Consider the following 57,671-nt stretch of genomic DNA (forward strand, 5'->3'; position numbering starts at 1 on the left):
TGTTCCACCACAGGTACTTGGACTTGTAAGTTGCATCGATGATGGTATGCGGCAGGCCGTCATCGCTGTTCAGGTACTCGGTCATCTGGCCGAGGGCATCGAATTCGGCGAGCAGGTTGCCCTTGTCGTCGTAGCGCGCTCGCCAGGTGCTGCCGTCCGGATAGCTGACCTGGGTCACCAGCGTGGTCAGGTGGTGATATTCGTAGGTGGTCTTGCGGCCCAGCGGGTCGGTTTCTTCCAGCAGGCGGGCGTATTCATCGTACTTGAAGGCGAGCCGGTTGCCGTCCGCCAAGCTCAGGCCAACCATGTTACCCTGCTCGTCCAGCTCGATGGCGTAGCGTTCGCCACCGTAGTCACGGCTGGCGAGTACGCGGTGGTCGGCGTTGTACTGCACTTCCAGCTCGCGACCGAGCACGTCGGTGGCCCAGCTGGTGCGGGCGTCGAGGTCGTAGCGGAAGTGGTAGTGCTCGCCATCGCTGGTCCAGTGCTCGACCACGCGCGGCTTGTCGCCGAGGGTTTCCCAACGGTAGTGGCAGCCCAGGCCCAGCGCGTTGCTGTGGGTCACCATCAGTCCTTCGGCGTAGCTGAAGCTGCGCACGGTGTCGCCGTTGCGGTTGATCACCGCACTCAGCTGGCCGTGTTCGTCGTAGCGGTACTGGGTGAGCGTTTCCACCGCCTGGTTGTTCACCACGCGCTTGATGTCGGTCAGGCGACCGAGCGGGTTGTCGTAGTGCAGGTGCACGCGGGTGCCGCCGGTGGCGCTGATGTCGGTCAGCGTGCCGTCTGGCGTACGGGTGAAATGCAGGAAGTGACCGAGGGCGTTTTCGATGCGTTGCAGCGGCACTTCGCTGTTGGTGTCCGGCACTTCGCCGAAGTAGAAGAACAGGTTGTCGAGGGTTTGCAGGATGTAGTGGCCGCCCTCGGTGCACACCAGGTACACCTGTTCGTGCGGGTTGTAGATGCGCTGGCCCGGCTGCAGGGTCACGAACGGCACTTCGCGGCCCTGGTTGTCGGTAAGGTAGATGAACGAGCCCTGCCGGCGCAGGCTCTGCTCCCAGGGCAGTACCCAGCCGCGGCCGAGCATGCTGTCGACAGTCAGGTCGCTGGCGTAGAAGCGCGACCACTCGATCGGCATCAGGCCAGGCAGGCTGAAGTCGATTTCATCGGGGATCAGTTTGCGGCCGGTGGTGAGGTCGACCGGGTTGCCGACCAGGCCGCCGATGGCCCTGCGGGCGACGGGTTCGACCACGTAGCGGCTGGCCACCTCGCCGGCGACGAAGCCGGCGGTGAACTTCAGGGCGCAAGGCATGACGGCTTTCATGCCGGCCTGGGTACCCGCCTTGATCAGCTGGGCGATACCGCCTGCGGCACCGGCGATAGCCATCAGCACATCCACGGTGGTGCGCAGCCACTCTGGCACTTCATCGTCCACGGGCAGGTAACGGTAGGTGCCACCGCCGATGATGACGTTGTCCGAGCCACCGGAAATGGTCGCGCCGCAGGTCAGCTTGTCGCCCTTGCGAGCAGCCGCGACGCTGTTGATGAAGACGTTGGTCGAGCCTTCGGCAATCTGCACCGGCCCCGGGTGCTTGTCGCAGGCACCGATGCTTTTTTCGACGCGAGCGGCCTTGCGGCTGTTGATGAACACGTTGGGTGAGGCAGTGGTTATCGTCCCTGAGGGGGACGAGAACATACTGCCTATCGCCTCTCCGGCGGCGGTCAGCAAGCTGCCCCCGATACCGGCTGCGAGGCCGGCCAGCAAGGCCACGCCGAACCCGCAGGTGAAGGTGGCGATGGCCACCGTGGCCACCAGCGCAATGCCCAGGGCGGCCCCGATCAGGAAGCCCCCCAGCGCGCTGGTATGCGATATCTCGTCGCCGAACCTGGCCGCTTCGAACATGAGGGGTTACTCCTGTTCGCCAGGCTCGGCGCTGGTTACGGACGGGGCTCGTGGGGTGAAGCTGGCCAGCAAGTTGTCCCAGTCCTGTTATACAGATGGCAAATTAAGGAATCTTTTTTGTCGACGCCTTCGTAGCAGTTGCTTTCCAAGACAATAACAAACCTAATTTCCCAAACTTCTCATTAATGGCATTAAGGCTCTCCGCCTGAACCACCCAGACAAATATCGATTCGGAAACTCTCTCTAGCACACCGTTATTTCGATCTTGAAGAATCCAGTCCCCCAATTTCACTCCTGACACATCCAGCTCGAGATGAGAAGCATTGAGAAGATTGACTTCATAAACCATGCGAAGAAGCCCCCCCTTATATCTCTCCTGACCACCATGTCGACCAGGCACCTCTTTTTTGAATACCCCGGAGTTCTCAAACGGATAAATCGAGATAAAATTCTCTCCCGCGGCATAATTAAAACCCTTGCTTACACTCGCGCACTGGTAAGCAATACCATAGAACGAAGACTCAGGCGACTCCCGAACAATCTCCTTGAGAAAATCGACATAGGAATCAAACGAGGATCGCTCACTGCTTGATTGAGCATCTATATGAGGAAAATTTGAGAAGCTGTCGGTATTATAACCATAAGACGCATACCACGGAACTACACCATTACTCTCATTGTAAAGCCTGAAAGAAGACACGGAGCCGGCAGCAATTTTTTCAGCTAGATCTCCCAGCGACACCTCGACTAAGTCATGATCACCAAGGTGGTCACCATCAGAAAGGTACTCGTAGTACGCAGCGCCCGTGATCGGCAAATTAACAAATGAGAAATATGCCATTCCCAGCTTCAAAGCCAACTCAGGCGAAATATTTTCAGTACCATATAAAGCCATTGCCAAGCACATAAAGCACCTATATACCCGAAATAAAATCGTCCAGTATAGCTTTCATATCAGATGCACTATACGGATGTTTCAGACCTACAACCTCCCCTCGATTACTGCTTGGCAAATTGTTCATGGCAGAATTATTTCGAGAGGTCAGGGTGGGTAGTTTTTCCCATGTCCGCCAGTGAACCGGTATCGCGGCTGCGCAACTGCCCGTTGGCTTCGTACTCGTACTTGATCTCGCCACGCAGTTTGTCCAGCGTGCGCACCAGTTCACCCGCCGGGTCGTACTGGTAACGGCGGTGAATCGGGTTGTAGGCATGCTCCACCAGCAACGAGGTATTGATACCGGTGTTGTGCACCTGCGAGAGCTTGTCGGCCGGCAAATTCGAGGCAAACTGCCAGGCCTTGCGCTCCATCGCGTCATAACCGAAGCAGCTGGTGAGCTTGCCCTAGGTGCGGTAGACCTCACGGTGCAGGTCGTCACATTCCATGTCGCTGAGCACCGGAATCCGTAAGCAATCGGAGCCTACTTATCCCTCAACCTTACTAAAGGTCATCAAATTCCGCCCAAGGATCATACCTATAGGTTTCATCCACCGGAGCAAATGAGATCCCTTTAAGAAGGGTCGCTGCTGCTTTAAATCGGTCACTACAAAACAGCTGCAGCGTTTCCTGACAGCGAAAAACATCACTTTTAACACCAGCGGAAATTACAAATGAATCAATCCTGCTAACACTCACCTCGCCCGGGAACAATGGACTGTTGACAACTTCCCCCGTCTCTAGATCCTTCGCCAATTCATATACGGAGCAATACTTATCGAGAGCCGGCAAACTTTCCCCGGGAAGAAATATAAAAAAATCGTCCTTTCTAATTTTATCGCCAAGCGAGATCTCAAGCGGAATGGCTCTATACTTGGAACCAAACAAGTCGCAAACATCTAAAAACTTGCGTGAAACATACGTCGCACCGACATGATAGAAATCGAAATCCAATGAATCGACGTCCATTTCCAATCCTGAAAGGCTAAGGCGATATTTATTTCTTATCTCCAGCCTTTCAGGATCTAGTTCGTACGGAGACCACTCAAACCTTTCGCAATTAAAGAAGCCAGCCAAACTAATTGGACATCCGTCATCTGACGAGTCATAGTGCATTACATAATATTTTTTTTCATTCAGACTCATAGCAATCGCCCCGTAACCGCATCCACAACGAACTTATTAGCTTCAAGCCCTTCTCTGGCAAAATTTTGTATCTTCCCAATGCCTAGAGCCAACTGAGTATCGGACAGAACTCCGGCCTCAAAGAAATCATTCAATCTAGAAACTTTAGACTCAATCGCTGCGGTATACTGCCCATGGTTTGACCAATGACCAGGAAGATCTATACGCTGAGTTAGATTTTTGCTACCAGGCAAAAAGATCCCATTCGATGCCCCGTCCCCATTGAAACCCATAGACTTAAGCCTGTCAAACATCCTAGCATATTGTGGATTACTGAGAACCTCCTCTGGAATAAGATGATGGTTCGCCATTCCATCTCCTTTCCTCGCCCCCATATTATTACCCAGTTTCGTCGAACACCATCCCAGCGGGTCAATTTCCTGAACAGGATTAATAGTGTACGAGTAGATATTTATTCCGCCTGCCAGTCCTATTGGATCCTGCGAGAGGAATCGCCCGATCTCACAGTCAAAGAATCTAAATGTGTTGTAATGAAGTCCAGTTTCGTCATCAAAGTATTGGCCTTGGAAACGAAGATTCTGCTTGACCTCATTAACGGTTAGATGCTCAACCGCCCCCCACGAGCGATACGTCGCCTGCCAAACCATCTTGCCATTGCTGTCCGTCAGCTCCAACGGCGTGCCAATCTGGTCAGTATGGAAGTAATAGACCTTCTGCTCTTCCCCTTCCGCCTGATCGACCCGCGCCAACGGCACATAGCTGCCCGGCTCATACAGGTACAGGATGCTCTGCCCCGGCGTCTCCTCCCGCAGCATTCTCAGCCCTTGCCAGAGGAAGCGCTTCTGTTCGACTTCGCCGTTGATCTCCGCCTGCTTGGCCACCCGCCGCCCCAGGCTGTCGTAGCGATACTCGCCTCGGCTCTCCAGCTTGCCATTGACCAACGTTTCAGCCCGTACCAGCCGGTTCTCGCAGTCATAGCTAAAGTTCTGCAGCTTGCTATGCCCCGAGCGCTTCTCGATCAGGTTGCCCCACGGATCGTAGCGGTACTCCTGATCCCGCCACTGTTTGATCCGGTTGTCCTTGACCTTGTCGAACTGCCGCGCGTTGAAGTCCAGACGGTTGGCCGCCGCGTCGTAGCGGAATTCCTCGCTACCCACCAGTGAGCCGGTATCGCGGCTGCGCAACTGGCCGTTAGCTTCGTACTCGTACTTGATCTCGCCACGCAGCCTGTCGAGCGTGCGCACCAGTTCACCCGCCGGGTCGTACTGATAGCGACGGTGAATCGGGTTATACGCATGCTCCACCAGCAACGAGGTATTGATACCGGTGTTGTGCACCTGCGAGAGCTTGTCGGCCGGCAAGTTCGAGGCAAACTGCCAGGCCTTGCGCCCCATGGCGTCATAACCGAAGCAGCTGGTGAGCTTGCCCTGGGTCCGGTACACCTCGCGGTGCAGGTCATCGCGCTCCATATCACTGATAACCTGGCCATCCAGGTTCAGCTGGTGCAGGTGGCCACTGCCGTAGTACAGGTGGTTGACCTTGCGACCGTCTGGCAGGCTCAGGGTGGTCAGGTTGCCGAGCGGGTCGTACTCGTAGCCGAGCGTGCCGTCAGGGGTGACTTCTTTGGTCAGCCGCCCCAGCAGATCGTAGGTGTACTCCAGCTTCTCTTCCGTGATCCCTAGCTGCTTGCCGATCCCGGTCGGCTGCCGCTCGATGCTCAGCAACCGGTCGCCGTCGTCGTACGCGAAGGTCTGGCTCGCATCGCGGTTGATCTTGGCGACCAGCCGGCCAATGGCATCGCGCTCGAACAGCGTATGACGTTCCGGGCGTTCGGCGTTTTCACCGTAGCCAATCTCATCCAGTCGGGTCAGATGGCCACCGACGTTGTAGCTGAAACGCCGGGTCAGGTTATCCACCCGCACTTCTTCAGTCAGCCGGTCCGAGGCGTCGTAGGCAAAGCTGTACGTGGCGTTGTTCTCGTTGACAAGCGCCGTCAGGCGCAGCGCCTTGTCGTATTCATAGCGAACCCACTCGCCCTTGGCATCCTGACGGCTGCTTGTGATTGCCCAGTTCGATCAGTTGGAAATGAGACGACTGAGGCACAGCAGGCAGCCATCACAAACCGGAATGTTAAAGAACCTTATGCTATTGAATTGTTTTTTGGCCAAGCACTAAAAACCGCAAGAAGCAAAATACAACCCAACCAAGAATCAGCCCCAAGGGGCATAAATGAAATCGCCATCAATTTTCGTGAACTCTAGCCCTGCAAGATTTCTCTCCAAGTAACCGCGCTTGAATTCTGAAGAGCAGACCATTTGCTTTATCTCCTCACAATAAAAAAGATCCTCTTCAATACCCCCCCTTATAACGAACTTCTCGATCCTATCATAAACCACAGGCATGCCTTGGCGCTCGCTCTCAGGCCTTAACAGCCCCTCATCCATGAGAACTAATTTGGATTTGTCCACATCTAGAATTGAACATCTGCTCTGGACAAAGAACAGACTATAACCCTTACTTACCTCACGCCCTTTGCGCAACTCAATCGCCAAAGGCACACTAAAATATTTGCAATTATACAACTCACAAAAATTCACAAAATCTAAAGACACGATGTATTGTTCAAAGAAAGCATCGCCATAAAATACATCCAGATCAATTTTAGCTTGATATGCATCTGCAAACATATCTCTACTGGGACTCTCTAAAACCTGATTAAATTCCGGCAGCTTAGGCGTCCATTCAATATCAAAAAAAAGCGGAACCCCATGATATTCATCAGCATTAATCATATAAAACTCTTTCATAACACCTCACAACAACCTACCCGAAACAGGATCGATTTTAAATAGACCATTCTGAAGACCCGATCTTGCCCAATCCTGAATATTTTTTATACCCAAAATTAGTTGTGTATCACTCAATTGAGGAGCCAGCTTGTTAAGCTCAAGTAACTTTTTACCTACTGCAGTCGTATACGCATCATGACTTGTCCAATGCCCAGGCAAATCTATATACTGAACGTTTTTCTTGTCCGGCAAAAAAATTCCGTTTGATGCACCATCACCATCAAAACCCAAACCCTTTAAACGCTTAAACATAGACCCAAATATAGGCTTATTCATCAATTGCTCAGGTATGAGATGGTGATTAGCCATCCCATCACCTGTTCTATGTCCCATATTTTGACCTAGCTTAGTAGAACACCATCCCAGCGGATCAATTTCCAAGGTAGGGTTTGCAGCGTACAAGTAAATATTAATTCCACCTGCAAGCCCTATCGGATCTTGCGACAGAAACCGTCCTACCTCAGCGTCGTAGAAACGGAACGTATTGTAGTGAAGCCCTGTTTCAGAATCGAAATATTGCCCCTGAAAGCGCAGATTTTGTTCGACCTCATCGACAGTCAGTTGCTCTATCGAACCCCACGATCGATACGTCGCCTGCCAAACGATCTTCCCATCACTGTCCGTCAACTCCAGCGGCGTACCGATCTGATCCGTATGGAAGTAGTAGACCTTCTGCTCCTCCCCTTCCACCTGATCAACCCGCGCCAACGCCGCATAGCTGCCCGGCTCATACAGGTACAGGATGCTCTGCCCCGGCGTCTTCTCTCGCAACATCCTCAACCCTTGCCAGAGGAAGCGCTTCTGTTCGACTTCGCCGTTGATCTCCGCCTGCTTGGCTATTCGCCGCCCCAGGCTGTCGTAACGGTAGTGCCCGGTACTCTCCAGCTTTCCGTTGACCAATGTCTCCGCCCGCACCAGCCGGTTCTCGCAGTCATAGCTAAAGCTCTGCAGCTTGCTGTGCCCCGAGCGCTTCTCGATCAGGTTGCCCCACGGATCGTAGCGGTACTCCTGATCCCGCCACTGTTTGATCCGGTTGTCCTTGACCTTGTCGAACTGCCGCGCATTGAAGTCCAGCCGGTTGGCCGCCGCGTCGTAGCGGAACTCCTCGCTGCCCACCAGCGAGCCGGTATCGCGGCTGCGCAACTGCCCGTTGGCTTCGTACTCGTATTTGATCTCACCCCGCAGCTTGTCCAGCGTGCGCACCAGTTCACCTGCCGGGTCGTACTGGTAACGGCGGTGAATCGGGTTATACGCATGCTCCACCAGCAACGAGGTATTGATACCGGTGTTGTGCACCTGCGAGAGCTTGTCGGCCGGCAAGTTCGAGGCAAACTGCCAGGCCTTGCGCCCCATCGCGTCATAGCCAAAGCAGCTGGTGAGCTTGCCCTGGGTCCGGTACACCTCACGGTGTAGGTCGTCACGCTCCATGTCGCTGATCACCTGACCGTCCAGGTTCAGTTGGTGCAGATGCCCACTGCCGTAGTACAGGTGGTTGACCTTGCGACCATCCGGCAGGGTCAATGTGGTCAGGTTGCTGAGCGGGTCGTATTCATAGTCTAGTGCGCCCCCCGGGGGTCAGCTCCTGCGTCAGTCGTCCGAGCAGGTCGTAGCTGTAGCTCAATGTCTCTTCGGTGATGCCCAACTGCTTGCCCGCACTGCTCGGCTGGCGTTGAATGCACAGCAGCCGATCGGCATCGTCGTATTCGAAATCCTGTCGGGCATCGCGGTTGACCTTGGCCATCAGCCGGCCAATGGCATAAGATTATCAATAATTCAACGTAGATCAGTTATCGAAAACCCAGTTGAGATACATACAACCGGGATTTCTGAAAAAGATCAGCTCACACAATCAAATTCAATAAACTCCTCACATAAGAACCTACATTTAAACCTCAAATCTATTCACAAAGCTTTCATATGTCGACTGGGAGTTAATCACTCTAGCCGTTTCGTTTTCAACATGCTCAGCCGTCTCATCATCTGTAACGGTGACAAATAAAACTGGCTCTTGCACAGCAAATGACTTAAAACAATCACTTTGCCGCAAAGCACGCAGAACATTCGTCATTGCTGCATAAAGTTTTTTCCTGAAATCCGCAATATTAGAACGCTCCACATCTTCCCTTAGCGCTTTACAGGCGCTCTTGAATAACTCGCCGCGCCAAGCCTCATACTTCCACTCTGAAGTCGCCCATGTGTAATACTGACGAGAATCGTCCCGATCCTCCTCATCTTCCTCCAAGAGTTTACGCTCCAGCGCCTCGTGAGAGTTAGCGGCGAAGGCGATAGTCATGGCACTACTATCGGTATATAACGAAAAAGCATAAAACCTTTCGTCTGAATGTTCAGCTTGCAAAGCTTCGAGCGCCTGTACTACAAGCTTAAAAACTTCCGCCTCAAACCCATTCCAATTCATTATCAACCCCTTATTACCCACCGAATACTTCAAAGCCGATTTTTTGTAACTCACCCTTCATTGCTGAAACCGCCTTATTGAAGGGTAAATCTTGCGCCATAATAGCTCTGTCTGCAGCTTCAAGCTTACTAGCAACTAATTTTGCATTCGCAATTGTGTGTCCTTGGTTCTCCGCCCACATCATCGCAGATGTATCATGCACAGGATCAATTTTGTACTTGTCCAGCACGGCCCTACTACGTTCGAGTGCTCTTTGCATGCCTGGGGAGCGCGCGAAGTCTCCCTTGAAAACGATATGGTGAGCATGCGGTCGCTCCATTGTAGCAGGAGGGCGAGTCCCCGTTTGACGAGCATAGTAAGCCCCCCAATCTTTACCAGCACATAGCCCCCATGCATCAGTCCAAACAATGGGGTTGTTAGCGTACTGGTAGAAATTAAAACCACCAAGTAAACCAATCGGATCTTGGCTTACAAATCGCCCGACCTCTGGATCGTAGTATCTGAAAGTATTGTAGTGCAGCCCCGTCTCACCATCAAAATACTGACCTTGGAACCGTAGGTTTTGCTCGACATTCTTGACCGGCAGACTATCTATCGCACCCCATGATCGATACGTCGCCTGCCAAACGATCTTGCCATCACTGTCCGTCAGCTCCAGCGGCGTACCAATCTGGTCCGTATGGAAGTAATAAAGCTTCTGCTCCTCCCCTTCCGCCTGATCGACCCGCGCCAACGGCGCATAGCTGCCCGGCTCGTACAGGTACAGGATGCTCTGCCCCGGCGTCTCCTCCCGCAGCATCCGCAAGCCCTGCCAGAGGAAGCGCTTCTGCTCGACTTCGCCGTTGATTTCCGCCTGCTTGGCTATTCGCCGCCCCAGGCTGTCGCAACGGTAGTGCCCGGTACTCTCCAGCTTGCCATTGACCAGCGTCTCCGCCCGCACCAGCCGGTTCTCGCAGTCATAGCTAAAGCTCTGCAGCTTGCTGTGCCCCGAGCGCTTCTCGATCAGGTTGCCCCACGGATCGTAGCGGTACTCCTGATCCCGCCACTGTTTGATCCGGTTGTCCTTGACCTTGGCAAACTGCCGCGCATTGAAATCCAGCCGGTTGGCTGCTGCGTCGTAGCGAAACTCCTCGCTGCCCACAAGCGAGCCGGTATCACGGCTGCGCAATTGGCCGTTGGCTTCGTACTCGTACTTGATCTCGCCACGCAGCTTGTCCAGCGTGCGCACCAATTCACCTGCCGGGTCGTACTGATAGCGACGGTGGATCGGGTTGTACGCATGCTCCACCAGCAATGAGGTATTGATACCTGTGTTGTGCACCTGCGAGAGCTTGTCGGCCGGCAAGTTCGAGGCAAACTGCCAGGCCTTGCGTCCCATCGCGTCATAACCGAAGCAACTGGTGAGCTTGCCCTGGGTGCGGTACACCTCGCGGTGCAGGTCATCACGCTCCATGTCGCTGATCACCTGGCCATCCAGGTTCAGCTGATGCAGGTGGCCGCTGCCGTAATACAGGTGGTTGAGCTTGCGGCCATCCGGCAGGGTCAGCGTGGTCAGGTTGCTGAGAGCATCATACTCGTAGTCCAGCGCACCGCTCGGGCTCAGTTCCTGTGTCAGTCGCCCCAGCAGGTCATAGCTGTAACAGAGCTTTTCATCGGTGATGCCCAGCTGTTTGCCAGTAGCAGTTGGCTGGCGCTGAATGCTCAGCAAGCGGTCAGCATCGTCGTAGGCGAAGTCTTGCCGCGCATCGCGGTTGACCTTGGCCAGTAAACGGCCAATAGCGTCGCGCTCGAACAGCGTGCTGCGTTCGGGGCGCTCTCCGCTTTCGCCGTAGCCGATTTCGTCCAGCCGGACCAGATGCCCGCCAGCGTCGTAGCTGAAGCGTCGGGTCAAATTGTCGACCCGCACTTCTTCGCTCAAGCGGTCCGATGCGTCGTAGGCGAAGCGGTACGCCGCGCTGTTCTCGTTGACCAGTGCAGTCAGACGCAGCGCCTTGTCGTATTCATAGCGAACCCACTCGCCCTTGGCATCCTGACGGCTGCTCGGCAGACCACGTGAAGTGCGTTGCAGGCGTGTGGTCTGGCCTTTGCCATCGGTGTGGGTCAACACCTGGCCGAGGGTATTGTAGGTAAAGGTCTCCGCAGTGCCGTCCGGGTGGTCGATGCGTAGCACTTCGCCATCCGGTTTACGTTCCAGCGTGGTGGTCTGGTTCAGTGCATCGGTCACTGCAATGAGGTGCTGACGCTCGTCATAACGGTAGTAAGTGCTTTTGCCGGAGCAGTCCTGGAAACGTTCGATCTGGGCATAGGCATTCCACCACAGATACTTGGACTTGAAGTTGGCATCGATGATCGTGTGCGGTAGGCCGTCGTCACTGTTGAAGTACTGGGTCTTGTGGCCCAGCGGGTCGATCTCGGTGATCAGGTTGCCTTTGTCGTCGTAACGAGACTGCCAGACGCTGCCGTCGGGGAAGCGGGTTTCGGTGACCAGTGGCGTGGCGAGGTGATACTTGTAGCTGATCTTGCGGCCCAGTGGGTCGGTTTCCTCGATCAGCCGAGAGAATTCGTCGTACTTGAGCGCCAAGTGATTGCCATCGGGAAGATCGATGCCGATCAGATTCCCGGTGGCGTCGAAATCCATACCGTAGCGCTCACCACCGAAGTCGCGGCTGGCGATGACGCGGTTGTCCTCATTGTACTGGATCTCCAGTTCACGGCCCAGCACGTCGGTTGCCCAACTGGTGCGTTTGGCAGGATCGTAACGGAAGTGATAATGCTCGCCGTCGCTTGTCCAGTGCTCGACCACACGCGGCTTCCCATTCTGGGATTCCCAACGGTACTCGCAGATCAGGCCCAAGGCATTGCTGTGCCGGGTCATTAGGTGATCTGCGTAGCTGAAATGACGAACAGAATCGCCATTGCGGTTGATCACTTCAGTGAGCTGACCATTATCGTCATAGCGGTAACGCACCAGCGTTTCGACAGCGGTGTCATCGACCACGCGCTTGACGTCCGTCAAACGCCCGAGCGGGTTGTCATAGTGAAGGTGAACACGCACTGCTCCTGGCGCAGTGATGTCCGTAAGCCGTCCGTCGGCACTGTAGGTAAAGTGCAGGTAATGGCCCAGCGCATTTTCCAAACGCTGCAAAGGCACATGGGTATTGCCGTCCGGCACGTCACCAAAGTAGAAGAACTGGTTGTCGAGTGTCTGCAGAAGGTAGTGGCCGCCCTCGGTACGCACGAGGTAGATTCGCTCGTTGGGGTTGTAGATACTTTCGCCAGGCTCCAGATCGACGAATGGGACGCTGCGGCCCTGGTTGTCAGTCAGATAGACGAACCCACCACTACGACGCAGGCTTTGCTCCCAAGGCAGTATCCAGCCCTGGCCCAGAGCACTTTCGGCGGTAAGGTCGCTGGCATAAAAACGCGACCACTCGATTGGCATCAGGCCAGGCAGTACAAAGTCTGTTTCATTGACCAGCAGCTTGCGGCCGGTGGTCATGTCCACCGGGTTACCGGTAAAGCCTTCGATCGCCCGCCCTACAGCCGGGCCGATGATGAAGCGCCCGGCGAGGTAGCTTGCTGCAATGGTAGCGCCAGTCTGAAGTGCACACGGGCCAGCGGCCTTGAGGCCGGCCTGAAGCCCCAGGCGACCGACCGCCAGTACCGACCGCCCCATCGAGGCAACGATCATCAACACATCGACCGTGACGCGCAGCCATTCCGGAACCTCATCGTCGACAGGCAAGTACCGCTGAGTACCGCCACCGATGTAGACGTTGTTCGAACCGCCCGAAATCTTTGCGCCACATGTCAGCTTGTCACCTTTGCGGGCCGCTGCAACGCCATTGATGAATACGTTGGTGGAGCCTTCTGCAACCAGTACCGGCGCCGGATGCTTGTCACATTTGGCGGTACTCAAAGTGGCGTGGGCCGCATTGCGATTGTTGATGAATACGTCTGTCGAACAACCGGGTAGCTCTATCTGTCCAGCGGGCGAACTGAACATCGAGCCTATCTTCTCCCCCAACATCGGCAGCATGCCGGCACCAATGCCGATCAATGCCCCCAGCAAGAAGCCGCCGAGGCCGGCGGTGCAGATAGTGAAGGCAGCAGCCGTAGCGATTGCCAGGCCAATCACTGCGCCAGCAAGAAAACCTGCCAGGGCACTGGTGTGTTCAATCTCGTCGTGCAGCCGCGCAGCCTCGAACATAGGTTCAACCCTGCGTGGTGTTTTCTGGGGAGCTTGGTTGGCGTGGTTCGAAGCTGTTCAACAGCCCAAGCCAACTGTCGTTCTGCTTGCCATTGAAGTCGGCCTGACTGGTCGTGGAGAAAACCAGAATGCGCCCAGGCGCGACCTCGAAAGCCGCCTGCCGTTGATAGACCGGCCTGCCATCCTTGAGGTAGTAGCCATCGACCTGAATACCTGCCTGGGGCTGGCTGGAAGACAGGCTGGCTGGCTTCTTGCCGAGGATGGTGTAGCCGCGCAATTTGGATGCGATCAACTTCACCTGTCGCTCGATATAGGCTTTGAGGTCCTCGCCAGGCATCAGGTTGTCACGCGAGAGCGTAATGTTCAGCGGAGCTGGGATACTGTCCCCCAGGATAAACATGTTGACCGTGCGATCCTGGAAGCCTTCCGGCAACTTGATAGATCCTTCCTGCAGCTGATAGTCCATTGTCTGAGTGTTCCATGAAAACGTGAAAAGGATATGAGCCTTACTGAGCGGTCACTCCGGCCAGCATGGCGTCGAATGCGATCAGCCAATCGGCCAGTTGCGATTGGTCCGGGTTGATTACCGTAGACACATTCAGCCATTGCCGTTTGTTGCCGTCTGCCGAAGCGATAATCATGCACACGGCACGGCCGTGACGGCGCTCCTGGCCTGCGTTGAACTGGTAGTCGAGGCTGATTGCCGGGTGGCCAGCCAACAAGGCTTCCGCTTGACGCACCAGGGTCAATTCTGCATGGCGCTCGCGCAGTTTTTTAATAAACAACTCGACCGCATTATTAATTTCAAGACCCTCAGGGGCAGGGCGGCGGCGAGCGCTGAATTGTACATTGCAACCGGCAAACTCCAGCGTTGTCTCGATATCACGAAAAGCGAAACCTTGAGGCATCAACAAATTCAAGCCGGCAATACGCAGTGCGTTCTGCTCTGCATCCATTGGTAGTTGCGGCGGCGGCGCAACCTCTAGCGTAGCTTGCCCTGCAATGCGTGCTTCCTCGGCCTGTTGCCGGGCAAGCGCCTCAGCGGCCTCTCGCCTCTGCGAGAGCCTGTCGTAGATATTTCCCCTGATCATCACGCTACGCCCTACTCGTTGATGTCGACCCGGTCACCTTTGACAAAGGTGTTCTTGCCCAGAATGTCGATGCTGTCTGCTTCGATGGTGATGCCATCCGGTTTGAGGGTTATCTTGCTAGTGCCGACTTGCAGCAGGATGCTCTCTTTGGCGCTCACCTGGATGAACTTGTTATCCACCTGCAAGGTGTAAGCCCCCTCCTTGACGTTCACCACCGTATCTTTCTTGATAATTTCCGTGTGCGCCCCACCTACCGTAATCGTCCGGTTGTTCCCCACATCATGGGTTTCATCCAGCTCGATCTCGGTATCCATGTTGCGCTCGGCATGCATGATGATCTGCTCGGCGCCAGCCTTGTCCTCGAAGCGGAAGAAGTTGGCGGTACCGCCGTCGCCCTTCATCGACCGGGTCAGGAAGCCACTCTGGGTCTTGTTCGCCGGCAGCGACCATGGCGGGGTGTTGGTGCTGTTGTACAGGCTGCCCATGATCAGCGGGCGGTCGGGGTTGCCATCGAGGAACACCACCACCACTTCGTCGCCCACGCGTGGGATCTGGATGCTGCCGAAGCCACCGCTGGCACCAGATTGGGCGACGCGTACCCAGCAGGAGCTCTGGTCGTTGAACTCGCCGTTGCGGTCCCAGTGGAACTGTAACTTCACCCGGCCCAGTTCATCGGTGTAGATCTCTTCGCCGGGGGGGCCGACGATGATGGCAGTCTGCGGCCCGCTGATGCCCGCCCTAGGCGTGTTCAATGCAGGGCGGAACGGAATTTTCCGGCGAATGCAGCTGAAGCTGTTGCGGTAGCCCGCCTCACCGTCGTTGGTGTAGTTGTTCTGCCCCCAGTGGGTAACCGAAAGCAGCAGAAACTGTCGGTCATCCGGGGCGTCATTGTCGTGATCGTAATGCTGACTCAATTCAAAGTAGTAGCCAGGCTCCATGACGCGACAGTTGCTCTCGCCATGGAAGGTCTTGCCGTCCACTTCCATCGCCTCCAGCCGACGCCGCGCCTTGCGCACGCCTTCATCGGCATCGGCGTAGCCGTAGAGACCTTCGTATTCGAAGACTTCATACTGGCCGACCTCGCCCTGCTGGTTGACGGAATTCAACTGCACCAGGTGTGGGTTGCCCGGTTGCTTGTAGTCGAACGATTTCAAGGCCAGGCGCGTTGGTTGCATCCGCCGCGCCGAAGACCATTTGGTGATCGAGTCTGCGGTTTCGGTGACTGAAGCACTGTGGTAACGAATCAGCGGTTGGCGCTCCAGCTGCGGAAGCATGCTGCTGTCATCGCTGATGATCATGCGATGGCCTTCCTGGGAGTGCTCGAAGGTGAAAAACAGCCCTTCTTGCTCGAGCAGGCGCAACACGAAGTTCAGGTCCGACTCCTGGTACTGGGTGCAGTAGCTGATCGGTTTGAGCGGTTGGCTCAGACGAAACTCGTAATCGGCCAGGGTCAGGTAGTACGCAAAGACGTCCTTGACGATCTGCTCGGTGGTCTTGTCCTGGAATATCCGCGAATCGCGGCGACGGCTGAGGATCCATATCCACGGCACGAGTTCGGCAGTGTAATTGGCAATGCCGCCGTCGGCACCAGCATGGACGAAGTCCGACACGTGCGCGCTGATGTAGCGTGTGCTGCCATCAGCCAGGGCGATCCCTACCGTCACTTTCTTGCCGATGAGCTTCTTGAGCTCGATGCGCGCATCCTGAGAGATAAGCTGCACCTGGAAACTGAACAGCTCCGAAATCCCCTCGCGGCCGCTGAAGCTCAGCAGTTGCAGTTCTTGTTCGGGCGGCAGCGGCGAGTCGAAGGTAAACAGACGTTGATGCTGCGTGAGGATCGATTCGAGGGCGTCCGTAATCATGTCAATGCATCCTGCATCAAGCTGGAAATCTTGCAATGAAAACGCGCTTAAAAGAGGCTGTCAAATGATAGCGATACGCCAGATGCCATCAAGCTGACGTCAAAAATACTTCTACGGGAAGCAGTATCGCGGGCTGTAGAGCAGCAGGCGGTTTTTTGGTTAATTGCATCGTATTGTGTCCATCGGTTTGATCAGTCGGTCATCGGGGGTGTACGCTCCTTGCGCTCAGCCGAGAGGCAATACACTGCGAATTTCAGGGAGAAGAATCGCCATGAGCGTGAGTGAAAACCAACTCAGCCAACTGGACCGGGAGATGGACCAGAATCACCGGGAGATGGTGATCATGTCGATCGAGGACTTTCAGGCACAAGCGCAGTTCGCCCAGAGAACTCACGGTGCAACGCAGGCTCCACAAGTGTGCACACGCACCCAGGGCGACATGCTGACCGGCACCTGGCAGAGCGTGAAATCCACCTACAACGGCCTGCCCCACACCTTCGTCAATACGACCTGGGGCGTGCCCACGGCCATGGCCGCATGGGACATGAAAAATACTGCCGGTTTCATTCGCGACATGAACGGGCTGGGCACAAAGGTGCGCTACACCATACGCAACGGCAAGCAGTACGTGATCCTCACCGGCTACCCAGGCCTGCGCAAGACGCTAAATGCTCCCCGTTATGGCATCCAGAACGCCAAGCTGGTCAGCATGGGCATCGGCAAATACGGTGTGCGCGGTTCGTCGATCAAAGGCTTCAAGCTTTCGTGTTATGTGGCGGTAGCCATCGAAGTCGCAGAATGGGTATTTGCCGACGAGCATGTGATGAGCGACCTGTTTGGCGGTATTGGCGTTGAGCTGATCAAAGCCGGTATAGCTTCGGCGATCGGGTATGCTTTCGGGCTGGCCATTGGCTCAATGGCCACTTTCGCCGCCGCACCCGTCATCCTGGGGGCTGCCGTTGTATTCGCAGTTGGCGTTGGGCTTAACGAGCTTGATGTCCGCTATGGAATAAAAAACTCGGTTAAAGCGGGCCTTCGGTATGCCGTGGACCAAATTGAATATTTGGGCCAGCAGGCCATGCAGATTAGTACCAAGGACTTGCAAAAATACGCAGAGAAACAAATCACCAATATTGCTAGCGAGGTGGCAGACACTCTCTATAACGAGGCCAAGCGCTGGGCACTGCAAAAACTTCAGCCAGGAGACCTCAATCTGCCTGGATGGCCTACTGTGCCTGAACTTCCCTCTATGCCCTCACTCCCGACGTTCAACTTTCCAAAGTTTTAACCATGACTATTCAACCTCATGAGCTCCACGAGCGCTCTCCCCACCTGTTTCGTCTCATGGCCCTCGCGACTGGCCTAGCAACTTCGATATTGGGCATTCTGTCAGCTTATTGGCTTGGGAGCAATCTACTCTCCTTGTTCGGAAGGCTCTTAACGAATGCCCCAATCGTGGTGACGCCCTATCTGGTGTTTATGCTCATCGCCATGTGTACGGTCACCCCAATCATAGTTGTTACATCACTGCATGCCTGCTGGCGCGCGAAAAAATTCGACCCGCCCCCCCATTCCCGGATGTTCCGCTTTCAACATAACTCATACAAATTGACACTTTGGTCAATGATCTATATTGCGCCGGCGCTGGCATTACTCGTGACTTTTGGCCTGTGGTCGAAGGGGTACACCCCGTGCCAGAAACTCCTGATTTCAGGGTCGGCCTGGAAGGTGTACTGGGTCAATGATGTGCGATACTGCTTCAAACCTGATTTTTACAACAGCGACGAGCAACCCTGCAAGCGTGTTGGCAATCGAGCTATTTGCACGCAAGCTGATGGACAGCAGTGAGAAACACTAGTACAGCAGGGCTCTATAGATGAAAAATTGATACTCACAAACTTCATCTGTATCATCGCCCCTTAATATCAGACTGCTGGCTGTCGGCATGATCATCGCCATGCTGTTGGTCGCGGCCTTCTCGGTCTACGCCTACATCAACTACCTGTTCCCGCTGTACGGCAGATTACTGCGTGGCGCGCCTGTCGTGGAAACACCTTACCTCGCGTTCGGCCTGCTCATGGCACCGCCGGCGGTGGCAATTCTGCTGGTTGGTTGTGCGATATGTGCCTGGACCGGGAAAAAATTCGACCCGCCCGCAGGCACACGACTGCACCGCTTCCAGGCGCTGATGTTCGGGCTTTCGCTGAAGACGCTGCTCTACGTCGTCCCTGCCGTTATGGTTCTGACGACCCTTGCGCTGCTTGGCAGAGGCTACTCGCCCTGCCCTAAGCTGGTGATATCGGGCTCTGCCTGGCAATTGTTCTGGGTCAACGATGAGCGCGCGTGCTTCAAGCCGGATCACTACATCAACGACAACTGGCCATGCAGGATCATCGACGGCGAGGAGGTTTGCGTACAGGTCGATGGCCGCTGAGCTATCAGTCGGCAAAGGGGCTGAAGATTAACTACCCAGTGAGCCTTGATTGGTTTACCGCCAAAGACGCGCTCACCCGCACGGCCTCTTACGAAATAGTCATGCCTGACACAGAAATCATCAAGCAACCAATAGCGCTGAAGTGCATTTAGCACGACGATAGAACTATTGCTTGGCTCTAGTCGCAAATAGTCGTCCCAGCCACGAAGCCTCACGCAACGCCCGAACATATTCGATATCCGAGAATGTGTAGTGGCGCTTCTCCCTTCGCTCGCGTTCTTTCAACGCCCTCAAGGCAGCGAGGTTGTTGCGATGATAAAAAACCAGATATAGCGAAATAAGCGATAATGCGCACACCAGTGAGGCCGCCGATTCGCTGTAGGCCTTCATCAGCGGATACAGCACGCTACTCAACCCTGCACTCAGCCCGCCCAGTAGCCAAGGGTTCACTTTTTCTTCAACCCCGTAGACTTCAACACGGTCACCGCGCAGCACCCAAGTACTGGCCTTGCTTTTACGCCGATAGGCCAGCGCACAGGCAGCAGCGGTCAGGACGAGTGGCAGCGAGCTGAGCGCCACGGCTTGCAGCCCGCCCATCTTGACCTTCTTGTAGGTGATTGCCATCGCGAGCATGAAGGCAAACAACGGCCCCACACTCAAGCTGAAACATAGCCGCAACGACGCATAATCAGCGAAACGTTCCGAACGGTAAGCGCATTTCACGCACCAGCAGAACGTCATGACTGTCGCCACTGCCATGGGCACGAAGACAATTTTTGGCGCCACCCCCAGCATGAACACTGAAATCATCAGCAGCAAAAACCAGAACGCCCAAATGCCCCCAAAAAAACGTTCAGTAGTGATCATGGAACTCGACTCTACCCGTCACTTTTCATTAGCCGACGTAGCGTGGCCATCAATGGCTGTCGCAAGCCAGCTCGTCGAGTTCATCCACCTGGCGCGAGGTGGAAAGGCCCACCGCAGACCATGTCACTGACCTGCCCCTGAGCGACCGGAGCAGGCGGCCATCCACCGCGTCGCCTGCTTCGCGGGCGTGCCCGCTCCCATAGTGATCATGCTCGTTTGCAAGGTTATTGACCAGACCGTTGCCTCTGCAGGTACGGCATAGGCCATCCAAACGGATGGACCACGCTTGATAACACCCTTGCGCGCGGCGCATTCCGTCGCGCTGCCATCATCCAGACGTGCTTTGGCAACACCTCCGGAGAATACGATCCGCGCAAAAAATGAGACCGGATTCACTTTTTGCAAAAAACTTTTGCAAAGAAATTTTCTCACGCTCATACCCCTCGCACACCCACGTTTTAGGGCTTGAACTCCCATTTCCCGCGCCCTAAACCACCAGTCAATATCACGACGCCATCATTGCGTCACATCACAAAGCGGGGAAAAAATCGCCCCCTCGCGGGAACTTCTTCCGCAGCGAGGTGCCCTACTCGGCATTGCTGGCAACACGATATTCATGTGCCAGCACCCAGTTTGCGGGGCCGAGAAGGCGCAATTCAAAGTCCACGCCATTGGCGTTTCAGGACGATCTAGCAGGCACATGGACGATGCACCGATGACACAGACATTCGATGTCGAAGCACTGATCAAGCTGCGTAGCCAGACGCGGGCGATCTCCGATGCGCTGAAGGCGCAGGCGGCGGATTACCTCGCCACCGTGGCACCACTGATCCGTCCGCAAGTCCTGTTTGGCGAATACCTGCAAGGTGCCCAGCGCAGCAGCGGGCGCGAAACCCAGGGCCACTTCCAGGCCCTGGTCGAACTCTACGAACGTATCGGCTCGGCTGCGCCGTTCCAGTTGGTCACCGAACTGGAAGTACCGCTCAACCTGATCAGCACCACCCCCGAACTGTTCCCGCTGGAATACGACAAGGCCCTGGAACACAGCGGCCAGGTCATCCGCATCACCAGCCCGACCCGCTGGGTGGTGGGCTTCCACGCCTTTGAACTGGCGCGGTTTCGCACTGTCATCAAAGACCCCAACCGCAGCAGCGCCGAGCTGTACCGCTTCGTGGTGCACTACCTGGTGCTGTTCTACTGCCTGAGCAAGTCGCCTGGCCTTGGCCGGCTGTTCGAGGGCCTGCGCTACAGCCTCAGCTTCGAGCGCCTCAAGGGCTTTGGCGACCTGCCGTTCTGCGTCATCAGCTCGCCGGTGCGCTCGGAACTGCCCGACGACTCGGTCATCCGCAGCAGCACGCAGATTGCCGGCAACACCAGCTTCGAAGAGCTGGTGGGCCGCGACAACATCCTGGAAATGAACGACGAAATCCGTCAGCGCCTGCTGCTGACGATCGAAGGACTGTAACGCGCAGCGCCCGGCAACGGGCCGCGCAATGATTCGCAGCGAATTGCTCGCACTGGAGAACACGATGGCGAAGAAGGAAAGCACTCAGCACAAACTCGACCGCGTTCGCGCGCCTCGGGTCCATATCACCTACGACGTGGACATCGGCGATGCCATCGAGAAAAAGGAGCTGCCCTTCGTCGTCGGCGTACTGGGCGACTTTTCCGGCAACCCGCTGGAGCCGCTGCCCAAGCTCAAGGACCGCAAGTTCGTCTACATCGACCGTGACAACTTCAACGGCGTGCTCAGGGGCATCAAGCCGCGCCTGACCTACCGCGTCGACAACACCCTGGCCAAGAACGGCACCCAGCTGGGCGTGGAGCTGAACTTCAACAGCCTCGAGGACTTCGAGCCACAGAACGTGGTCAAGCAGGTGGAGCCGCTGCGCAAGCTGCTGGAGGTACGCAACAAGCTGGCCGACCTGCGCAACAAGATGGGCGGCAACGACAAGCTCGAAGAGCTGCTGATGGACGTGCTGCAGAACACCGAGAAGCTCAAGACACTGGGCAAGGAATTCGGCCGTGAAGCCGAAGTGAAAGACCCGTCCAGCGACGATCGCGCCTGAGCAGGAGCCCGAACATGACCGACAAGCAAACCGCACCGCAACAGGCCGGCGACCTGGTCGAAGTGGAAAACTTCGCGCCACAGCCCTCGCTGCTCGACAGCATCATTTCGCAAAGCCGCGTGGCCCGCTCCGACACCGAGCGCAACCGCACCCGCGACCTGATTGGCGAACTGGTGAACCAGGTGCTCGAGGGCGAGATGACCCCGAGCAAGGACCTGATCGCCGTGCTCGATTCGCGTATCGCCGAGATCGACGCGATGCTTTCCGAGCAGATGAACGAAATCATGCACGCCCGTGAGTTCCAGCAACTGGAAGCCTCCTGGCGCGGCCTGAAATACCAGGTAGACCAGACCGAGACCAGCACCACGCTGAAGATCCACCTGCTCAATGCCTCGAAGAAAGACCTGGTACGCGACCTGAAAGCCGCCAGCGAATTCGACCAGAGCGCGCTGTTCAAGAAGGTCTACGAAGAAGAGTACGGCACCTTCGGCGGCGCGCCTTTCGGCATGCTGATCGGTGACTACGAATTCAACCGCAACCCCGAGGACATGTACCTGCTGGAGGAGATCTCGCACGTCGCCGCAGCAGCCCATGCCCCGTTCATATCGGCCGCCTCCCCCGAGCTGTTCGGCTGGGACTCGTTCACCGAGATGTCCGGCCCGCGTGACCTGGCGAAGATCTTCGACACCGTGGAATACGCCAAGTGGAAGTCGTTCCGCGCCTCGGAAGACTCGCGCTACGTCGGCCTTACCCTGCCGCACGTGCTCGGTCGCCTGCCGTATGGCCCGGACACCAGCCCGGTGGAGGAATTCAACTTCGTCGAAAGCGTCGATGGCCGCGACCACAACAAGTACCTGTGGATGAACGCCGCCTACGCCCTCGGCACCCGCGTTACCGATGCCTTCGCCCGCTACGGCTGGTGCGTGGCCATCCGCGGCGTGGAAGGTGGCGGCCTGGTCGAAGGCCTGCCAACCCACACCTTCAAGACCGACGACGGCGAAATCGCCCTCAAGTGCCCGACCGAAATCGCCATTACCGACCGCCGCGAAAAAGAGCTATCAGACCTGGGCTTCATCCCCCTGGTGCACTGCAAGGGCACCGACTATGCCGCGTTCTTCGGCACCCAGTCGGCGCAGAAGCAGAAGCAGTACAACACCGACATCGCCAACGCCAACGCGCGCCTGTCGGCCCAGCTGCAGTACATCTTCGCCACTTCGCGCATTGCCCACTACATGAAGGCGATCATGCGCGACAAGATCGGCAGCTTCGCCTCGCGCATGGATGTGGAGCGCTTCCTCAACCAGTGGCTGGCCAGCTACGTGCTGCTCGACGATACCGCCAGCCAGGAGGCCAAGGCCAAGTTCCCGCTGCGCGAAGCCCGCGCCGAGGTGTTCGAAGTGCCGGGCAAGCCAGGTGTGTACAAGGCCGTGACCTACTTGCGCCCGCACTACCAGCTGGATGAGCTGACCGCTTCGCTGCGCCTGGTTGCCGAGCTGCCACAGGGCGCGCGCGGCTGACAAGCCGGTGTGTACAGGGATGACACATGAGTAACCAGGCCCGCCTGCTGCCCTCGCTGCTCGACCGACTGCTGGACGACCGTCCGTACCAGTCGGCCGAGCCAGCCGCGCAACGCACCTGCTCGCTGAGCGAGTACAAGGCCAGCATCGTCCGTGACCTCGAGGTACTGGTGAACACCCGCCAGTGCCTGGTCGCCGAAGAGCTGGAGGGCTTCAGCCAGCTCGGTGGCTCCATCCTCGAATACGGCATGCCCGACTTCATCAGCCGCAGCGTGCTCGACCCGCATGATCGCCACCTGATCCAGCAGCAACTGGAGCGGGCGATCAGCACAGGGGACCGGCGCTTTCGCCGTGTCCGCGTACAGCTGCTGGCCCAGCAGAACGGCCACCGCATGTTGACCTTCCGCGTGGACGCCGTGTTGCGTCTGCAGGACATCAGCCGCCAGGTGTCATTCGACGCCGTGCTGCAGGTCAACACCCAGGAATACAAAGTGCAGAACCTCAACTGATGCTCGACGAACTGCTGCCCTACTACGAAAAGGAACTGTCGCACCTGCGCTTCCTCGGCCAGGAGTTTGCTGCGCAGTACCCGAAAATCGCTTCGCGGCTGTTGATCGAAGGCGACAACTGCGAAGACCCGCACACCGAGCGCCTGATCGAAGCGTTCTCGTTCCTGTCTGCGCGGGTGCACAAGAAGCTCGATGACGAGTTTCCGGAAATCGTCGAATCCTTCCTCGAGGTACTGTACCCGCACTACCTGCGCCCTACCCCGTCGATGTCGATTGCCGAGCTGAGCCTGGGCAAGCACGAGAAAGTCACCCAAGCCTACCGGGTGGCACGCCATACCGAGATGCATGCCAATGCCGTGGAAGGTGTGGTGTGCAAGTTCCGCACCTGCTACCCGGTAGAGCTGTGGCCTATTGCCGTGCAGCAGGCTTCGTTCGCCGAACTGGAGCGTTCGGCATTCAACGGTCACAGCGCCGACCTGGTCGCACGCCTGCGCATCCGCCTGGCAGCCACCGGCGATGCCCTGTTCGGGCAGATGGAACTGGACCGCCTGCGGTTCTTCCTCGACGGCGAAGCGACCCTGATGCTGCAGCTGTACGAGCTGCTGTTCAACAACCTGGCCAAGGCCACCCTGAGTTTCCAGGACCAGGGCCGCAGCCGCGAAGTGGCCTTGCCGACCAATGCCCTGAAAGCCGTGGGCTACGCCCGTGACGAAGGCCTGGTGGACTACTCCGAGCGCTCGTTCCTGGGCTACCGCCTGCTGCACGAGTACTTCACCTTCCCCGACAAGTTCATGTTCTTCGACCTGAGCGGCTTTGCCCGCATCCTGCAGGGCAATGCCATCGAGCAGGTCGAGATCAACTTCTATTTCTCCGACTACGACCTCAGCGAGCGCCTGGCGCGGCTGACCCAGAACATCGGGCGCAACAACTTCAAGCTCAACTGCACACCAATCATCAACCTGTTCCGCCAGCAAGCCGAGCCGATCAAGCTGACCCACACCCAGCACGAATACCCGGTCACTCCCGATACACGGCTGCACAACGCTGCCGAAGTGATCTCGATCGACCGCGTACGGCGGGTGCGCAAACTCGGCGGCATCGACCAGGTCGCCACCTGCCACCCGTTTTTCGAACCCCGTGGCGAGCAGGACCCGCACAGCAGCTTCTGGGTGGCGCGCCGGCGCAACCAGGGCGACGCCACTGCCATGAGCATCCGCGTGGTCGACCGCGACCTGGAGCTGATCGACGCCAGCAGCGACACCCTCAGCATCGGCCTTACCTGCAGCAACCGCGATGTACCGCTGATGCTGCCGTTCGGCGGCGAACGTGGTGACTTCAACATTCCCGCCAACTCGGTGATCAAGGATATCCGCTGCCTGCGCAAGCCCACCGCCACGGTGCGTGTGCCCCTGGGCAAGGGCCTGATCTGGCGGTTGATTGCCCACCTGTCGCTGAACCATATGTCGCTGGTCAGCCAGGGCCGCGAAGTACTGCTGGAGCTGTTGTCGCTGTACAACTACCGCAATGTTTCCGCCATTCGCAAACAGATCAACGGCATCAAGGCGATCAGCAGCGAGCCGGTGGTCGCACGCATCGGCCACCCACGGCCGAACTTCGTGCGTGGCGTCGGCATCACCCTGACCCTGGACGAAAGCCAGTTCACCGGCAGCGGCGTGTTCCTGTTCGGCATGGTGCTGGACCACTTCTTCGGCCAGTACTGCTCGATGAACAGCTTCACCCAACTGACCCTGCGCACCCAACAACGAGAAAAGAGAGTCGTCCAATGGCCAGCACGTACCGGCGATCAGCCCCTGGTCTGATCGATCAGGCCCGAGCCGAGCCGCACCGATTCGAATTCTTTCAATTGGTGCGCCTGCTCCGCCTGCACTACAGCCGCACCGGGCGCATGGACCTGGCAACCCGGCCGCACGAAGACCCGCTGCGTTTTCGTACCCAGCTGTCGCTGGCGTTCCCGGCCAGCGAGGTCAGCGACCTGCACTTCGAGCGCGAAGGCAAGGTGTCGCCGGCCGGCCTGCCGCTGTCGGAAGTGCAGGTCACCTTCATGGGCCTGGTCGGCCCGTCGGGCGTACTGCCGCGCCCGTATACCGAGCTGCTGCTGGAGCGCCACGTGCAGTATCGCGACGATGCCGCCCATGCGTTTCTCGACATCTTCTCGCACCGCATGATCACGCTGTTCTACGAGGCCTGGCAGAAGTACAAATTCCATATCGAGCACGAGCGCAATGGCACTTCGGGCTTCGATGGCTACCTGCTCAACCTGGTCGGCCTCGGCCCGCGCGCGCAGCAACTCAAGTTCGAGCAGCAACCGATGGCGCTGCGCCGCGAGCTGTTCAGCTATTTTGCCGGCCTGCTCAGCCAGAAGCCGCGCAACGCGCTGAACCTTGAGCGCATGCTCGGCTTCTATTTCTCGCTACCGATCAAGGTCCGCCAGTTCGCCGGCCGCTGGTTGCACCTGCAGCCCGAACAGTGCACCCGGCTTGGTCGCCGCAATAGCCAGCTCGGCCGTAGCGCCGTAGCCGGCAACCGGGTCTGGGACTATCAGTCGAGCGTCCGTATCGAGCTGGGGCCGCTGAGCCTGGCCGATTACCGGCGCTTCCAGCCGGGCACCGCGTGCTACCGCAAGCTGGTCGAACTGGTGCGCTTCTATATAGGCGCCGAGCTGGATTTCGAAATTGCCCCGCGCCTCAAGCGCGAGGCTGTACCGCGCGCCCAACTGGGCCGTAGCGGCAACGTCGCCCTGGGCTGGCTGGGCTGGCTCAAACGCCCTGGTCGTGACGCGGAGCCTTCGCGTTGCGCCGTCTTCCACATTCCTTACGATGGGGTCGCCTTGTGAACCTGAAGTCTCTGTTCGCCAAGCTCAACGAAACCAGCCGCACGGCCACGGAAAGCGCGGCGGCCCTGTGCCTGTCGGAGCACCATTACGACGTGGAGGTGGAGCACCTGCTGCTGCAGTTGCTCGACAACAGCGACAGCGACCTGGCGCCGATCCTGCGCCACTACGAGGTAGTCGCCGAACGCCTGCAGGCGCAACTGGTCACAGCCCTGGGCACCTTCAAGAAAGGTAATACCCGCACCCCGGCGCTGTCGCCGCACATCACCCGCATGATCGAACAAGCCTGGTTGCTGGCATCGATCGAATACGGCGTCGGCCAGGTGCGCAGCGCTCACCTGCTGCAGGCCCTGCTCGATGATGCCGAACTGCGTCGCGTGGTGATCGCCTCGGCGCCGGAGCTGGAGAAAATCAACGCCGATGACCTGCGCCTGAACCTTACCGCGCTGGTGGAAGGCAGCGCCGAGGCCAGGCAGGCCAGCCCGCTGGCCAGCCCTGCAGCGCCAGTGAACAGTACGAGCAAGGCCGGCGGCAAGACCCCGGCGCTGGACCAGTACACGGTCAACCTCACCCAGAGCGCCCGCGAAGGCCGCATCGACCCGGTGCTGGGCCGCGAGTTCGAAGTACGGCAGATGGTGGATATCCTTACCCGCCGCCGGCAGAACAACCCGATCCTTACCGGCGAAGCCGGGGTCGGCAAAACCGCCGTGGTCGAAGGCCTGGCCCTGCGCATCGCCCAGGGTGACGTACCGACAGTGCTCAAGGATGTAGCCCTGCACACCCTCGACCTGGGCCTGCTGCAGGCCGGTGCCGGGGTCAAGGGCGAGTTCGAGAACCGTCTCAAGGCAGTGATCGAAGAGGTCAAACGCAGCCTGCACCCGATCATCCTGTTCATCGACGAAGCCCACACCTTGATCGGTTCCGGTGGCCAGGCCGGGCAGAACGATGCCGCCAACCTGCTCAAGCCGGCCCTGGCCCGTGGCGAGCTGCGCACCATCGCCGCCACTACCTGGGCCGAATACAAGAAGTACTTCGAGAAGGACGCCGCCCTCGCCCGCCGCTTCCAGGTGGTCAAGGTGGAAGAACCCGACGAAGACAAGGCCATCCACATGCTACGCGGCCTGCTCGGCAAGATGCGCGAGCACCACAAGGTAGCGGTGATGGACGAAGCGCTGGTGCAGGCCGTGCGCCTGTCCAACCGCTACATTACCGGCCGCCAGTTGCCGGACAAGGCGGTCAGCGTGCTCGACACCGCCTGCGCGCGCATTGCCCTGGCGCAATCGTCGCAGCCTGGCGCCCTGGAAGACTGCCGCCGCCAGATCGACAACCTGCAGGCCGAAATCGCCGTGCTCGGCCACGAAGCCGGCAAGGGCCACGACCACGCCCGCCGCCTGGGCGAGCTGCAGGCCGCGCTGCAGGCCGAACAGCTGCAGGAGCAGCAACTGAACACGCAGTGGCAGCAGGAACTGGAACTGGTCGAACAGCTCAAGGCGCTGGACGCCGCCAGCGACGCCGATGCCGGCCAGCTCAATGCGCTGCGTGCAGAGCTGGCAAGCGTGCAAGGCGATCAGCCACTGGTCCACGCCCTGGTCGACGGCGGCGCCATCGCCCAGGTCATCAGCGGCTGGACCGGCATCCCGCTGGGCAAGATGCTACGGGACGAGATCGACACCGTGCAGCGCCTGCCGGCCCTGCTTGGTGAACGCGTGCTGGGCCAGGACCACGCCCTGCACGAAATCGGCAAGCGCATCAAGATTTCCCGGGCGCGCATGGAGGACCCGAACAAACCGATCGGCGTGTTCCTGCTGCTCGGCCCCAGCGGCGTCGGCAAGACCGAAACCGCCCTGGCCCTGGCCGATACCCTGTACGGCGGTGAACGCAACCTGATCACCATCAACATGTCCGAGTACCAGGAAGCCCACACCGTGTCGAGCCTCAAGGGCTCGCCACCCGGCTATGTCGGCTATGGCGAAGGCGGCGTACTGACCGAGGCGGTGCGCCGCAAGCCGTACAGCGTGGTGTTGCTCGACGAGGTGGAAAAAGCCCACCCCGACGTGCTCGAACTGTTCTTCCAGGTGTTCGACAAGGGCGTGCTGGACGATGGCGAAGGCCGCGAGATCAATTTCCGCAACACGGTGATCATCCTCACTTCCAATACCGGTACCGAGCGCATCATGCAGACCTGCCTGAACGCCGCCGAGCTGCCGACGCCCGAAGCGATCGTCGAAGACCTGCGTGACCAACTCAACCATGTGTTCAAGCCGGCCTTCCTCGGCCGCCTGAGCATCGTGCCGTTCTACCCGGTGCAGGACCAGATCCTCGAGCGCATCGTCGCCCTCAAGCTCCAACGCATCGCCAAGCGCTTCGCCCGCAACCACCAGGCCGAGCTCAGCTACGACGAGGCGCTGGTCAAGGCCATCGCTGCGCGCTGCACCGAGGTCGACAGCGGTGCGCGCAACATCGACAACATCCTGTCCCAGACCCTGATGCCCGAACTCGCCCAGCGCGTGCTCGAGCGCATGGCCCAGGACGCGCCGATCGAGCGCCTTGCGATCGAGCTGGGCAGCGATGGCGATTTCGCCTATCGCCTGGCCTGACCAGTACCCGGAGGTTTTGCCGTCATGCAACACAAGCACACCGCCCTCAAACACCTGACCACAGCTGCCTTGCTGGTGGCGCTGGCCGGCTGCGGGGTCACCGACCGTATCGGCAAGCGCATGGAAGACAGCTGGGCGGCCGACATGCTGGCCGACAGCGAAAAGGTCATTCTGACCTCCGACGGCGGCAACCAGCTCAACCCCGATGCCGAGGGCAAGCCGCTGTCGGTGGTGATGCGCGTGTACCAGCTGACCGACCTCGAACGCTTCGCCGCGACCGATGCCGAGACCCTGTGGGACACCCCGGAAAAAGCCTTGGGCAACACCCTGGTGGAAGCCCGCGAGATCACCCTGCTGCCGGGCATCGGCCAGATCGACCAGTGGCCGCTGGCCAAGAGCGCGCGCTACGTCGGCGTGGCGGCGTTCTTCCGCAATGAACAGGACGCACGCTGGAAAGTCGCCTTCGACGCCAACTCGCTGCGCAAGGACGGTATCTGGTTCTCCTCCGACGGCTTGCGGGTGCTGGTGGACAACACCGAAATCAGCGCCATGCGTGGCGTCGACGTACTGAGCAAGCCGCCGAGCGCCGACCCGCTGGCAAACGCGCAGAAGGCCCCGGGCAGCGCACCGACGCTTACCGACAAGGTGCAGGACGCGGTGCTCGACAAGGCCAGCGATGCCGCCGGGAAATCGGCACGGAACACCATGGATTCAACCTTCAACTCTCTAGCGGATAGCGTCAAATGAGCAAGCAAAGCCGGGTGATGTGGTCGGAAGGCATGTTCCTGCTGCCCCAGCACTTCCAGTACCAGGATGAGTTCCACCAGCACCAGCTGGCCGAGGCGACCTTGCGCACCACCCCATTCCATTGGGGGGTGCAGGTACTGCAGGTGGATGAGGACGCCCTGGCCAACGGTTCGCTGCAGCTCAAGCGCCTCAAGCTGGTGTTCCCCGACGGCAGCCTCTACGACGCACCGCAGCACGACCCGTTGCCGGCCGCCCGCGACCTCAAGGACCTGCTCAAGGCCAACGACCTCAAGGTCCATGCTGCGTTGAAGCTGCCCGAGCCGTTCGGCCTGAACTATGTCGAGGACGGCCAGGAACACAAGGCCGCGCGGCGTTTCCGCAAGCAGTTCGATACCCTGCCTGACCTCAATGAAGGCGAGCTGGAAAACGAAATCACCAGCCTGCGCCTGAACGTGGTACTGCTGGTGGACGGCGACAACCTGGATGGCTACAGCCACTGTCCACTGGCCAGGCTGACCCGCAACAGTATGGGCGGTTTCAATCTCGACCCGCATTTCGTCCACCCCACCCTGCATCTGGGCAGCCACGAGACCCTGGCCGGTATCGGCAAGCGCCTGCTCGGCGCCCTGCAGGCCAAGAGCAAGGCCCTGTCCGGCCGACGCCGCGAACGCGCCGACCAGATCGCCGAGTTCGGCTCCAGCGACGTAACCCTGTTCTGGCTGCTGAACACCGTCAACCGCGCCCACCCGCAGCTGGCCCATCTGCTGGCGCACCCGCGCCTGCACCCCGAACGCCTGTACCTGTTCCTTGCCGACCTGGCGGGTGGCCTGCTGACGTTCACCCTGGACACCCAGCTCAGCGACATCCCCGAATACGACCATCACGACCCGGCCGCGTCGCTGGTCAAGCTCGACGAGATGATCCGGGTGATGCTCGACAACGTGGTGCCCAACCAGTGCATCGTCATCAAACTCACCCAGACCAAGCCGTCGTACTGGCAGGGCCAGTTGCACGATCCACGCCTGACCGAGGCCGACTTCTATATCTCGGTCCATGCCGACATGCCTGGTGCCAGCCTGCTGGAGCTGGTACCGCGGGCATTCAAGGTCGGCTCGCCGGAAGACATCGAGGTGGTGGTCAACAGCGCGATGCCCGGCGTCACGCTCAACCATGCCGCACGGCTGCCCAACGCAATACCGGTGCGCCTGGACAACCAGTACTTCGCCATCGAGCCGCATGGCCATGTCTACGAGCGAATGATGAATGCCCAGACCATCTGCTTCTACGCGCCCAGCGCCTTTACCAACCTCAAGCTTGAACTGATGGCGGTGCTCAAATGACCGAAGCCGTAGTGCAACAAGGCGCCGTCGCGGCCGCCAACGACAAACCGACACTCAAGGACCTGGTCCAGGACTTCATCAGCATGGCGCTGATCGTGCGGCGTGGTCGCCAGGTCACCTCGGTGCCGGCCTTCGAAGCCAGCGTGGAACGCTTCTTCGCCAACCTGGAACGCGAAGCCCGCGCCGCCAATTACAGCGCCGAACAGGTCAAGGACACCCAGTACGCGCTGTGTGCCTTCCTCGATGAGAGCGTGCTGCGCGCGAGCGACAACCAGCTGCGCCAGCACTTCGAGCTGCAGCCGCTGCAGTTCCGCTACTTCGGCGTGCACCTGGCCGGTGAAGGCTTCTTCGAGAAGGTCGATGCGCTGCGTGCCGACGTCAAGCAGAACATCGATGTGCTCGAGGTCTACCACCTGTGCCTGGCCTTGGGCTTCGAGGGCAAGTTCAGCCTCGGCCAGAAAGACCAGCTGCGCTACCTGGCCAACACGCTGGGCCAGGATATTGCCCGCTACCGCAAGGCGCCCAAGGTTCTGTCGCCTGACTGGGCACTGCCCGACCAGGTATCGCAAATGCTGCGCCACGAGGTGCCGCTGTGGGTGTACCTGGCGTTGATTGCGCTGGTCTGCGTCGCCGTGTACCTGACGCTGGACTGGTTGCTGGACAAGGATGTCGCCGCCCTTTCCGAACAAATCCGCCAGCTGTTCAGTGCCTGAGCAAACGTCAGGTAGCCGAGTCAGGAAGACATGAAAACATTACTGCGCCTTTTGAAGAATTTCTGGTTTCTCCTGCTGCTGCTGTGGCTGGCGAGCCTGTTGACCTGCTGGTTGGTCGCCCCGTTGCTGCCATGGCTGCAACAGCACCTGCCCGAAGCACTGGCAATCATCAGCGCCTGCTTCCTGCTGGTGATCGTGCTGCGCCAGTACCAGCGTATTCGCGCCGAGCACAACCTGGAGAACCTGCTGCAGATCGAGGTTGATCGCTCGTGGAATGCCACGGGCGAGTTCCGTGACCAGCAGGTGCTGCGCGAACGCCTCAAGCATGCCATTGCCATGCTGCGCACCGATCGCTCCGCTGGAGGTGGTGGCAAGGCGGCACTGTCCGACCTGCCCTGGTACCTGGTGGTTGGCATGTCGGCAGCCGGCAAGACCTCGCTGCTGACCCATTCCGGCCTGTCGGCCAGCATTGCCACCGCCAACGACAGCGAAAGCGGCACCCAGCATTGTGACTGGTATTTCAGCCCCGACGCGGTAATGATCGACACCGCCGGCCGCTATCTGCGTGATGACCAGTCGGCCAGCGAGTTCTCGGCCTTCCTGCGCATGCTGCGCAAGCAGCGCGGCAAGGCGGCGATCAATGGCCTGGTAATGGTGGTCAGCCTGCCCGAGCTGCTGGCAGCCAACAGCGACGAACGCAATGCCCTGGCGGCCCAACTGGTGGCGCGGGTGGAAGAGTATGCCGAGTGCCTCGACGCCAACCCGCCGGTCTACCTGATGCTGAGCAAGACCGACCAGTTGCCGGGCTTCAGCCAGGCGTTCGACGGCCTCGACCTGCACGAACGCCAGCAGCCGCTGGGCATGACCTTCGGCCTGTCGGAAATCCGCAACAACGGCCTGCACGCCGTACTGCAGACGCGCCTGGGCAACCTGCAGAACCACATTCGCCAGCATGTCGACGCGCAGGTGATCGCCCTCGGTGCCGAAGCCGACAGCACCCTGCTGAACTTCCCGCAATACTTCGCCGCACTCAGCGGTGTCCTCGAGCAGTTCCTGGAGCACTTCACCGGCGGCCATCGCGGCGGTGCCCCGCTGCTGCTGCGCGGCCTGTACTTCACCAGCGCCCTGCAGACCGGGCAGCAACTGGGGCAGGTATACGAAGACGTCATCGCCGACGAATTCGCCCTGCAGGCGGCCTACGATGAGCCCGCCGAAAATGTCGGCATGGCCGTGGGCAACCGCAGCTATTTCATCACCGACACCTTCCGCCAGGTGATCTTCCCCGACCGCGACCTGACCCTGTACCAGTCGCGCCTGGGCCGCCAGGCTGCGTTCAGCCCGCTGCTGCTGGGCCTGGCCGCCGCCACCGGGTTGCTGTTCATCGGTTGGCAGGCGCTGTCGTTTGCCAATAACCGCCAATGGCTGGACAGCCTGCGCGGGCAGCTGGCGCAGATCGAGCAGGCAGAGGACCGCGAGCAGCAGCTGGCCGCCGGCAAAGGCCTGGAAGTGCTGCGCGAACAGATGGCCCGCGTCGAGAACCATCGCCTGCAGGGTGTACCACTGCAGTTGGGGGGCGGCCTGTACCATGGCGAAGCCATCCACCAGGTGACTCGCAACGCCTACCTGGCGCAACTGCGCAGCCAGGCGCTGGAGCCGATCGCACGCAGCCTGCAAGTGCAGATGCGCGCCTTCAACACCTTCGCCAACGGTATCAACCAGGAGCTGGAATTCACCCCGGCCCCGCCACCGAAAAAACGCAATGGCAAGCCGCTGGCCCCGGCCATTGCAGCCAAGGCCCAGGCTGCGCTGGGCAACACCCGCGTCGGTGCCTATGCCGCCAAGGTCAACCTGGCCACTGCCAGCGACGCCGCCGAGCTGTCTGCCACCACCGGTGGCCTGTCACTGTCCGAAGAAATGCTCGGGCGCCTCGACGAACAGCAGGTGGCCTCCATCATCGATGCCTACAACACGCTCAAGCTGTACCTGTTGCTGACCGAGCCCCAAGGCCATCCGGACCCTGCCTTCGTCGCAGCCAACCTGCCCCAGGCCTGGGCCAGCGCTGCCACCGAAGGCACACCGGCCGACGCAGCCGTGATCGCGGAAAATGCCCCGCTGTACGTACAGTTGCTGGAACAGGGCCAGGCGCCATCGTTGCCGCGCAACGAACAGCTGATCAACGAAACCCGGCAGAACCTCAAGTCGTTCATGATCTCCAGCTCGCTGGTCGATCGCGAGTACCTGCGCCTGCAACTCGAGTCGAGCCGTCAGTTCCCGGCACTGAGCCTCAACGACCTGGTGCCGCAACCGGGCCGCGCGTTGCTGTATGGCTCTGCTGGCGTACCGGCAATCTATACCCGCCAGGGCTGGGACACCTTCGTCAAGCCGGAACTGATCAAGCTGGTGTCGGGCAACCTGCGCAACGAGTCGGACTGGGTGCTGGACGGTGAAGGTGGCGATGCCATCGTGCAGAAGGCCAACTTCGTGCGCGAGTTCATGACCCGCTACAAACGCGACTACACCCAGGCCTGGTACAAGATGGTCAGCAGCGTGGGGGTACGCCACTTCGCCGACCTGGCCTCGGCCACCCAGCAGCTGGGGCTGCTCAGCGACGTGCAGAACTCGCCGGTAAAGAACCTGCTGGCAGCGGTCAATGACAACACCCAGTGGGACCTGCCGGCCAAGCAGGCCATTCCGGCACCTGGCAGCAACCGCGATGACGGCTTCTGGAGCAAGGTCACCGGGCTGTTCGACGCCAACGATGCACTGCCCGCCAACGTCGCCCCGGCCCTGCCAGCGGTGGACGACGGCAGCCTGGCCAAGCGCTTCGAACCAGTGGCGCGAGTATTTGCCGAAAACAACGCCGAAGGTGCCGACAGCACCATCATGGACCGCTACCTGGCCGCCTTGCGCAAGCTCAAGGTGCGCATGAACAACATCCAGCGCTCGCAGGATGTGGGCAAGAGTAGCAAGCAGCTGATCAGCGAAACCCTGGAAGGCCAGCCGAGCGAGATCACCACCGTGCGCAACTACGTGGAGAGCAGCGTCGACACCAGCCAGGACGGCCTTTCGCGCTCGCTGCAGGGGCTGTTCAGCCTGCCCATCCAGTATGCCTGGGCGACCCTGCGCGACCCGGCCGGCCAGCAGATCGCCAAGGCCTGGGCGCAGCAGATCGCCAAGCCTTGGGAACAGGTCATGGCACACCGTTATCCGATTGCCGGCAGTAGCCGCAACGAAGCTTCGGTAAAAGACCTGCAACGCTTCGTGGACCCGCAGAGCGGCCTGCTGCCGGCCTTCAAGCGCAACGAAATCGGCAACCTGGCCGGGGGTGAAGGCCTGGGTGTGGGCGACGGCAAGGCACCGGCGCTGGTCAATCCAGGCATGCTCAACAGCATCGACAAGGCCAGCTCCGTGGGCCAGGTGATCGCCAGCCTGTCGGACCGTGACAACGGCTTCGAAATCATGCTGGAACCTTCTGCCAACTTCACCGACATCGTGTTCACCCTCGATGGCCAGGAACAGCACTACCGCAACGGCCGCAGCAGCTGGAACCGCTTCGCCTGGCCGGGCACCAGCAACGCTCCGGGTGCCCGCCTGGATGTGGTCACCCTCAGTGGCGCGCGGGTCACCGTGTTCGACTTCCCCGGGCGCTGGGGCCTGCTACGCATGAACGAAAGCGCCCGGGTCGACGACCTGGACGGCATTCAGCAACGCTTCAGCTGGAACACCGCCAATGGCCGGGTGAGCCTTGTAGTGCGCAACTTCGGCGGGGTGAAACTGACCGACCTGGGTGATGTCAAGGCGCTGAGCGCCCTCAACGACAGGGGCGCCCAATGATCGGCTGCTTCGGCAAGCTGCCGTCGAGCGCAGACTTCGTCAGCCTGCATGGCGCCGCGGAGGAAGTGTGCGAGTTCGACGCCTGGCTGCAGTCTGCGCTGGCGGCCATGCGCCACCGCGAAGACTGGCAGGCATTGTTCGACGCACTGCCGATGTGCTTCTTCAATTACCGCGCGAGCAACGGCAACTGGCTGCTGGGTGGCCTGCTCAGCTCGCGGGATGCCAGCCAGCGACGCTACCCGTTCTTCATCTTCCAGCTGCTCAAGGGCGAGGGAGCCACGATGCTGGTGAACCCGTTCACCCTCGGTGAGCTGTTCAGCGCGCAGATCAAGCCGATGCTGCACCAGGCGGTGCAGGGCGCTGACTGCGCCAGCCTGTTCGAACGCATCAAGGCCCTGCGGCCGCTGCAGGCCCAGGACCTCGACCTGTTCCGCCAGGTGCACGCCAAATTCCTCAAGGATTTCAGCTTGGCCGATGTCGCCCGCGCCCTGCTGCGCTCCTGGCCAGACTTCGAAAGTGACAAGGCGCTTGCGCTGCTGCAGGCAAGCCGAGCCGTGCTGCACAACGATTTCGCCGGTGGCATCGAGCTGCCCTTGCCAGCCGAACGCGGCCTGAAAAACCCTACCGCCGACCTCTGGCTGACCTGGCTGACCCGCATGAGCCGGCAGCCCGGCGTGCCGGCGGTGAGCCTGCTGGCCGACGATTTCATGCGACCACGGCTGTACTGCCTGCCGTCGCGCCACGCCAACTGTGCCTACCGCCTGCTCAGTGGTTGCGCCGAAGCAGGTCAGCATCTGGAGCCGCTCAACCCGCTGACGGTAGCGCCACGGCTGCACGATTACGACCGATCTCTTGAACATGTCATCGGCCAATTCGTCGATGCGCTGGATGCGACGCCTGTATGAACAAGCTCAAGTACTACTGCCTGCGCTACCAACCCTACCTGCTGGGGGTGGCATTCTTCCTGGCGATCTTCCTGGTCTGGGCCATCGGCTGCGCCCTGGGCTTCGCCTCGCTGCATAGCCTGCTGGCCGGGATCGGCGTGTTCCTGATGCTGTCGGCAGGCTATGTACTGCTGCTTTATCGCGGCGCCGGCCAACACCACAACCTCGAAGGGTTGCTGCGCGACGATGCCGACCAGGCGGTACTCAACGCTACCCCCGCCGACCGCGAGGAAGTAAGCCTGCTGCGCGAACGCCTGTTGCAGAGCATCGAACGCCTGCGCAGCAACACGCCTCGCGGCACCTCGGCCAAGGACGCGCTGTACGCCCTGCCCTGGTATCTGGTGATCGGCCAGCCGGCCGCCGGCAAGAGCACGATGATCCTGCAGTCGGGCCTGAACTTCCCCTATGCCGAACGCGAAGGCGCACGGGTTGCAGGTCTTGGCGGCACGCGCAACTGCGACTGGTTCTTCAGCTCCGAAGCCGTGCTGCTGGATACCGCCGGGCGCTACATGAACAGCCCCGAAGAAGCCGGCAAGTGGCGCGGCTTCCTGCAGCTGTTGCGCCAACATCGCCAGCGCCGCCCTCTCAACGGCTTGATCGTCAGCGTCAGCATCGCCGACATCCTGCATGGCTCGGCCGAGGACCAGGACCGCGTGGCCAAGCGCCTGCGTGAACGGATCCAGGAAAGCTGCGCGCTGCTGGAAGTGCGCCTGCCAATCTACCTGGTCTTCACCAAGTGCGACCTGATCCCCGGCTTCACCCCGTTCTATCGCCAGCTGGACGACGCCGCGCGTGGCGAAGTGATGGGCAAGACCTTCTCGCACAAGGGTTACGAGCAGGCCGACTGGGGCCAGCGTTTCGGCAAGGCGATGGACGAGCTGACCGGTTACTGGCAGCAAGTGGCGAACCAGCAACTGGTGCAGCAAGACATTCAGGTAACCCGGCAGAACAATGCGGCCTACCGCTTCCCGCTGGAACTGGCCGCACTCAAGCCGCGCCTGCAACAATTCGTCGACAGCCTGCTGCGCGCCAACCCCTACCAGAACGCCGAAATGCTGCGCGGTTTCTATTTCACTGCCGCACTGCAGGCCGACGAAGCCCTGTGGGGCAGCCACGGCCAGCATGTGGCCGAACGCTTCGCCCTCGAACACGCCGAAGGCACTGCTACTGCCGTCAGCCAGCCGGCGCCGCTGTTCATCAACAGCCTGTTCCGCAAGGTGATCATCCCCGACCAGCACCTGGTGGCGCTGTACACCAGCAACACGCGGGAGCGCCGGCGCAAGGCGGGTTGGGTTGCCGCCACCGGCCTGGCAGCCCTGGTGCTGTGCAGCCTGTGGGGCTGGTCGTACCTGAACAACCGCGCCACCCTGGCCAGCATCGCCGGCGAACTGGCCCAGGCCAAGGCCGACGACCAGGCTGCCAGCGGCCAGTACACCGCCTGGCATAGCCTTGACCGCTTGCGCTTCTGGGCCGAGCACTACTATCAGCAGCACCGCGAACAGGGCGTGCCCCTGGGCATGCGCCTGGGCCTGTACCAGGGCCATGAGGTCGAGCCGCTGCTGCGTAGCCGTTACTTCGCCACGCTGCAGAACGTGATGCTCAAGCCCACGGCAGACAACCTGACCCGCACCCTGTACCTGCTGACCACGATCAAGGTGTACCAGCGCAACACCCGCGAACTGCAGCCGGTAAGCGGCGTGGACAGCGTCGAGGCCGAGGCGCTGCCACATGACAACCGCGCGCAGTCGATCGCCGACTTCGGCAAGGCGGCGCTGGATACCTACGTGATGCTCTCGCCGGCCCGACGCGAGAACGCCGACCCGGCGTTTCTCAAGGCGCACCTGCCTGACTACTGGTACCCGGCCATCGCCCGCCATACCGGCAAGAGCATGGCCGCGGCCGCCAGCGAGGCCGGCGACAACCAGGACTACCTGTACGCCAGCCGCCAGATCACCTTCTACAGCGACCAGATTCGTGAGCCGGATGTGCCGCGTATCCTCGACAACGCCTTCCTGATGTCCAGTTCGCGCAATTACATCGACAGCCTGCGCGCCCAGTCGCTGCGTTCGATCGAGACCATCACGCTGGAGTCCGACACCCTGTTCGCCTTCGGCCGGGCCGACTTCCAGAGCCTGAAGAGCGAGGGCCAGCGCCAGTTGAGCGCGATCGCCAGCAAACTGCTGAACACGCCCGACATCGGCAAGATCATCATTTCCGGCCATGCCGATCAGCTCGGCGACAGCCAAGGCAACCTGCAGGTTTCGAAACAGCGGGCGCAGACCATTCGCACCTATCTGGTCGGCAAGGGCGTACCCGCCGAACTGGTGGTCGCCCAAGGCGAAGGCAGCCGCAAGCCGCTGGTCAACTGCGACCTGCAGCAACCGCGGGCGCAACTGATCAAGTGCCTGGAGCCCAACCGCCGGGTGGAAATCGAAGTCCGCGGGCTCAACTGAGGCCCGCTGCAAGAACCGGCTACCCGGGCCTCACAGGAGGAGGCCCGGGTGGCGGAAAGCTACCTCTGCCGAGGTATTCGGCGAGGTCAAAACCAAGGGGCGCATGAGCAACCCTTTAAATGGTGTTAATGGAGAGTTTCACAATGGCATTTGACGCGTATATCCAAATCGACGGCATCCCGGGCGAAGTACTGGATGCGAAGCACAAGGACTGGATCGAAGTGCTGGGCTACGAGTACGGCGCCACCCAGGCCACCTCGGCTACCGCCAGCTCCTCGGGCGGTGCATCGTCCGAGCGTGTTGCCCTGAGCGACTTCAAGATCCGCAAGGCGGTCGACAAGGCTTCGGCCAAGCTGTTCGAACACTGCTGCACCGGCAAGCACATCGCCAAGCTGAAGCTGAACGTGAACCGTGCCGGTGGTGACAAGGTCACCTACCTGACCATCGACATGGAAGAAGTCGTGGTGTCCTCGGTGCGCTTCATCGCCGGTGGCAACCAGAATGGTGAAGACAAGGCTGTGAGCGACCTGCCGGTCGAAGAAATCAGCTTCAACTTCGCCCGCATCAAGACGACCTACACCCAGCAGAACCGCACCGACGGCCAGGCTGGCGGCAACATCGTCGGCGGCTGGGACCGCACCGCGAACAAAGTGTTTGCCTGATAACCTGCGTACCCGGGGGCCGCTACGGCGGCCCACATCCCACAGCGTGCCAGGTGACCTGGCACGCTGTTCATCTGCCATGACCAGAGTGTTTTATGCCTGAAATCCTCAATGACCTTTCGCTGGCAACGCTGACCGCACCCATCGAGGGTGGCAGTGGCGAAGACTTGAGCTTCTCTGCCTTGTTCGACCAGATCAAGGAGGCGCGCCGGGCAGACCCTGACTACCTGACCCAGGGCGACTGGCAAACCGACCTGAAGACCGCCGACTGGGAGCAGGTGATCAACCTGTCGGCCCAAGGGCTGGCGCAGCAAAGCAAGGACCTGATGCTGGTATCCTGGCTCAGCGAAGGGCTGGCCCAGCGTGAACATTTCGAAGGCATCACCTTTGGCCTCCAGCTGACCGAACAGGTTCTGGAAGCATTCTGGGACACATTGTACCCAACGCTCGAAGACGGCCTGGACGAACGCGCTGCCCGCCTGTCCTGGCTGAAGACCACGCTAACCGACATTGCCGGTGGCTTGCCCATTACCCAAGGGCAGAATTTTGGCGTGTTGCGCTATGACGAATCACGCCACGTAGAAAACCTTGCCTTGCAGAACCCCAAGGCAATGCAGACCGCGCTGAACGAAGGCAAGATCAACGCTGAGATCTTCCAGCGCTCGGTGGCGCTAAGCGACACCGAACACCTGCGCACCAAAGCCCTGCAGATCGCCGCCAGCCTGGCAGCCTGCAAGCGCCTGCAGGCCAGTGTCGACCGCCTGTTCGGCCATGAGGCGCCCAGCCTTGCCAGCCTTGCCGACATGCTGTCGCGCGCCAGCCAGCTGGCTGAGAAACTGCTCAAGGACCGCGGCGTCGAACTGCACCCCGCCACTGTGGCAGCAGCAGACCCCGAAGCCACCGTTGCCCCCACCAGCGAAGCAGGTGAACCAATGAACACGCCCGTCCACGTCAGCACGCCCGCACCGATGCGCACGACGCCACTGACCCGCGACGAAGCCTTCACCATGCTTGCGGGTATCGCCCAGTTCTTCAAGCAGAGCGAACCGCAAAGCCCGGTGCCTTACCTGATCGAACGCGCCATCAAGTGGGGCAACATGCCGCTGGAAGGCTGGCTGAGCGATGTGATCAAGGACAGTAACGTGGTAGACAACATTCGCGATGTGCTGGGTACCCGGGAACCAAGGTCCTGATTCTGTACCGGCCACACCGGCCTCTTGGCGGGCATGCCCGCCCCACAGATCTTGCAAGCTGTGCAGTATCTGTGGGTACGGGATTGCCACGAAGAGACTGGCGAAGAGATGCCGTCTTGCCATGATTGCTCCGCTCTAGCCCGTGGGTTCTAATCGCGCACGACCCGTTTGCCTTTGTCACTCAAGGAAGTGTCACCATGTACAGGAAGATCGTGCCGCTGGCGCTATTGGCAACCCTGGCCGGTTGCTCGAACAGCGAGGACACCAGCGAGGCCAGTTTCCACAAGGCCGCTCAGGCCTACCTCGATACCCAGTACCCGCACTGCTTCGTCACCAGTTCATTCCCCACCAGAACCCAGGACTTCGATGTGCACGGCACCAACAAGGCGTTGCATGCCCTGGCACAGGTGGGTGTGGTCAGCGAAAAGGAAATCTCGCGCACAGAAGTACCCGCCCGTCTCTGGTCGCCGGCGCGTACGGATATCTACTACGCCTATGACCTGACCGATGAAGGCCGCAAGTACTACAAGCCGGATAGCGGGCTGTGCTTCGGCAAGGCTCAGGTCACCGCCATCGAGCACTTCAGTGAGCCGAGCGACGCGACCGGGCAGAAGGTGTCGCGTGTGACCTATGCCTACAAGATCACCGGGTTGCCGGCGTGGGCTGGGGATGACGGGGTCAAGGCCAGCATTGCCGAACTGGACAAGGCGGTGGCCAGCAATGACGCGCCGCTCAAGGAAACCCGAGAAATGCTGCTGACCAGCCAAGGGTGGCTGTTGCAGGACAAATAGCCGTTTGCCGTACCGGCCTCTTCGCGGGTAAACCCACAGGTCCACCACAAGCCTGGGACCTGCGCTGTACCTGTGGGAGCGGGTTTACCCACGAAGAGGCCAGTACAGGCTTACATCCACCAGGCCAGCACCACCGGTAACCAGGCAAACGACAGCACCGTGGAACACATCACCAGGTTCGCCACCTTCTCCGGCTCGCGATTGGCGCGCACCGCCATCAGGTAGTTGAACACCGCCACCGGCATCGCCGACTGCACCATCAGCACCGCCCGTTCCAGGCTGGCCATGCCCAACGCCACGCCTACTGCCCAGCCCACGGCAGCCCCCAGGCCAATACGCAAACCGCCAAGCAGCATGCCGCTGCCCACATGGCGCAGGCGAATGCTGGCCAGCGACACGCCCAAGGTCAGCAACATCAGCGGGATGGTCATGCCACCCAGCAGGTCTGCCGTATTGGCCAGCCAGCGCGGCAATTCGAAATCGAGAAAGATGATCGGCATGGCTCCGGCCAGGCTGATCACAATGGGGTTGCGCAACAGTGCCTTGAGCGAAGCCACAGTACCGGAAATGGCCATGCCGAGGGTGAACTGCACGATCGACAGGGTCAGGAAGAACGCCACGGCCAGGGCCAGGCCGTGCTCGCCAAAGGCATACAGGCTGATCGGCAGGCCCATGTTGCCGGTGTTGGGGAACATGAACGCCGGCAACAGCACCCGCCAGTGCTGGCCCGATGCACGGCACACCAGCAAGCCGGCCAGGGCCATGCCCAAGGTGCACAGCAGACAGGCCATGGCCATGCTGGTAAAGGCGTTCGGGTCCAGTTCAGTGCGGCTGAGCGTGGACAGCACCAGCGACGGGGTGCCGACGGTCATCACCACCCGGGCGATAAATTCGGTGGGGTAGTCCAGGCCCTTGCGGGCCCAGGCATAGCCGATGCCAGCGACGATGAAAACCGGGGCCAGGACGGCGAACAGTGACGCGAACATAGGGGCCTTCCTTGGGGTGGGCCCAGCATTATGCCGCAGACTGCGGCGTCTCGTCGCACACCCAAGCCCCTTGGGCAAAACCGCTCAAGCCCGTAGAATCCCGCTTCCTTTTCGCCTGTCGCCTTGAACGGTGGCAACCGGCAGCAATGACAGTCGCATCCAGCCCAGGCACTCCGTGCAGCCCCTCGGCCCCGTTCGGGTCGAGCCGGTGTGCGCGTCCGAAAAGGCGCTCGTTCCGCTCATCCACCTAGAGGTACGTATGTCTCCGCGTTTGCTGGCCATGGCGCTGGCGCCCCTGCTCGGGCTGTTCATCATTGCCCTGGGCAACGGCTTCATGTCTTCCCTGACCACCTTGCGCCTGGGCGCTGCCGGTGAGTCAGCCACCACCATCGGTGTCGTCTCCTCGACCTACTTCATCGGCCTGACCCTCGGTGCCATCTTCAACGACCGGTTGATCCTGCGCATCGGCCATATCCGCGCCTACACCAGCTTCGCCTCGCTGATTGGCGTGACCATCCTGTTGCAAGGTCTGTTCTACGACGTCACCTGGTGGTCGCTGCTGCGCCTGGTCAACGGCTGGGCGGCGGTGGGCGTGTTCCTGGTGATCGAAAGCTGGCTGCTGCTGGCCGGTGACGCCAAGATCCGCGGCCGCCTGCTGGCGCTGTACATGATTGCCTTCTACGGCGCCGGGGTCATCGCCCAGGCCGGCCTTGGCGAAATCACCCATATGGGTGACACCGCACCATTCATGCTGGCCGGCGTGCTCGCTGCCCTGTCGGTACTGCCCATCGTGATCCTGCCGCGGGTATCGCCGCTGCTGGACCAGGTCGAACCGCTCAAGCCGCGCCAGTTGCTGGGTGTGGCACCGTCGGGCCTGGTCGGATGCTTCGGTTCGGGTGTGGCCATTGCCGGCATCTATGCCCTGCTACCGCTATACCTGCAGCGCATCGGCCTGGATGTGGGTGAGGTCGGCAACATGATGGCCTGGGTGATTCTTGGTGCCATGCTGCTGCAGTACCCGGTCGGGCGCTGGTCCGACCGCAAGGACCGCCAGGATGTACTCATCGCCCTGGCCGCGCTGTGCGTGGTGCTGTCGCTGGTCACGGTATTCCTGCCGTCGGATTCGATCCTGCTGCCGGCCATGCTGTTCCTGCTGGGCGGTGGCGTGTTCACCCTGTACCCGGTAGCGGTCAGCCATGCGGCCGACCGGGCGCCTTCCGATGCGCTGGTACCGATGATCCAGGGCCTGCTGCTGATCAACTCGCTAGGTTCGGCCATGGCACCGGTGGCGATTTCGCCGATGATGACCGAGTTTGGCGAGGCCGGGTTGTTCTGGGCGTTTGCCGTGGTTAACCTGGCCATGGTGTGCTTCTTCATGTGGCGCCGTGGCAAGCGCCCGGCGGCAGAGCACCCGGCCCCGTTCACCGCTTCGACCACCTTCTCGCCGACCGGTGCCGAGCTGCGGGTGACCGAAGACCTGATGCATGCGGCGCAGGAGCACCCGCCGCTGGAGCCCGTGGAGGCCTCTGCGCCAGCGCAAGCGCAGCGTTCAGAACCGCATTGAATTGGCAGGGCCCCTGTGGGAGCGGCTTTAGCCGCGAACACCGGCGCAGCCGGTGCCATGCACCGCGTTGGATTCTTCGCGGGTAAACCCGCTCCCACAGGGGCTGCGCAGGCTTGTGGATCTGGCGCTAGCCATTCACCAGGTTCACCGGGCGCTCGCCGGCCAGCGCACTGAGCAGGTTGTCCACCGCACAGCGCGCCATGGCCTGGCGGGTTTCCTCGGTTGCAGAGCCGATATGTGGGGTCGCCACCACGTTGTCCAGCTGCAACAACGGCGACTGCGCCGGCAACGGCTCCTGCACGAATACATCCAGGCCGGCGCCGCGTATACGCCCGGCACGCAACGCGTCGATCAGCGCTGGCTCATCCACCACGCGCCCGCGGGAAATGTTCACCAGGATTGCCTGTGGCTTCATCAGCGCCAGTTCCCGCGCGCCGATCAGGCCTTCGGTGCTGGGACCCAGCGGCACGGTCAGGCAAACGAAATCCGCCTGCTGTAACAGCTCATCCAGGCTGCATTGACGCGCGGCATAGCGCGCCTCCACGCCAGGCTTGGCACGCTGACTGTGATACAGCACCCGCATGCCGAAGCCAGCCGCGGCGCGCCGGGCCAGGGCCTCGCCGATGCGGCCCATGCCGACGATGCCCAGTGCCTTGCCGTGCACATCGCTGCCGAAATGCGCCGGGCCAAGGTTGGCCTTCCAGTGACCGTCTCGCACCCAGTTCGCCAGTTCCACAACGCGCCTGGCGGTGGCCAGTATCAGGGCAAAGCCGGTGTCGGCGGTGGTTTCGGTCAACACGTCGGGCGTGTTGGTCAACATCACGCCACGCCTGCTGAGCTCGGCGATGTCGTAGTTGTCCACGCCGACCGAAACGCTGGACACCACTTCAAGTTGTGGCGCCAGGTCGAGCAGGCTGGCGTCCAGGCGCAGGCTGGCCCCCAGCAGCCCGTGTGCACCCGGCAAGGCGTCGCGCAGGCGCGCCAGGCCATCGGGCCGGGTGGTATCCACCCAGGTCACTTCGACGTGCTCCTGCAGGCGTGCCATCAGGTCATCGGAAAGGCGTTTGTACAGGACGATTCGCTTCTTCATTGCAGGTTTCCTAATGGTTCATGGCCAGACGCGAGTTGCCGCGCTTGGCCCGGCCAGATGTCTGGGAGGTGTTGAGTGCGGCGGTAAGCGCCACTGCGGTAAGCAGTGCACCGCACATGAACAGGTAGGAGGCGCCGGGCCCCCCCGTGACGCCATTGAGGTAGCCCACCAGCCACGAGCCGCCGAACGAGCCCAGCGCGCCCATGCTGTTGATCAGCGCCATGGCACCGCCGGCGACGTTGGCCGGCAGGATTTCGGGCACGATCGCGAAGAACGGGCCATAAGGTGCATACATGCAGGCACCGGCGATCACCAGCAACGCGTACGACAGCCAGAAATGCTCGCTGCCCAGGGCATACGAGCCATAGAACGCCACGGCGGCGATCAGCAGTGGCGGCCAGACGAAGCGCTTGCGCTTCTGCAGGCGGTCGGACGCCCACGACACACCGACCATGCCCAGCACCGCCGCCAGGTAAGGTACCGACGACAGCCAACCGGCCTGCACGATATCGAGGTTGGCCGCCTGCTTGAGGATCGACGGCAACCACAGCACGAAGCCATACACACCGATGCTCCAGCAGAAGTACTGCAGCGCCAGGATGATCACCTGCGGCGAGCGGAACGCCTCGCGGTAGTTCTTCACCGGCTTGATGCCTTGCTGCTCGGCGGCCAGCGCCTGCTCCAGGGCGACCTTTTCCTGCTCGCTCAGCCAGTTCACCTGGGCCGGGCGGTCATCCACCAGGCGCCACCAGAAGAACGCCCAGATCACCGCGGGCAGGCCTTCGATGATGAACATCCAGCGCCAGTCGTAATGCTTGACGAGGTAGCCCGACACCACCGACATCCACAGGATGGTCACCGGGTTGCCGAGGATCAGGAAGGTATTGGCGCGCGAACGCTCGGCGCGGGTGAACCAGTGGCACAGGTAAACCAGCATCGCCGGCATCACCGCCGCTTCCACCACTCCGAGCAGGAAGCGGATGCCGATCAGCATGTAGACGTTGCTGACCACGCCGGTGAGCGTGGCAAGGCCACCCCAGAGGATGAGGCAGACCAAGATCAGCTTTTTCACACTGCGTTTTTCGGCGTAGATGGCACCGGGTACCTGGAAGAAGAAGTAGCCGAGGAAGAACAGTGCCCCCAGCAGCGAAGACAGCGCTGGGGTGATATACAGGTCTTCAGCCATGCCGGAAGCGGCGGCGAAGCCATAGTTGGCGCGGTCCAGGTACGCCAGGCTATAGGTGAAGAACACGATCGGGATGATGTACCACCAGCGGCGAGGGGCCAGGCTTTGGCTTTGCATGGTTTGTTTCTCCTGAGCTTTTTGTTTTTGTTGCAACAGGTGATTCGGGGTCGAGTGTTCAGGCGCTTCTGCGCAGGTCATGGGCTTCCAGTTCATGGCGCAACGGCAACCCTTCCATGTCGCCACGCGACTGCACGGCGCGGCTGCCGCACCAGTTGCCACGCGCCACTGCCTCGGCTACCGGACAGCCCTCCAGCAGCGCGCTGAGCACGCCGACGGCAAAGGCGTCGCCGGCGCCAACGGTGTCCACCACATGGCTGACCGGCACTGGCGCCACCTGGCCTTCACCCTTGGCGCTGCGGAAGTAGGCACCGGCGTCGCCCAGCTTGATCACCACCAGTTCCACCCCTTGGTCGAGGTAGAACGCGGCGATGTCTGCCGGAGTGTGCCGGCCGGTCAGCAGCCGGCCCTCTTCCAGGCCTGGCAGAACCCAGTCGGCCTTGACCGCCAGGGCATTGATCTCGCGCACCATGCTGTTTTGGTCAGGCCACAGCGAGGGGCGCAGGTTGGGGTCGAACGAGATACTGCGCCCGGCGCCGCGCATGGCATCGACCAGCGCATGGGACAGCGCCCGGCAGCTCTCCGATAGCGCCAGCGGAATGCCGGTGGCGTGCAGGTGGCGGGCCTGCAGCCAAGCCGGACAAAGCAGCGCTGACGACAGCCGGCTGGCCGCCGAACCACGGCGGAAGTACTCCACCGCCGGATCGCTGCCGTCATCGCAGCGGGCCTTGAGCTGAAAGCCGGTGGGACAGCTGGCATCCACCTCGACGCCGGAGCAGTCCAGGCCTTCGCGGCGCAAGCTGTCGAGCACGAAACGGCCCAGCGAATCATCGCCCACCCGGCTCAGCCAGCGGACCTTGAAGCCCAGCCGCGCTAGGCCGATGGCCACGTTGCTGTCGGCGCCGGCGATGCGCTTGCCGAACTGGCCTACACTGGCCAGATCGCCGGCCTGCTCGGCCACGAACATGGCCATGGTCTCGCCGAAACACAGCACGTCATGCTCATGCATGGCTCAGCTCCTCACTCGAAGCCACACCCTGCCCCAGCGCCGCCAGGTCGCGTACCTGGGCACGGGTCAGCGCCAGCAGATCGTCGCTCACCAGCGGGTACTCGACGGCACGCACCACGCCAGGGACGAACTCGGCCAGCAGCGCTGCCCACTCCTGCAGGTCCTTGGCCTGTGGTGGTACGGCAGCAAGGCGGCCATCGGCCAAGCGCTGCACGGCCTTGCAATGCACATAGCGCACCCAGCGGCCAAGCTGACATGCAGCTTGCCGGGCAGACTCGCCCTGCCACTGCCAGTTACCGATGTCGAAGGTCATGCCCAGGCTCAGCCCAAGCTCGTCGGCGCGCAGGAAAAACTGCTGCAGGGGTTCAATTCGTCCGCCTTGCGCTGTCTGGTCATTCTCCACCAGCAGCAACGGCCCGTGTGCCGGCAACAGCATCGCCAACGCCGCGACATCACAGCCTGCATGGTAGTGCCCCAGGGAAACCTTGAGCGCTACCGCGCCAAGGGTCCGGGCGGTTTCCAGCTTGTACTCCAATTGCGGGTCAGGCTCGCCTTGTGCGGTCCACAACTCAAGGGGCGTGGAATACAGGCACTCCAGGCGCAGCGCAGCAATGGCTGCAGACAGCGCTGCAGTGTCCGGCGTGCCGGTGAACAGTTCTTCGCGCAGTTCCACGCGGGTAACGCCAGCAGCAGCCAGCATGTCAAGGAATTGCTCCTGGCCACGTTGCCGGACAAAGTCGGCACCGTAGCTGGAGAGGCTGATGGAAACGGGGTTCGGGTGCATTGTTGTTGTCCTTGTGAAACCGGTTTCATTTTTTTGACGGCAGCAGGCACGCAGATGCCTGCCTCTGATTACTGTGGCTGGGTTGAACCTCGGATGATCAGCTCGGCCTTGAAGGCGATACGCCGGGCTGCCCCACTGTCGCCGCGCAGGCGACCGAGCAGGCTCTCGAATGCGGCCACGCCGATACGCTCGGTAGGCTGGGCCAGTGCAGTGATGCCACTGCCGACCAAGGGGTACCAGTCGAGGTCGTCGAGGGCGATCAACCCGACGTCCGCGAACAGATTGCGCCGTGCCTCGTGCAGGGCCCGGGTCACCGCCAGGGTGGCGACACCGTTGAAGGTAAAGATGGCCTGCGGGCCGTGGCCACTGTCGGCGAGGAACGAAGCCAGCTGGCCATCCAGCCCGGCACCGATTTCCAGCACCTGCTGGCGCATACCGGGGCGACGGCTGACCGAGGCGCCGAAAGCCTGTACCCGCTCCAGGCGCGAGCTGGTGCCGTCGAGAGGTTCGGTTACCGCCAGGATGTCGCGGTAGCCTTGCGCCTGCAGGTGGTCGAGGGCCTGCTCGACCGCGTCGGCATTGTCCAGGCCCACCAGGTCGACATTCAGTTCGGGCAACTGGCGGTCGACCAGCACCATGGGAATGTCACGCTGCAGGTTGAGCAGTTCGCCGGGGTGATGGCCAAGCGTGTTCACGATAAGCCCTTCGACGTTGTAGGACTGCAGGGCCACCAGGTGATGACGCTCCTGCTCGTCGTCGCGGTTGGTGTTGCACACCACCAGGCTGTAGCCGTGCTTGCGGCAGGCGGTTTCCACGCCATGCATCACGGCCACTGAATAGGGGTTGAGGATATCGGCCACCAGCATGCCGATCAGGCGCGTCTGGCCGCGCTTCAGGCCACGGGCCATCTGGTTGGGGCGGTAACCGAGGCGCTCGATGACTTCTTCCAGGCGCTTGGCAGTGGCCTCGGCGAGCAACTGGCGATCGCCACCGATGTAACGGGAGACGGTGGCTTTGGAAACACCAGCGACACGCGCTACTTCGCTGATGGTGACCCGTTCGCGGGCATGGGCAGGCGCGTCGGTCATGGGTTGTCCTTATGATTGTTTTGATACCGATGAAACCGGTTTCAATACAGCAAAATCGTACGCATTCGTCAACATGCCGTTGGTCGGGAGGGCGATATATATGCGTAGTAAATACAATAAGAATATGCTTTAACCAACTGATATATATAGGAAAGTAAACACAAAACCCTGTGAGAGCGGGTTCACCCGCGAATGCGATTTTGAATGTGCCGACGCATTCGCGGGTAAACCCGCTCCCACAATGGATTGGGGGGTGCAGACAGGGGGATGCAGTTAACGGAGGGATTTCACGTCACTGGCGGTGACGGCATCCCCTTGGTTACCCCAACTGGTCCGGATGAAGTTCACCACCTCGGCAACCTCCTGGTCACTCAGGCGCCAGCCGAACGCCGGCATGGTGAAGTTCGAAGGCGCAGCGTGCGTCGCCGGCACCGTGCCCCCCGCCAGCACAACATGAATCAGCGATGTGGCATCCGCTGTCTGCACCACCGGGTTACCGGCCAGGGCCGGGAACACGCGGGTATAGCCTTGGCCATCGGTACGGTGGCAGGCCGCGCAGTTGTCGATGTACACCGCCGCCCCAGGCTTGCTGTCGTCGCCCTTCCACAGCGCATCCGCCACCTGTTTGTCGTAGACGTGCGGCCGGTCCTCAGGGTTGCTCGGTGGCAGCGTCTTCAGGTAGCGGGCGATGGCGGTCAGGTCGGCGTCGCTCATGTGTTGCATGCTGTGCTCGACCACGTCGCTCATGCCACCGAATACTGCACTGCGGTCGCTACGGCCGGTCTTGAGAAACTGCACAAGTTGCGCTTCGCTCCAACTGCCCAGGCCGTCCTTGTGGTCGCCACGCAGGTTCTTGGCAATCCAACCTTCCAGCGGTGCACTACCGGCCAGGAACTGCTCGCCATCCTGTGGGCTGAGTGCCTTTTCCTGCATGGTCAGCGCCCGCGGCGTGTGGCACGCACCACAGTGCCCCAGGCCCTCGACCAGGTAGGCACCGCGGTTGACCACCGGGTCGGCCGCCGCCGATGCCTGCCAGGGCTTGGCCTCTGGTGCGAACAACTCCCGCCATATCGCCAGCGGCCAGCGCATGCTCAGTGGCCAGGGGATGTCGGTGGCCTTGTTCGGCTGCTCGACCGGCGCCACACCTTTCATGAAGTAGGCATACAGCGCCTGCATGTCCTGCTCGCTGATGCGTGCATAGGACGGGTATGGCATGGCGGGGTACAGGGTGCTGCCGTCCTTGCCGATGCCCTTGCGCACCGCCTGGTCGAAGTCTTCGAAGCTGTACTGGCCGATACCACTGGCCGCCGGCGTGATATTGGTGGAGTACACCGTGCCGATCGGCGTTTCCATCGGCAACCCGCCGGCGAACGGCTTGCCGCCCTTGGCGGTATGGCAGGCGACGCAGTCACCGGCGCGGGCCAGGTACTCGCCCTGGCGTACCTGGACATCGTCATTTGGCGCGGCCTGAGCAACCACGCTGACACCCAGCAGGGTTGCGATCAACATTGTCTTCATGCGCATCGCTCCTCAAGCCTGGACCAGCGGGCCAGGGTTTTTCAGGTACTGCTCGCGAATGGCGCGGGCCGACCAGTAGGTCAGTGCGGCCACCAGCCCGGTCGGGTTGTAACCCAGCCCCTGAGGGAACGCCGAAGCCCCCGGGACGAACACGTTGTGCACGTCCCAGCTTTGCAGGTAGCGGTTCAACGCACTGGTTTTCGGGTCGGTGCCCATGATTGCGCCGCCGTTCAGGTGGGTAGTCTGGTAGCTGGCGGTGTTGAAGTGGTCCTTGACCTTCTTGCCCAGCACGGCAATGGTCTTGGGGTTCATCGCCTGGGCGATCTTGCTCAGCTTGTCGACCATGAACTGGTTCATCCTGATGTCGTTTTCCTGCCAGTCGAAGGTCATGCGCAGCAGCGGCTGGCCGTAGGCGTCGCGGTAGGTCGGGTCGAGGTCCAGGTAGTTGCCACGGTAGGACTGGTGGGCGCCATGCGCGTCCATCGACACCTGGTGGGTGTAGTAGTCGGCGGTGGCCTTCTTCCAGGCGCTGCCCCAGGCCGGCGTGCCTGGCGGGGTCGCGCCGCCTGCAATCGGCCGTGTGCCGGCCTGGTTCACCCACATGGGCGAACCACCAACGAAGCCGTGTGGGCCATGGTCGAAGTTGTCGGCGTTGAAGTCATCGATGGCAATGCCGTTGCCACCGGCGCCGATGAAGTTGTTGGTGTAGGTGTCCTTGTCGAAGAACGCCTTGACCGTACCCATGTTCTGGTAGGCGAAATTGCGCCCGACCACGCCTTCGTTCTTGACGGGGTCGTACGGTTTGCCAATACCGGAAAGCAGCATCAGGCGCACGTTGTTGAACTGGAACGCCGCCAGGATCACCAGGTCCGCCGGCTGTTCCACTTCGCGCCCTTGGGCGTCGATATAGGTCACGCCGGTGGCCTTGCGCTTGCTGTCGTCGAGGTTCACCCGCAGCACATGGGCATTGGCCCGCAATTCGAAGTTCGGCACCTGGCGCAGCGCCGGCAGGATGTTCACGTTGGGCGAGGCCTTGGAGTACATGTAGCACACGTAGCCGCTGCAGAAACCGCAGAAGTTGCACGGCCCCATCTGCGCCCCGTACGGGTTGGTGTACGCCCCGGAAGTGTTGGCCGACGGCAGGTTGTAGGGCTTGTAGCCCAGGCTGGCCGCCGCCTTTTCGAACAGTTTGGCCGACACCACGTTTTTCTGCGAAGGCAGCGGGAACGGGCTGGAACGGTCCGGCGCATAGGGGTTGCCGCCCTTCCCTTCCCCTACGACCTGGCCGTTGACGGTCCAGGCCTGGCCAGAGGTACCGAATACCTTTTCGGCGAAGTCGAAGTGCGGTTCCAGTTCTTCGTAGGTGACCCCGAAGTCCTGGATGGTCATGTCCTCAGGGATGAACTTGCGCCCGTAGCGCTCTTCGTAGTGGCTGCGCATACGCAGTTCCATCGGGTCCACCCGGAAGTGCACGCCCGACCAATGCAGGCCGGCGCCACCGACACCTTTACCCGGCAGGAAGGCACCGAGCTGGCGATTGGGCAGTGCCACGTCATTCATGCTGTGGCGGATGGTGACCGTTTCTTTCGACACATCGACGAACAGCTTCTTGCGCACGCTGTAGGTCAGCTCGTCGATCACCTGCGGGTAGCTGCCTTCCGGGTAGGTGTCCTGCATCGGCCCCCGCTCCAGGGCCACCACCTGCAGCCCGGCCTCGGTCAGCTCCTTGGCCATGATCGCGCCGGCCCAACCGAAGCCGACGATCACCGCATCCACTTTCTTCAACACAGTCGCCATGCCTCAGGCCCTCTCGCCACGGATCGAAACAGCCGGAAACGGGTATGGCTCGTTGCGCTCGACCCAGTCCATGAAATCGGCGCGGGCGCCGGGGAAGCCGATCTGGGTCCAGCCGACCATGCCTTTGTTGCCACCATGGATGGGGTCGCAAAAGAACCCTTCACGGGTGTTCTGCACCAGCAGGCTGAAAAACACCTTGGCCGGCACGGTGTCGAAAACTAGCTCTCCAGCTTCGATCTTGCTGAGAATGCGGTCTCGGGTAGCGCTATCTTGCGCAGCAAAAACTTGCCCGGAATTGGCTTTGCACCAGCCGTCCACGGCGGCGATGCCCAAGCGGTAGATCTGTTGCGGGCTGAGTTGCAGCTGGTAACCCAGTTCGGGCGCGGCGTCGGCCTTGAACGGCCCCTGCATGTACCACTGCGCGCCGGTTGCGTAAGGGGTGTTCATCTGCCGGTCGATGAATTCGGCAGCACCGGCTTCAAGTGCACCAGGGCCAAGCTCGTCGGCCGGGATGATGCGGGAAACGGCCGCCTGCACGAAGGCCCACTCCTCGGCAGTGAAGAACGTCGGCTGGTAGTTGCCTGCTGGCGGCGTAGCCGGCACCTTGGGCTCGTGTTGCGGGGCCGCAAGCAGTTGACCGGCGCCCACGCCAAGCCCCGTGCTGGCCACGGTGACCACAGGGATCAAAGTCAGGGTCTTGCGCAGAAAGTCCCTGCGCGGGTTGTCTGGGGCATGCTCAGGCATTGCGAATCCTCATCGGCTGAATGCGGCCTTGAAAAGCGCCATCTGATTTTCAATGTGGGGGGTGATCTTGATAGGCCATCAAGAAGACAGCCGGATAATCTAGCGCGTTCAGAAATGTTTTGAAACCGGTTTCATTTTTGACAGACCTGCCTGGCAAGCCAAACCGAGCCAGACGCAATACATGTGGGAGCGGGTTACCTGCGAAGTTGCTTGGACCCTGTCCCAGTCCCCAACCTTGGGGGCACGGTGCCCACCGGCAAAAGCCTGCACATGCCGTCGCAAAGGAATTGGATCCCTTGCCCTGCAAGGCCTGCAGCACATTCTTTGCGGTTTGGCACGCCTATTGCCGACCTCCTGCCAGACGCCCCAAGTCCATGGGCCCGTTTGCAGGAGGAAATGACTCATGCACCGACCGATACCTCACCCGCTGGCAGTGGCGATTTTCGCAGGCATGCTCCAGCTCCCGGCGCAGGCTGCCTTGAATGCTGTCGACCCAGGCGCGTACGTCCCCGCCAACGGTGGCTTCCCCGCCTGGTACCAGGACAGTCACGGTCGTACCCTCGACCTGTGCCTGACCAAGGCGGTCAGCTCGCGTGTCCCTGGCGCGCCCGGCGCACCGTCATACATGTGCACCTTGCTGCCCACCCCCGGTGTTTTCGACGATACCCAACCCATCGCCTTCCCCACCAACTTCCCTGACGAGGCGTTCTGGTTCACTGCCGACGCCGCCATCGTCGACGCCACCCGCGGTATCGACCTCAGCTACGGCACTGCAGTCGAAGCGGCATTTGCCGCCGAAGAACCGGTCGACGGCGACCAGGTCAGCTTCGCCCGGGTACGTATCCGGGTCGACGTGCCAACCGCCGGCACCTACGTGATCACTCACCCCTACGGCGTCGAAGTGTTCGACGTACCTGCGGGCGGGCGCCGGGCGATCAACATGACCCGCGACATCGGCATTGCCGGCGCAGGCGACTTCACCGGTGCCCTCAAAGGCGATGTCGGGCCGTTCCTGCGCAGCGTCAACGGGCCCTACACCGAAGGCAGCGAGCGCTTCATCGGCGACCCGAACCTGGAGGAACGGGTGACCGGCAGCCCGTTCAACACCAACTACGTGCGCATAGAAGGCCCCGGCGGCATCGACCTGCGCACCGAGCTGTTCGCAGTCTCGGGCAAGCTATCCGACGTGACCCTGCCAACCCCGCTGATGCCGCAACGCAGCACTTACTCGCGGCATACCGAGAACGGCGACCTGCGCGCCCAGCAGGACATCTTCGTCATGGCCCCGCCGCCGCCGGCGAGCGTCGCCCTGAGCAGCCAGACACCCAACCTGAACCTCACCGAGGCCAACGGCACTGGCGCCTGGTACGCCCAGTCGGTCCTCGACCCAGCCGCCGGGACGATCCTGACGCTGACCGCCGACAACAGCGTGGCGATCCCGGCCAGCAGCCCGACCACTGCCAACGTGCCGTTGACCGATCTGGTCACCATCACCCAGGCCCAGTACCACCTGTCCACCGGCGAACTGACCCTGGTGGCCAGCACCAGCGACGAAACCACGCCGCCGGTACTGACCGCGCATACCGGCAACGGCACGTTGATCGGCAACCTGAGCGGCAACGGCGCCGTGAAGACGTTGAGCACCAGCCTGTCGCCCGTCCCGCCAGCCAAGGTGCAGGTCACCAGTGCCAATGGCGGTAGCGACACCGAAGACGTGGTGCTGGTGCCATGAACAGACAAAGGCTCAGCCTTCAAGGAGGCAGCATGAACACTTGGTCGCGCCGTGCGCTGTTGGCCGCCGGTTTATCCCTTACCGTTACCAGCGCCGCCTTTGCCGCGCTGTCTGATGTCGATCCGGGGCCCTACACCTTCGCCACCGGTGGCTACCCGATGTGGTACAAGGACAGCCTCGACCAATCCCTGGAGCTGTGCCAGTCACGTGCCACCAGTACGCTCGCGCCAGGTGCGCCAGGGGCACCCGCCTACATGTGTACCTTGTTGCCCGAGCCCGGCATCTACGACGATGCCCTGCCGCTGGTGTTCCCGGACAACTGGCCGCCAGAGATGTTCTGGTTCCTGGCTGAAACCAGCATTGCGCAGGTTGGCAACAGCGGCTATGAGCTGGAGGTCTATGTAGCCGGGGTGGAAGCTGCCTTCGCCGCAGAAAACCCGGTCGATGGTGATCAGCAAAGCTTCGCCCGCATCCGTATTCGTGCTTCGGTACCACGCCCCGGTACCTACACCATTACCCACCCTTACGGAGTGGAGACGGTCAACGTCACCACGGCAGGCCGTCGGGCGATCAACATCACCCGCGACATAGGCATTGGCGCTCCTGGCAACTTCCGGGGAGCGCTGGCGGGGGCGATCGGCCCTTGGCTGAAAGGTGTTGGCGGGCCTTATACCGCGGTCAATCCCGATACTGGCGCCACCGAAACCTACATCGGCGACCCCAATATCACGGAGGCGGTGACCGGCAGCCCCTTCAATACCAACTTCGTGCGCATAGAAGGCCCCGCTGGCACCATCCAGACCAACGTCTTCGCTGTTTCTGGCAAGGTACTTGACCAGCGCGCCCAGACCCCGGTCACCCTGGAACGCGCCACCTATTCGCGCAACGCCACCGGCACTCGTACGGAGGTGTTCGCCAAGGCCCCCAACTCAGCCAGCCTGTGCATGCGCAATGGCATTGCCCTTGTCGGCACCCCGCCTTCGCCGTGCCAGTACACCCTCACCGCCGACAACAATGGGCTGTTCTTCCACCAACAGCTCAGCCAGGACCCACCAGCGCCAGTGGTAGTAGTGACCGCCAGCGACGCCGCCGGCGGCACCCAGCCGACCGCCCTGTCGAGCAAGCTCACCGACGTGGTCAAGGTCAGCACCGCACGCTACGACTGGGCCAACAAGCGTCTGCTGATCGAAGCCAGTTCCAGTGACGAGGTGACGATCCCTGACCTGCTCGCCCAGGGTTACGGTCGCCTGTCCAAGGCGGGCACGCTGCAAAGCCTGACCGTCAACGATGTGCCGCAGCCACCGGCCACCATCACGGTCAAGTCGGCACGTGGCGGCAGCGATGTCGAACCGGTGGTAGTGGTCGGCAACGCTCCGGTCGAGGCGGCCAACCAGCCGCCGTTGGCCCAGGCCGATACCGGTAGTACCAGCGTCGGTATCCCGATCACCCTCAACCTGCTGCAGAACGATAGCGACCCGGACGGCAACGTGCCGCTGACCATCAGCGACCTGACCCAGCCCGGAACCGGTCTTGGCGGCGTGGTGATGAACGGCACCACCTCGGTTACCTACACCCCGCCAGCCGGGGCCACGCAACCCGTGGTCGCCACGTTCAGCTACCGGGCGGTGGATGCCAAGGGCCTGAAGTCGGAACCGGCCACGGTCACCATCAACGTCGCGCCCAACCGGGCGCCGACCGCCAACCCGGAAACCGTCGCCACCCTGGGCGTGCCTTTGACCATCAATGTGCTGGCCAACGACACCGATCCGGAAGGCAACGTGCCGCTGAGCGTTGCTGCGGTCACCCAGCCGGCTGCCGGCCGGGGCACAGTCAGCACCAACGGGACCACGGTGACCTACACCCCACCGGCCACGGTGACCACGGCCTTCACCACCACCTTCACCTACCAGGCACGTGACTCGCTGGGGGCGCTGTCCAACTCCGGCACCGTCACCGTCAACGTATCGCCAAGGCCCGCCGCCGAAACCTTCGCGGTCACGGCTGCCACGGTCACGGCACGCTCCAACAACCGTTACAACTGGGACCTGAGCGGCACCTCTTCGGTCACCACCGGCAACACCGTCACTGTACGGGTGACCACCACTACCGGCGTGCAGACCCTTGGCA

At 60.9% G+C, this 57,671-nt stretch carries 44 protein-coding genes and 2 pseudogenes (1 of these 46 running past the window's edge); 22 read left to right on the forward strand and 24 right to left on the reverse strand.

Annotation, left to right across the window (positions count from 1 at the left end; genetic code table 11):
• The 13 genes and pseudogenes from CAY82_RS13335 to tssI all read right to left on the reverse strand — a co-directional run.
• On the reverse strand, positions 1–1,900 hold a 1,900-nt coding region (locus CAY82_RS13335), incomplete at its 3' end, for a DUF6531 domain-containing protein (protein ID WP_170931073.1).
• Between the two features lie 103 nt (positions 1,901–2,003).
• Entirely contained in the window at positions 2,004–2,807 is an 804-nt protein-coding gene (locus tag CAY82_RS13340) for a hypothetical protein (protein ID WP_087501619.1), read from the reverse strand.
• Positions 2,808–2,929: 122 nt separating this feature from the next.
• The gene (locus tag CAY82_RS13345; RefSeq protein ID WP_087501620.1) at positions 2,930–3,208 is read right to left on the reverse strand and encodes a hypothetical protein; all 279 of its coding nucleotides are present in this window, start codon (positions 3,206–3,208) and stop codon (positions 2,930–2,932) included.
• A gap of 130 nt (positions 3,209–3,338) precedes the next feature.
• Entirely contained in the window at positions 3,339–3,980 is a 642-nt protein-coding gene (locus tag CAY82_RS13350) for a hypothetical protein (RefSeq protein ID WP_170931074.1), read from the reverse strand.
• Positions 3,977–4,354: an AHH domain-containing protein gene (locus tag CAY82_RS27270; protein ID WP_368681556.1), complete on the reverse strand. Its 378-nt coding sequence runs from the start codon at positions 4,352–4,354 to the stop codon at positions 3,977–3,979. The genes CAY82_RS13350 and CAY82_RS27270 overlap by 4 nt, the downstream gene beginning before the upstream one ends.
• Before the next feature lie 27 nt (positions 4,355–4,381).
• A pseudogene (locus tag CAY82_RS13355) lies at positions 4,382–6,037 on the reverse strand (RHS repeat-associated core domain-containing protein); the annotation flags it as partial.
• Between the two features lie 153 nt (positions 6,038–6,190).
• On the reverse strand, positions 6,191–6,772 hold the full coding sequence (locus CAY82_RS13360; RefSeq protein ID WP_087501622.1) for a hypothetical protein: 582 nt from the start codon (positions 6,770–6,772) through the stop codon (positions 6,191–6,193).
• A 192-nt stretch (positions 6,773–6,964) separates the two neighbouring features.
• Positions 6,965–8,585, reverse strand: a pseudogene (locus tag CAY82_RS27075) (RHS repeat-associated core domain-containing protein); the annotation flags it as partial.
• A gap of 129 nt (positions 8,586–8,714) precedes the next feature.
• Positions 8,715–9,245 carry a DUF4303 domain-containing protein gene (locus CAY82_RS13375; protein WP_087501624.1) on the reverse strand — a complete coding sequence of 177 codons (531 nt, stop codon included), beginning with the start codon at positions 9,243–9,245 and terminating at the stop codon, positions 8,715–8,717.
• 13 nt (positions 9,246–9,258) lie between these two features.
• Positions 9,259–13,455 (reverse strand): RHS repeat-associated core domain-containing protein, encoded by a 4,197-nt coding sequence (locus CAY82_RS13380; protein WP_087501625.1) that lies wholly within the window; start codon positions 13,453–13,455, stop codon positions 9,259–9,261.
• A 4-nt stretch (positions 13,456–13,459) separates the two neighbouring features.
• Positions 13,460–13,921, reverse strand: coding sequence for a DcrB-related protein (locus CAY82_RS13385; protein WP_087501626.1), 462 nt, complete (start codon positions 13,919–13,921; stop codon positions 13,460–13,462).
• 40 nt (positions 13,922–13,961) lie between these two features.
• Complete coding sequence (locus tag CAY82_RS13390) at positions 13,962–14,546, reverse strand: hypothetical protein (RefSeq protein WP_170931075.1); 585 nt, start codon at positions 14,544–14,546, stop codon at positions 13,962–13,964.
• An 11-nt stretch (positions 14,547–14,557) separates the two neighbouring features.
• Entirely contained in the window at positions 14,558–16,408 is a 1,851-nt protein-coding gene (gene tssI / locus CAY82_RS13395) for a type VI secretion system tip protein TssI/VgrG (RefSeq protein WP_087501628.1), read from the reverse strand.
• A gap of 271 nt (positions 16,409–16,679) precedes the next feature.
• Between tssI and CAY82_RS13400 the strand changes: the two genes are divergently transcribed.
• From CAY82_RS13400 to CAY82_RS13410, 3 genes are all read left to right on the forward strand, one after another.
• Positions 16,680–17,696, forward strand: a complete 1,017-nt coding sequence (locus tag CAY82_RS13400; protein WP_087501629.1) for a hypothetical protein — start codon at positions 16,680–16,682, stop codon at positions 17,694–17,696.
• Positions 17,697–17,698: 2 nt separating this feature from the next.
• Positions 17,699–18,256: a hypothetical protein gene (locus tag CAY82_RS13405; protein ID WP_087501630.1), complete on the forward strand. Its 558-nt coding sequence runs from the start codon at positions 17,699–17,701 to the stop codon at positions 18,254–18,256.
• Positions 18,257–18,353: 97 nt separating this feature from the next.
• Entirely contained in the window at positions 18,354–18,842 is a 489-nt protein-coding gene (locus CAY82_RS13410; protein ID WP_256576269.1) for a hypothetical protein, read from the forward strand.
• Positions 18,843–19,007: 165 nt separating this feature from the next.
• Here CAY82_RS13410 and CAY82_RS13415 read toward each other — a convergent pair whose 3' ends face one another.
• Both CAY82_RS13415 and CAY82_RS26100 read right to left on the reverse strand, forming a co-directional pair.
• A complete protein-coding gene (locus CAY82_RS13415; RefSeq protein ID WP_087501632.1) occupies positions 19,008–19,709 on the reverse strand; it encodes a hypothetical protein in 702 nt (233 codons plus the stop codon).
• Between the two features lie 123 nt (positions 19,710–19,832).
• Positions 19,833–20,141 carry a hypothetical protein gene (locus CAY82_RS26100; protein WP_170931076.1) on the reverse strand — a complete coding sequence of 103 codons (309 nt, stop codon included), beginning with the start codon at positions 20,139–20,141 and terminating at the stop codon, positions 19,833–19,835.
• A 283-nt stretch (positions 20,142–20,424) separates the two neighbouring features.
• Between CAY82_RS26100 and CAY82_RS13420 the strand changes: the two genes are divergently transcribed.
• From CAY82_RS13420 to CAY82_RS13495, 16 genes are all read left to right on the forward strand, one after another.
• Positions 20,425–21,174 (forward strand): hypothetical protein, encoded by a 750-nt coding sequence (locus CAY82_RS13420; protein WP_087501847.1) that lies wholly within the window; start codon positions 20,425–20,427, stop codon positions 21,172–21,174.
• Between the two features lie 64 nt (positions 21,175–21,238).
• Positions 21,239–21,778, forward strand: a complete 540-nt coding sequence (gene tssB, locus CAY82_RS13425) for a type VI secretion system contractile sheath small subunit (protein ID WP_087501848.1) — start codon at positions 21,239–21,241, stop codon at positions 21,776–21,778.
• A 14-nt stretch (positions 21,779–21,792) separates the two neighbouring features.
• Positions 21,793–23,295 carry a type VI secretion system contractile sheath large subunit gene (gene tssC / locus CAY82_RS13430; protein ID WP_087501633.1) on the forward strand — a complete coding sequence of 501 codons (1,503 nt, stop codon included), beginning with the start codon at positions 21,793–21,795 and terminating at the stop codon, positions 23,293–23,295.
• Between the two features lie 26 nt (positions 23,296–23,321).
• A complete protein-coding gene (tssE, locus tag CAY82_RS13435; RefSeq protein ID WP_087501634.1) occupies positions 23,322–23,804 on the forward strand; it encodes a type VI secretion system baseplate subunit TssE in 483 nt (160 codons plus the stop codon).
• Positions 23,804–25,624, forward strand: a complete 1,821-nt coding sequence (gene tssF, locus CAY82_RS13440; RefSeq protein WP_087501635.1) for a type VI secretion system baseplate subunit TssF — start codon at positions 23,804–23,806, stop codon at positions 25,622–25,624. The genes tssE and tssF overlap by 1 nt, the downstream gene beginning before the upstream one ends.
• Positions 25,588–26,658, forward strand: coding sequence for a type VI secretion system baseplate subunit TssG (tssG, locus tag CAY82_RS13445; RefSeq protein WP_087501636.1), 1,071 nt, complete (start codon positions 25,588–25,590; stop codon positions 26,656–26,658). The genes tssF and tssG overlap by 37 nt, the downstream gene beginning before the upstream one ends.
• Positions 26,655–29,252, forward strand: coding sequence for a type VI secretion system ATPase TssH (gene tssH / locus CAY82_RS13450; RefSeq protein WP_087501637.1), 2,598 nt, complete (start codon positions 26,655–26,657; stop codon positions 29,250–29,252). The genes tssG and tssH overlap by 4 nt, the downstream gene beginning before the upstream one ends.
• 24 nt (positions 29,253–29,276) lie before the next feature.
• Positions 29,277–29,999 (forward strand): type VI secretion system lipoprotein TssJ, encoded by a 723-nt coding sequence (tssJ, locus tag CAY82_RS13455; protein ID WP_087501638.1) that lies wholly within the window; start codon positions 29,277–29,279, stop codon positions 29,997–29,999.
• Complete coding sequence (gene tssK, locus CAY82_RS13460) at positions 29,996–31,339, forward strand: type VI secretion system baseplate subunit TssK (RefSeq protein WP_087501639.1); 1,344 nt, start codon at positions 29,996–29,998, stop codon at positions 31,337–31,339. Before tssJ ends, tssK begins: the two co-directional genes overlap by 4 nt.
• Complete coding sequence (icmH, locus tag CAY82_RS13465; protein ID WP_087501640.1) at positions 31,336–32,052, forward strand: type IVB secretion system protein IcmH/DotU; 717 nt, start codon at positions 31,336–31,338, stop codon at positions 32,050–32,052. The genes tssK and icmH overlap by 4 nt, the downstream gene beginning before the upstream one ends.
• A gap of 30 nt (positions 32,053–32,082) precedes the next feature.
• Positions 32,083–35,886 (forward strand): type VI secretion protein IcmF/TssM N-terminal domain-containing protein, encoded by a 3,804-nt coding sequence (locus CAY82_RS13470; protein ID WP_087501641.1) that lies wholly within the window; start codon positions 32,083–32,085, stop codon positions 35,884–35,886.
• Positions 35,883–36,791: a type VI secretion system-associated protein TagF gene (tagF, locus tag CAY82_RS13475; RefSeq protein WP_087501642.1), complete on the forward strand. Its 909-nt coding sequence runs from the start codon at positions 35,883–35,885 to the stop codon at positions 36,789–36,791. The genes CAY82_RS13470 and tagF overlap by 4 nt, the downstream gene beginning before the upstream one ends.
• Complete coding sequence (gene tssM / locus CAY82_RS13480; protein WP_087501643.1) at positions 36,788–39,283, forward strand: type VI secretion system membrane subunit TssM; 2,496 nt, start codon at positions 36,788–36,790, stop codon at positions 39,281–39,283. The genes tagF and tssM overlap by 4 nt, the downstream gene beginning before the upstream one ends.
• Before the next feature lie 143 nt (positions 39,284–39,426).
• Positions 39,427–39,945, forward strand: a complete 519-nt coding sequence (locus CAY82_RS13485) for a type VI secretion system tube protein Hcp (RefSeq protein WP_013972759.1) — start codon at positions 39,427–39,429, stop codon at positions 39,943–39,945.
• Between the two features lie 95 nt (positions 39,946–40,040).
• Complete coding sequence (gene tssA, locus CAY82_RS13490) at positions 40,041–41,138, forward strand: type VI secretion system protein TssA (protein WP_087501644.1); 1,098 nt, start codon at positions 40,041–40,043, stop codon at positions 41,136–41,138.
• A gap of 197 nt (positions 41,139–41,335) precedes the next feature.
• Positions 41,336–41,929, forward strand: coding sequence for a hypothetical protein (locus CAY82_RS13495; RefSeq protein WP_087501645.1), 594 nt, complete (start codon positions 41,336–41,338; stop codon positions 41,927–41,929).
• A 110-nt stretch (positions 41,930–42,039) separates the two neighbouring features.
• On the opposite strand, the gene CAY82_RS13500 is transcribed toward CAY82_RS13495, so the two are convergent.
• Positions 42,040–42,915: an AEC family transporter gene (locus CAY82_RS13500; protein ID WP_087501646.1), complete on the reverse strand. Its 876-nt coding sequence runs from the start codon at positions 42,913–42,915 to the stop codon at positions 42,040–42,042.
• A 259-nt stretch (positions 42,916–43,174) separates the two neighbouring features.
• Here CAY82_RS13500 and CAY82_RS13505 point away from each other — a divergent pair, with 259 nt between their 5' ends.
• Positions 43,175–44,479, forward strand: a complete 1,305-nt coding sequence (locus CAY82_RS13505) for an MFS transporter (protein ID WP_087501647.1) — start codon at positions 43,175–43,177, stop codon at positions 44,477–44,479.
• A 127-nt stretch (positions 44,480–44,606) separates the two neighbouring features.
• Here CAY82_RS13505 and CAY82_RS13515 read toward each other — a convergent pair whose 3' ends face one another.
• From CAY82_RS13515 to CAY82_RS13550, 8 genes are all read right to left on the reverse strand, one after another.
• Entirely contained in the window at positions 44,607–45,569 is a 963-nt protein-coding gene (locus tag CAY82_RS13515; RefSeq protein ID WP_087501648.1) for a D-glycerate dehydrogenase, read from the reverse strand.
• A gap of 10 nt (positions 45,570–45,579) precedes the next feature.
• Positions 45,580–46,872 (reverse strand): MFS transporter, encoded by a 1,293-nt coding sequence (locus tag CAY82_RS13520; protein WP_087501649.1) that lies wholly within the window; start codon positions 46,870–46,872, stop codon positions 45,580–45,582.
• Positions 46,873–46,930: 58 nt separating this feature from the next.
• Positions 46,931–47,881, reverse strand: a complete 951-nt coding sequence (locus CAY82_RS13525; RefSeq protein WP_087501650.1) for a sugar kinase — start codon at positions 47,879–47,881, stop codon at positions 46,931–46,933.
• Positions 47,874–48,665: an AP endonuclease gene (locus tag CAY82_RS13530; RefSeq protein ID WP_087501651.1), complete on the reverse strand. Its 792-nt coding sequence runs from the start codon at positions 48,663–48,665 to the stop codon at positions 47,874–47,876. Before CAY82_RS13530 ends, CAY82_RS13525 begins: the two co-directional genes overlap by 8 nt.
• Positions 48,666–48,733: 68 nt before the next feature.
• Positions 48,734–49,753, reverse strand: coding sequence for a transcriptional regulator PtxS (ptxS, locus tag CAY82_RS13535; RefSeq protein ID WP_087501652.1), 1,020 nt, complete (start codon positions 49,751–49,753; stop codon positions 48,734–48,736).
• Between the two features lie 273 nt (positions 49,754–50,026).
• Positions 50,027–51,271, reverse strand: a complete 1,245-nt coding sequence (locus CAY82_RS13540; RefSeq protein ID WP_087501653.1) for a cytochrome c — start codon at positions 51,269–51,271, stop codon at positions 50,027–50,029.
• Between the two features lie 12 nt (positions 51,272–51,283).
• A complete protein-coding gene (locus CAY82_RS13545) occupies positions 51,284–53,068 on the reverse strand; it encodes a GMC family oxidoreductase (RefSeq protein ID WP_087501654.1) in 1,785 nt (594 codons plus the stop codon).
• A gap of 3 nt (positions 53,069–53,071) precedes the next feature.
• Positions 53,072–53,812 carry a gluconate 2-dehydrogenase subunit 3 family protein gene (locus CAY82_RS13550; protein ID WP_087501655.1) on the reverse strand — a complete coding sequence of 247 codons (741 nt, stop codon included), beginning with the start codon at positions 53,810–53,812 and terminating at the stop codon, positions 53,072–53,074.
• A 403-nt stretch (positions 53,813–54,215) separates the two neighbouring features.
• Between CAY82_RS13550 and CAY82_RS13555 the strand changes: the two genes are divergently transcribed.
• Both CAY82_RS13555 and CAY82_RS13560 read left to right on the forward strand, forming a co-directional pair.
• Positions 54,216–55,544 (forward strand): hypothetical protein, encoded by a 1,329-nt coding sequence (locus tag CAY82_RS13555; protein WP_087501656.1) that lies wholly within the window; start codon positions 54,216–54,218, stop codon positions 55,542–55,544.
• A gap of 32 nt (positions 55,545–55,576) precedes the next feature.
• Positions 55,577–57,671 carry the 5' portion of an Ig-like domain-containing protein gene (locus tag CAY82_RS13560; protein WP_087501657.1) on the forward strand. The gene runs 137 nt beyond the window's last position, so the window shows 2,095 of its 2,232 coding nt (coding positions 1–2,095); the start codon lies at positions 55,577–55,579; its stop codon lies beyond the right edge, outside the window.

It is taken from the genome of Pseudomonas sp. SID14000 (assembly GCF_002165135.1).
Lineage (GTDB): Bacteria > Pseudomonadota > Gammaproteobacteria > Pseudomonadales > Pseudomonadaceae > Aquipseudomonas.

Bases quoted from the DNA above. Each gene is read 5' to 3' on its own strand.
- CAY82_RS13340 (WP_087501619.1), bottom strand. From the start codon at position 2,807: ATGTGCTTGGCAATGGCTTTATATGGTACTGAAAATATTTCGCCTGAG.
- CAY82_RS13345 (WP_087501620.1), bottom strand. From the start codon at position 3,208: ATGGAGCGCAAGGCCTGGCAGTTTGCCTCGAATTTGCCGGCCGACAAG.
- CAY82_RS13350 (WP_170931074.1), bottom strand. From the start codon at position 3,980: ATGAGTCTGAATGAAAAAAAATATTATGTAATGCACTATGACTCGTCA.
- CAY82_RS27270 (WP_368681556.1), bottom strand. From the start codon at position 4,354: ATGGGGGCGAGGAAAGGAGATGGAATGGCGAACCATCATCTTATTCCA.
- CAY82_RS13360 (WP_087501622.1), bottom strand. From the start codon at position 6,772: ATGATTAATGCTGATGAATATCATGGGGTTCCGCTTTTTTTTGATATT.
- CAY82_RS13375 (WP_087501624.1), bottom strand. From the start codon at position 9,245: ATGAATTGGAATGGGTTTGAGGCGGAAGTTTTTAAGCTTGTAGTACAG.
- CAY82_RS13380 (WP_087501625.1), bottom strand. From the start codon at position 13,455: ATGTTCGAGGCTGCGCGGCTGCACGACGAGATTGAACACACCAGTGCC.
- CAY82_RS13385 (WP_087501626.1), bottom strand. From the start codon at position 13,921: ATGGACTATCAGCTGCAGGAAGGATCTATCAAGTTGCCGGAAGGCTTC.
- CAY82_RS13390 (WP_170931075.1), bottom strand. From the start codon at position 14,546: ATGATCAGGGGAAATATCTACGACAGGCTCTCGCAGAGGCGAGAGGCC.
- tssI (WP_087501628.1), bottom strand. From the start codon at position 16,408: ATGATTACGGACGCCCTCGAATCGATCCTCACGCAGCATCAACGTCTG.
- CAY82_RS13400 (WP_087501629.1), top strand. From the start codon at position 16,680: ATGAGCGTGAGTGAAAACCAACTCAGCCAACTGGACCGGGAGATGGAC.
- CAY82_RS13405 (WP_087501630.1), top strand. From the start codon at position 17,699: ATGACTATTCAACCTCATGAGCTCCACGAGCGCTCTCCCCACCTGTTT.
- CAY82_RS13410 (WP_256576269.1), top strand. From the start codon at position 18,354: ATGATCATCGCCATGCTGTTGGTCGCGGCCTTCTCGGTCTACGCCTAC.
- CAY82_RS13415 (WP_087501632.1), bottom strand. From the start codon at position 19,709: ATGATCACTACTGAACGTTTTTTTGGGGGCATTTGGGCGTTCTGGTTT.
- CAY82_RS13420 (WP_087501847.1), top strand. From the start codon at position 20,425: ATGACACAGACATTCGATGTCGAAGCACTGATCAAGCTGCGTAGCCAG.
- tssB (WP_087501848.1), top strand. From the start codon at position 21,239: ATGGCGAAGAAGGAAAGCACTCAGCACAAACTCGACCGCGTTCGCGCG.
- tssC (WP_087501633.1), top strand. From the start codon at position 21,793: ATGACCGACAAGCAAACCGCACCGCAACAGGCCGGCGACCTGGTCGAA.
- tssE (WP_087501634.1), top strand. From the start codon at position 23,322: ATGAGTAACCAGGCCCGCCTGCTGCCCTCGCTGCTCGACCGACTGCTG.
- tssF (WP_087501635.1), top strand. From the start codon at position 23,804: ATGCTCGACGAACTGCTGCCCTACTACGAAAAGGAACTGTCGCACCTG.
- tssG (WP_087501636.1), top strand. From the start codon at position 25,588: ATGGCCAGCACGTACCGGCGATCAGCCCCTGGTCTGATCGATCAGGCC.
- tssJ (WP_087501638.1), top strand. From the start codon at position 29,277: ATGCAACACAAGCACACCGCCCTCAAACACCTGACCACAGCTGCCTTG.
- tssK (WP_087501639.1), top strand. From the start codon at position 29,996: ATGAGCAAGCAAAGCCGGGTGATGTGGTCGGAAGGCATGTTCCTGCTG.
- icmH (WP_087501640.1), top strand. From the start codon at position 31,336: ATGACCGAAGCCGTAGTGCAACAAGGCGCCGTCGCGGCCGCCAACGAC.
- CAY82_RS13470 (WP_087501641.1), top strand. From the start codon at position 32,083: ATGAAAACATTACTGCGCCTTTTGAAGAATTTCTGGTTTCTCCTGCTG.
- tagF (WP_087501642.1), top strand. From the start codon at position 35,883: ATGATCGGCTGCTTCGGCAAGCTGCCGTCGAGCGCAGACTTCGTCAGC.
- tssM (WP_087501643.1), top strand. From the start codon at position 36,788: ATGAACAAGCTCAAGTACTACTGCCTGCGCTACCAACCCTACCTGCTG.
- CAY82_RS13485 (WP_013972759.1), top strand. From the start codon at position 39,427: ATGGCATTTGACGCGTATATCCAAATCGACGGCATCCCGGGCGAAGTA.
- tssA (WP_087501644.1), top strand. From the start codon at position 40,041: ATGCCTGAAATCCTCAATGACCTTTCGCTGGCAACGCTGACCGCACCC.
- CAY82_RS13495 (WP_087501645.1), top strand. From the start codon at position 41,336: ATGTACAGGAAGATCGTGCCGCTGGCGCTATTGGCAACCCTGGCCGGT.
- CAY82_RS13500 (WP_087501646.1), bottom strand. From the start codon at position 42,915: ATGTTCGCGTCACTGTTCGCCGTCCTGGCCCCGGTTTTCATCGTCGCT.
- CAY82_RS13505 (WP_087501647.1), top strand. From the start codon at position 43,175: ATGTCTCCGCGTTTGCTGGCCATGGCGCTGGCGCCCCTGCTCGGGCTG.
- CAY82_RS13515 (WP_087501648.1), bottom strand. From the start codon at position 45,569: ATGAAGAAGCGAATCGTCCTGTACAAACGCCTTTCCGATGACCTGATG.
- CAY82_RS13520 (WP_087501649.1), bottom strand. From the start codon at position 46,872: ATGCAAAGCCAAAGCCTGGCCCCTCGCCGCTGGTGGTACATCATCCCG.
- CAY82_RS13525 (WP_087501650.1), bottom strand. From the start codon at position 47,881: ATGCATGAGCATGACGTGCTGTGTTTCGGCGAGACCATGGCCATGTTC.
- CAY82_RS13530 (WP_087501651.1), bottom strand. From the start codon at position 48,665: ATGCACCCGAACCCCGTTTCCATCAGCCTCTCCAGCTACGGTGCCGAC.
- ptxS (WP_087501652.1), bottom strand. From the start codon at position 49,753: ATGACCGACGCGCCTGCCCATGCCCGCGAACGGGTCACCATCAGCGAA.
- CAY82_RS13540 (WP_087501653.1), bottom strand. From the start codon at position 51,271: ATGAAGACAATGTTGATCGCAACCCTGCTGGGTGTCAGCGTGGTTGCT.
- CAY82_RS13545 (WP_087501654.1), bottom strand. From the start codon at position 53,068: ATGGCGACTGTGTTGAAGAAAGTGGATGCGGTGATCGTCGGCTTCGGT.
- CAY82_RS13550 (WP_087501655.1), bottom strand. From the start codon at position 53,812: ATGCCTGAGCATGCCCCAGACAACCCGCGCAGGGACTTTCTGCGCAAG.
- CAY82_RS13555 (WP_087501656.1), top strand. From the start codon at position 54,216: ATGCACCGACCGATACCTCACCCGCTGGCAGTGGCGATTTTCGCAGGC.